General features: G+C 72.7%; 51 protein-coding genes, 1 pseudogene and 1 riboswitch (2 of these 53 cut by a window edge). Of the genes and pseudogenes, 31 read left to right on the forward strand and 21 right to left on the reverse strand.

Annotated features, from left to right (window positions below; translation table 11 throughout):
* From ACGFI8_RS36865 to ddaH, 5 genes are all read left to right on the forward strand, one after another.
* Positions 1-62 carry the 3' end of an NB-ARC domain-containing protein gene (locus tag ACGFI8_RS36865; RefSeq protein ID WP_392811740.1) on the forward strand. 1,222 nt of this gene lie to the left of the window's left edge, so the window shows 62 of its 1,284 coding nt (coding positions 1,223-1,284); its start codon lies off the left edge, out of view; the stop codon is at positions 60-62.
* Between the two features lie 68 nt (positions 63-130).
* Positions 131-1,699, forward strand: coding sequence for a carbamoyltransferase C-terminal domain-containing protein (locus ACGFI8_RS36870; protein ID WP_392811742.1), 1,569 nt, complete (start codon positions 131-133; stop codon positions 1,697-1,699).
* 37 nt (positions 1,700-1,736) lie between these two features.
* A complete protein-coding gene (locus ACGFI8_RS36875) occupies positions 1,737-2,891 on the forward strand; it encodes an FAD-dependent oxidoreductase (protein WP_392811743.1) in 1,155 nt (384 codons plus the stop codon).
* Positions 2,888-4,132, forward strand: coding sequence for an ATP-grasp domain-containing protein (locus tag ACGFI8_RS36880; protein ID WP_392811745.1), 1,245 nt, complete (start codon positions 2,888-2,890; stop codon positions 4,130-4,132). The genes ACGFI8_RS36875 and ACGFI8_RS36880 overlap by 4 nt, the downstream gene beginning before the upstream one ends.
* Positions 4,133-4,198: 66 nt before the next feature.
* Positions 4,199-5,080: a dimethylargininase gene (gene ddaH, locus ACGFI8_RS36885; RefSeq protein WP_392811838.1), complete on the forward strand. Its 882-nt coding sequence runs from the start codon at positions 4,199-4,201 to the stop codon at positions 5,078-5,080.
* A gap of 70 nt (positions 5,081-5,150) precedes the next feature.
* Here ddaH and ACGFI8_RS36890 read toward each other — a convergent pair whose 3' ends face one another.
* Complete coding sequence (locus tag ACGFI8_RS36890) at positions 5,151-6,911, reverse strand: glycosyl hydrolase family 18 protein (protein WP_392811839.1); 1,761 nt, start codon at positions 6,909-6,911, stop codon at positions 5,151-5,153.
* Positions 6,909-7,436 (reverse strand): annotated as a pseudogene (locus tag ACGFI8_RS36895) (malectin domain-containing carbohydrate-binding protein); the annotation flags it as partial. The gene ACGFI8_RS36890 and the pseudogene ACGFI8_RS36895, both read right to left, overlap by 3 nt.
* Positions 7,437-7,638: 202 nt before the next feature.
* On the opposite strand from ACGFI8_RS36895, the gene ACGFI8_RS36900 reads away from it, so the two are divergent.
* A complete protein-coding gene (locus tag ACGFI8_RS36900; RefSeq protein ID WP_392811746.1) occupies positions 7,639-8,730 on the forward strand; it encodes a sulfite oxidase in 1,092 nt (363 codons plus the stop codon).
* Between the two features lie 3 nt (positions 8,731-8,733).
* Positions 8,734-9,834, forward strand: coding sequence for a calcium:proton antiporter (locus tag ACGFI8_RS36905; protein ID WP_392811747.1), 1,101 nt, complete (start codon positions 8,734-8,736; stop codon positions 9,832-9,834).
* Positions 9,835-9,871: 37 nt separating this feature from the next.
* Here the strand turns inward: ACGFI8_RS36905 and icmF are convergent, their stop codons facing one another.
* Entirely contained in the window at positions 9,872-13,084 is a 3,213-nt protein-coding gene (gene icmF, locus ACGFI8_RS36910) for a fused isobutyryl-CoA mutase/GTPase IcmF (protein ID WP_392811749.1), read from the reverse strand.
* 59 nt (positions 13,085-13,143) lie between these two features.
* On the opposite strand from icmF, the gene ACGFI8_RS36915 reads away from it, so the two are divergent.
* A complete protein-coding gene (locus ACGFI8_RS36915; RefSeq protein WP_392811750.1) occupies positions 13,144-13,659 on the forward strand; it encodes a MarR family winged helix-turn-helix transcriptional regulator in 516 nt (171 codons plus the stop codon).
* 313 nt (positions 13,660-13,972) lie between these two features.
* A riboswitch (cyclic di-AMP (ydaO/yuaA leader) is annotated at positions 13,973-14,114 on the forward strand.
* 359 nt (positions 14,115-14,473) lie between these two features.
* Here the strand turns inward: ACGFI8_RS36915 and ACGFI8_RS36920 are convergent.
* On the reverse strand, positions 14,474-14,887 hold the full coding sequence (locus ACGFI8_RS36920) for a hypothetical protein (RefSeq protein WP_392811751.1): 414 nt from the start codon (positions 14,885-14,887) through the stop codon (positions 14,474-14,476).
* On the opposite strand from ACGFI8_RS36920, the gene ACGFI8_RS36925 reads away from it, so the two are divergent.
* The 3 genes from ACGFI8_RS36925 to gap all read left to right on the forward strand — a co-directional run bounded on the left by ACGFI8_RS36925 (position 14,871) and on the right by gap (position 17,543).
* A complete protein-coding gene (locus ACGFI8_RS36925) occupies positions 14,871-15,266 on the forward strand; it encodes a hypothetical protein (protein ID WP_392811752.1) in 396 nt (131 codons plus the stop codon). The two genes, ACGFI8_RS36920 and ACGFI8_RS36925, sit on opposite strands and share 17 nt — an antisense overlap.
* 182 nt (positions 15,267-15,448) lie before the next feature.
* Positions 15,449-16,414, forward strand: coding sequence for a GlxA family transcriptional regulator (locus ACGFI8_RS36930; RefSeq protein WP_392811753.1), 966 nt, complete (start codon positions 15,449-15,451; stop codon positions 16,412-16,414).
* 127 nt (positions 16,415-16,541) lie between these two features.
* Positions 16,542-17,543, forward strand: coding sequence for a type I glyceraldehyde-3-phosphate dehydrogenase (gap, locus tag ACGFI8_RS36935; protein WP_392811755.1), 1,002 nt, complete (start codon positions 16,542-16,544; stop codon positions 17,541-17,543).
* A gap of 36 nt (positions 17,544-17,579) precedes the next feature.
* Here the strand turns inward: gap and ACGFI8_RS36940 are convergent, their stop codons facing one another.
* Both ACGFI8_RS36940 and ACGFI8_RS36945 read right to left on the reverse strand, forming a co-directional pair.
* Positions 17,580-18,461, reverse strand: a complete 882-nt coding sequence (locus ACGFI8_RS36940; protein ID WP_392811757.1) for an enoyl-CoA hydratase-related protein — start codon at positions 18,459-18,461, stop codon at positions 17,580-17,582.
* Positions 18,462-18,494: 33 nt separating this feature from the next.
* A complete protein-coding gene (locus ACGFI8_RS36945; protein ID WP_392811759.1) occupies positions 18,495-20,348 on the reverse strand; it encodes a GAF domain-containing protein in 1,854 nt (617 codons plus the stop codon).
* 348 nt (positions 20,349-20,696) lie between these two features.
* Between ACGFI8_RS36945 and ACGFI8_RS36950 the strand changes: the two genes are divergently transcribed.
* Entirely contained in the window at positions 20,697-21,683 is a 987-nt protein-coding gene (locus ACGFI8_RS36950) for an MBL fold metallo-hydrolase (RefSeq protein WP_392811761.1), read from the forward strand.
* Positions 21,684-21,689: 6 nt separating this feature from the next.
* On the opposite strand, the gene ACGFI8_RS36955 is transcribed toward ACGFI8_RS36950, so the two are convergent.
* Both ACGFI8_RS36955 and ACGFI8_RS36960 read right to left on the reverse strand, forming a co-directional pair.
* Positions 21,690-22,727, reverse strand: a complete 1,038-nt coding sequence (locus ACGFI8_RS36955; RefSeq protein ID WP_392811764.1) for a phosphotransferase family protein — start codon at positions 22,725-22,727, stop codon at positions 21,690-21,692.
* 4 nt (positions 22,728-22,731) lie between these two features.
* Positions 22,732-23,946, reverse strand: coding sequence for an acyl-CoA dehydrogenase family protein (locus tag ACGFI8_RS36960; RefSeq protein WP_392811766.1), 1,215 nt, complete (start codon positions 23,944-23,946; stop codon positions 22,732-22,734).
* Positions 23,947-24,106: 160 nt separating this feature from the next.
* Here ACGFI8_RS36960 and ACGFI8_RS36965 point away from each other — a divergent pair, with 160 nt between their 5' ends.
* The 3 genes from ACGFI8_RS36965 (at position 24,107) to ACGFI8_RS36975 (ending at position 27,443) form a co-directional block, all read left to right on the forward strand.
* Entirely contained in the window at positions 24,107-24,916 is an 810-nt protein-coding gene (locus ACGFI8_RS36965; protein ID WP_392811767.1) for an enoyl-CoA hydratase/isomerase family protein, read from the forward strand.
* A gap of 85 nt (positions 24,917-25,001) precedes the next feature.
* Positions 25,002-25,775, forward strand: coding sequence for an SDR family NAD(P)-dependent oxidoreductase (locus ACGFI8_RS36970; protein ID WP_392811769.1), 774 nt, complete (start codon positions 25,002-25,004; stop codon positions 25,773-25,775).
* A 303-nt stretch (positions 25,776-26,078) separates the two neighbouring features.
* Positions 26,079-27,443 (forward strand): condensation domain-containing protein, encoded by a 1,365-nt coding sequence (locus tag ACGFI8_RS36975; RefSeq protein WP_392811771.1) that lies wholly within the window; start codon positions 26,079-26,081, stop codon positions 27,441-27,443.
* Positions 27,444-27,495: 52 nt separating this feature from the next.
* Here the strand turns inward: ACGFI8_RS36975 and ACGFI8_RS36980 are convergent, their stop codons facing one another.
* The 4 genes from ACGFI8_RS36980 to ACGFI8_RS36995 are packed head-to-tail and all read right to left on the reverse strand — an operon-like array spanning position 27,496 to position 32,689.
* Entirely contained in the window at positions 27,496-28,275 is a 780-nt protein-coding gene (locus ACGFI8_RS36980; protein ID WP_392811773.1) for a crotonase/enoyl-CoA hydratase family protein, read from the reverse strand.
* Entirely contained in the window at positions 28,272-30,263 is a 1,992-nt protein-coding gene (locus ACGFI8_RS36985; protein ID WP_392811775.1) for a GAF domain-containing protein, read from the reverse strand. The genes ACGFI8_RS36980 and ACGFI8_RS36985 overlap by 4 nt, the downstream gene beginning before the upstream one ends.
* Before the next feature lie 49 nt (positions 30,264-30,312).
* Entirely contained in the window at positions 30,313-31,467 is a 1,155-nt protein-coding gene (locus ACGFI8_RS36990) for an acyl-CoA dehydrogenase family protein (RefSeq protein ID WP_392811777.1), read from the reverse strand.
* Between the two features lie 43 nt (positions 31,468-31,510).
* On the reverse strand, positions 31,511-32,689 hold the full coding sequence (locus ACGFI8_RS36995) for a thiolase family protein (RefSeq protein ID WP_392811779.1): 1,179 nt from the start codon (positions 32,687-32,689) through the stop codon (positions 31,511-31,513).
* 131 nt (positions 32,690-32,820) lie between these two features.
* Here ACGFI8_RS36995 and ACGFI8_RS37000 point away from each other — a divergent pair, with 131 nt between their 5' ends.
* Positions 32,821-33,483: a TetR/AcrR family transcriptional regulator gene (locus tag ACGFI8_RS37000; protein WP_392811780.1), complete on the forward strand. Its 663-nt coding sequence runs from the start codon at positions 32,821-32,823 to the stop codon at positions 33,481-33,483.
* 7 nt (positions 33,484-33,490) lie between these two features.
* On the opposite strand, the gene ACGFI8_RS37005 is transcribed toward ACGFI8_RS37000, so the two are convergent.
* The 8 genes from ACGFI8_RS37005 to ACGFI8_RS37040 all read right to left on the reverse strand — a co-directional run bounded on the left by ACGFI8_RS37005 (position 33,491) and on the right by ACGFI8_RS37040 (position 40,519).
* Positions 33,491-34,291, reverse strand: coding sequence for an enoyl-CoA hydratase/isomerase family protein (locus tag ACGFI8_RS37005; RefSeq protein ID WP_392811782.1), 801 nt, complete (start codon positions 34,289-34,291; stop codon positions 33,491-33,493).
* Positions 34,292-34,379: 88 nt separating this feature from the next.
* On the reverse strand, positions 34,380-35,138 hold the full coding sequence (locus ACGFI8_RS37010) for an SDR family NAD(P)-dependent oxidoreductase (RefSeq protein ID WP_392811784.1): 759 nt from the start codon (positions 35,136-35,138) through the stop codon (positions 34,380-34,382).
* A gap of 108 nt (positions 35,139-35,246) precedes the next feature.
* Positions 35,247-37,217, reverse strand: coding sequence for a DUF4118 domain-containing protein (locus tag ACGFI8_RS37015; RefSeq protein WP_392811785.1), 1,971 nt, complete (start codon positions 37,215-37,217; stop codon positions 35,247-35,249).
* 198 nt (positions 37,218-37,415) lie between these two features.
* The gene (locus tag ACGFI8_RS37020; RefSeq protein WP_392811787.1) at positions 37,416-37,739 is read right to left on the reverse strand and encodes an STAS domain-containing protein; all 324 of its coding nucleotides are present in this window, start codon (positions 37,737-37,739) and stop codon (positions 37,416-37,418) included.
* Between the two features lie 101 nt (positions 37,740-37,840).
* Positions 37,841-38,638, reverse strand: a complete 798-nt coding sequence (locus ACGFI8_RS37025; RefSeq protein ID WP_392811789.1) for an ABC transporter permease — start codon at positions 38,636-38,638, stop codon at positions 37,841-37,843.
* Positions 38,635-39,576, reverse strand: a complete 942-nt coding sequence (locus ACGFI8_RS37030; protein ID WP_392811790.1) for an ABC transporter ATP-binding protein — start codon at positions 39,574-39,576, stop codon at positions 38,635-38,637. Before ACGFI8_RS37030 ends, ACGFI8_RS37025 begins: the two co-directional genes overlap by 4 nt.
* The gene (locus tag ACGFI8_RS37035) at positions 39,573-39,944 is read right to left on the reverse strand and encodes a hypothetical protein (protein WP_392811792.1); all 372 of its coding nucleotides are present in this window, start codon (positions 39,942-39,944) and stop codon (positions 39,573-39,575) included. Before ACGFI8_RS37035 ends, ACGFI8_RS37030 begins: the two co-directional genes overlap by 4 nt.
* Positions 39,944-40,519 carry a helix-turn-helix domain-containing protein gene (locus ACGFI8_RS37040; RefSeq protein ID WP_392811794.1) on the reverse strand — a complete coding sequence of 192 codons (576 nt, stop codon included), beginning with the start codon at positions 40,517-40,519 and terminating at the stop codon, positions 39,944-39,946. The genes ACGFI8_RS37035 and ACGFI8_RS37040 overlap by 1 nt, the downstream gene beginning before the upstream one ends.
* A gap of 299 nt (positions 40,520-40,818) precedes the next feature.
* Between ACGFI8_RS37040 and ACGFI8_RS37045 the strand changes: the two genes are divergently transcribed.
* The 5 genes from ACGFI8_RS37045 to ACGFI8_RS37065 all read left to right on the forward strand — a co-directional run bounded on the left by ACGFI8_RS37045 (position 40,819) and on the right by ACGFI8_RS37065 (position 45,522).
* On the forward strand, positions 40,819-41,358 hold the full coding sequence (locus tag ACGFI8_RS37045) for a DUF3887 domain-containing protein (RefSeq protein WP_392811795.1): 540 nt from the start codon (positions 40,819-40,821) through the stop codon (positions 41,356-41,358).
* A gap of 2 nt (positions 41,359-41,360) precedes the next feature.
* Positions 41,361-42,494: an ATP-binding cassette domain-containing protein gene (locus ACGFI8_RS37050; protein WP_392811797.1), complete on the forward strand. Its 1,134-nt coding sequence runs from the start codon at positions 41,361-41,363 to the stop codon at positions 42,492-42,494.
* Entirely contained in the window at positions 42,491-43,246 is a 756-nt protein-coding gene (locus ACGFI8_RS37055; protein ID WP_392811799.1) for a hypothetical protein, read from the forward strand. Before ACGFI8_RS37050 ends, ACGFI8_RS37055 begins: the two co-directional genes overlap by 4 nt.
* Before the next feature lie 149 nt (positions 43,247-43,395).
* Positions 43,396-43,845, forward strand: coding sequence for a hypothetical protein (locus ACGFI8_RS37060; protein WP_392811801.1), 450 nt, complete (start codon positions 43,396-43,398; stop codon positions 43,843-43,845).
* Positions 43,846-44,052: 207 nt separating this feature from the next.
* On the forward strand, positions 44,053-45,522 hold the full coding sequence (locus ACGFI8_RS37065) for a wax ester/triacylglycerol synthase family O-acyltransferase (RefSeq protein ID WP_392811804.1): 1,470 nt from the start codon (positions 44,053-44,055) through the stop codon (positions 45,520-45,522).
* Positions 45,523-45,600: 78 nt separating this feature from the next.
* Here ACGFI8_RS37065 and ACGFI8_RS37070 read toward each other — a convergent pair whose 3' ends face one another.
* A complete protein-coding gene (locus ACGFI8_RS37070) occupies positions 45,601-46,281 on the reverse strand; it encodes a hypothetical protein (RefSeq protein ID WP_392811805.1) in 681 nt (226 codons plus the stop codon).
* 217 nt (positions 46,282-46,498) lie between these two features.
* Between ACGFI8_RS37070 and ACGFI8_RS37075 the strand changes: the two genes are divergently transcribed.
* The 10 genes from ACGFI8_RS37075 to ACGFI8_RS37120 form a co-directional block, all read left to right on the forward strand.
* Positions 46,499-47,464 carry an ATP-binding protein gene (locus ACGFI8_RS37075; RefSeq protein ID WP_392811806.1) on the forward strand — a complete coding sequence of 322 codons (966 nt, stop codon included), beginning with the start codon at positions 46,499-46,501 and terminating at the stop codon, positions 47,462-47,464.
* 23 nt (positions 47,465-47,487) lie between these two features.
* Complete coding sequence (locus ACGFI8_RS37080) at positions 47,488-47,880, forward strand: SCO5389 family protein (RefSeq protein WP_392811807.1); 393 nt, start codon at positions 47,488-47,490, stop codon at positions 47,878-47,880.
* Positions 47,870-48,919: an LLM class flavin-dependent oxidoreductase gene (locus ACGFI8_RS37085; RefSeq protein WP_392811809.1), complete on the forward strand. Its 1,050-nt coding sequence runs from the start codon at positions 47,870-47,872 to the stop codon at positions 48,917-48,919. The genes ACGFI8_RS37080 and ACGFI8_RS37085 overlap by 11 nt, the downstream gene beginning before the upstream one ends.
* 34 nt (positions 48,920-48,953) lie before the next feature.
* Positions 48,954-49,355: a Fur family transcriptional regulator gene (locus tag ACGFI8_RS37090; RefSeq protein ID WP_392811810.1), complete on the forward strand. Its 402-nt coding sequence runs from the start codon at positions 48,954-48,956 to the stop codon at positions 49,353-49,355.
* Between the two features lie 124 nt (positions 49,356-49,479).
* Entirely contained in the window at positions 49,480-50,424 is a 945-nt protein-coding gene (locus tag ACGFI8_RS37095) for a metal ABC transporter substrate-binding protein (protein ID WP_392811811.1), read from the forward strand.
* Complete coding sequence (locus ACGFI8_RS37100) at positions 50,417-51,196, forward strand: metal ABC transporter ATP-binding protein (protein ID WP_392811814.1); 780 nt, start codon at positions 50,417-50,419, stop codon at positions 51,194-51,196. Before ACGFI8_RS37095 ends, ACGFI8_RS37100 begins: the two co-directional genes overlap by 8 nt.
* Before the next feature lie 12 nt (positions 51,197-51,208).
* Complete coding sequence (locus ACGFI8_RS37105; protein ID WP_392811816.1) at positions 51,209-52,084, forward strand: metal ABC transporter permease; 876 nt, start codon at positions 51,209-51,211, stop codon at positions 52,082-52,084.
* On the forward strand, positions 52,071-52,970 hold the full coding sequence (locus ACGFI8_RS37110; protein WP_392811817.1) for a metal ABC transporter permease: 900 nt from the start codon (positions 52,071-52,073) through the stop codon (positions 52,968-52,970). The genes ACGFI8_RS37105 and ACGFI8_RS37110 overlap by 14 nt, the downstream gene beginning before the upstream one ends.
* Positions 52,971-53,076: 106 nt before the next feature.
* On the forward strand, positions 53,077-53,376 hold the full coding sequence (locus ACGFI8_RS37115) for an ArsR/SmtB family transcription factor (protein ID WP_392811818.1): 300 nt from the start codon (positions 53,077-53,079) through the stop codon (positions 53,374-53,376).
* Positions 53,373-56,519, forward strand: the 5' portion of a protein-coding gene (locus ACGFI8_RS37120) for a hypothetical protein (protein WP_392811819.1). It continues 174 nt past the right edge of the window; only the first 3,147 of its 3,321 coding nucleotides appear in the window; the start codon lies at positions 53,373-53,375; its stop codon lies off the right edge, out of view. Before ACGFI8_RS37115 ends, ACGFI8_RS37120 begins: the two co-directional genes overlap by 4 nt.

Genomic DNA, 56,519 nt, shown 5'->3' on the forward strand with positions numbered 1-56,519 from the left:
GCATCTTCGCCGCGGCCGTGCACTGGCAGACCGCGCAGGTCGACCTGCCGCGCGCCTCATAGGCCGGGATTGATTGTTTGGCCGGGCCGAGGGTTCCGGTCAATCTGCGGAGCGGATTGAATCCACGCTCATGCTGATCCTGTCCATGAAAGAGGGCCACGACGGCGGCATCGTCGCCATCGAAGACGGCAAATTACTGTTTGCGTTGGAGGCGGAGAAGGACAACTGGCCGCGGTACGACCGGATCACCGGGGAGCTCATGGTCCGCGCGGCGGGCCTGCTCGACCGGCAGCCCGACGTCGTGGCACTCGGCGGATGGATCAAGGGCGAGCACGCCGTGGAGCCGCCGTCGCGGACCGGCTACTACGGCGTGGGCCCCGGCTCGGTCTCCGACGAGGAGGGCCGGTTCTTCGGCAAGCCGGTGCGGTACTTCTCCTCCACCCACGAGCGCTCGCACATCTACACCTCGCTCGGCATGGCGCCCGCCACCACCGGCCAGGCGCACTACGCGCTGGTGTGGGAGGGCACGATCGGGGACTTCTACCGCGTCGACGAGCGGGGCCGGGTCACCCACCTCAAGCACGTGCTGGCCGACCCCGGCGCCAAGTACGCCTACCTGTTCGCCCTCGCCGACCCGAAGTTCCCGCTGGGCAAGGGGCACTTCCGGTTCAACGACGCCGGCAAGCAGATGGCGTTGACCGCGTTCGCCGAGGACGGCCCGGTCACCGACGCCGAGCGCGAGACGATCCGCTTCATCCTCGAGCACGACAGCATCATCATGGGCCTGTCCAAGGAGGAACTGGCCTGGTCGCACCTGTACAACGCGGGGGTGGAGTCGCAGGCATACCGCGACGCGGCGCTCAAGCACTCCAACGCGATCTACGACATGTTCTACGCGTACGCCGAGCAGCACATGACCGAAGGGCTGCCGCTGCAGATCTCCGGCGGGTGCGGGCTCAACTGCGACTGGAACCGCCGGTGGCGCGAGAGCGGGCTGTTCGCCTCGGTGTTCGTCCCGCCGTGCCCCAACGACAGCGGCTCGGCGCTCGGCACCGCCATCGACGCGCAGTGGCACTACACCGGCCAGGCGACCATCGAGTGGGACGTCTACGCCGGCGAGACGTTCGTCGAGGACATCGAGCCGGACCCGGCCAGGTACCTGGTGCGCCCGCTCGCCGTCGAAGAGGTGGCCCGGTACATCGAGCGCGGCAACATCATCGGCTGGGCGCGCGGCAGGTACGAGATGGGTCCCCGCGCGCTGGGCAACCGCTCGATCCTCGCCGCGCCCTTCACCGCGGACACCACCGCCCGGCTCAACAAGATCAAGCGCCGGGAGGGGTACCGCCCGATCGCCCCGATCGCGCTGGAGTCCGACGCGCACCGCTGGTTCACCGGCTCGGTGCAGGACCCGTACATGCTGTACTTCAACCAGGTCACGACCGAGGAGCTCAAGGCGGTCACGCACGTCGACGGGAGCGCGCGGACCCAGACCGTCACGCACGAGCGCAACCCCCGCATCGCCGAGCTGCTCGTCGCCTTCCGGGACATCACCGGGTTCAGCGTGCTGTGCAACACCTCGCTGAACAACAACGGCCGCGGCTTCATCAACCGCACCAGCGACCTGCTCGCCTACGGGGAGCAGCACGGCCTGGACGGTTACGTCATCAACGACACGTTCGTGACGCCCCGCAGCGTCTGAGCGTATCTCTACACGCCTGGACCAGGAGGTCGGTGCCGTGCGCATCCTCGTCGTCGGCGGCGGCGTCATCGGGCTGCTCACCGCGGTCGAGGCGGTCGCCGCCGGGCACCGCGTGGTGGTCTGCGATCAGGGGACCATCCCCAACCCGCGGGCCACCTCGCACGACCGGCACCGGGTGCTGCGCGCGCTGCACCCCGGCGACGCCGCCGCGACCGCGGCCGCGGCACGGGCGCACCACGCCTGGACCGCCCTGGCCGACCGGCTCGCCGCCGGGTGCTACCGCCGCGTCGGGGCGGTGTCGGTGCTACCCCGCCACGCGGTGCCGGCCGCCCTGGCAGACCTGGCCGAAATAGCCGACATAGCGGAGATAGCCAACATTGCCGACTCGGCCGACTCGGCCGGTCGGCCGGTGGCGTGGGTCGAGCCGGTGCCGCACGTCGTGCTGCCGCCGGGCACCGCCGGCGTGTTCGAGGCCGACGCGGGGGTGCTGCTCGCCGACCGGGTCCTCGCGGCCGCCGCCGCGTGGCTCGCCGGGCACCCCCAGGCCGAGCTGCGTGAGCACCACCGCGCGGTCGCCGTCGACGCCGACCGGGCCACGGTCCGCTTCGCCGGCGGGGACGTGCTCGGCGCCGACGCGGTGCTGCTGGCGCCGGGGCCGTGGGCGCGCGAACTGGTGCCCGAGTCGCTGCGGCCCTCGCTCACGCTGTTCCGGCAGAGCCTGCTCTACTGCGACGCGCCGGGTCCGGTCTGGCGGCACATGCCGTCGGTGCGCGGCCTCGGCGACGACGGCGCGGCCTGGCTCGTCCCCCCGGTCGCGGACACCCCGCTCAAGCTGAGCGCGGCCACCGCCTGCCGGGAGGTCGCCGAGGTCACCGACCACGCCACCCCGCCGCGGTGGCGCGACCACCTCGTGGGCGTGTGGTCGCGGATCATCCCCGGATTCCACGCCGGCCTGGTGACCGCCGCCAGCGACTGCTACTACCTGGCGCCGGCCGCCGCCGGCGGCAGCGCCGCGCTCGCCCGGCTCGGCCCGTCGGTGCTGTCGTTCGCCGCGTGCGGCGGCGGGGCGTTCAAGTTCGCCCCGCTCGTGGCCCGCGCGCTCGTCGCCGACCTGACCGGCGCCCGACCGCTCGAACCCGACGTTTTTCCCCACCTTCTACTGCCCCACTCCACCCTGCGAGGTGCGTCGTGAAACTGCTCGCGCTCGAAGCCCGGCAGAACTCGTTCTACTACAAGTCCCGGTACCAGCAGCTCGTCGACTTCGGCGCCGAACTGTTCGTGCTCAACGGCATCGGCACCGACGACCTGTGGCCGGCCGACCGCTACCGCATCGCGGGCAGCCGGCACGTCGACGACCTGATCCGCCACGCCGCCGCATGGCACGCCGAGGAGCGCTTCGACGGCATCCTGACGTTCTCCGAGTCGGCGGTCATCGCGACCGCCGCCGTCGCCGAGGCGCTGGGCCTGCCGGGCATCGGCGTGGAGGCGGCCCGGACCAGCCGCAACAAGCTCGACATGCGGCAGGCCCACGAGCGCGGCGCGGTCGCGATCCCGTCGTTCCGGCTCGTGAACAGCGAGGACGAGGCCCTCGCGGCCGCCGAGGAGTTCGGCTATCCGGTCATCCTCAAGCCCACCCTGGGCGCCGCCAGCAACTTCGTCTTCCGCATCGACGACGCCGGCCAGCTGCGCGAACGCTACGGCCAGGCGCGGGCCGGCATCGACGAGATGTCCTGGTTCACCATGGAGGCCGACGGCGTCGACCTCGGCCCGCACGGCCTGCTCGTCGAGTCGTTCCTCGACGGCCACGAGCACCTCATCGAGGCGCTGGTCTGGGACGACGAGGTGTACCTCGGCTCGATCGTCGACCGGGTCACGGTCGAGGGCGACACGTTCGACGACGACGTCCACCACGCGCCGACCGCGTTGAGCCCGCAGCAGGTCGCCGACGTCCACGCGGTGGTCGCGGCGGGGGTGCGCGCCCAGGGGCTGACCCGCAGCACGCTGCACGCCGAGGTGCGCTTCCACCAGGGCCGGCCGCACCTGCTGGAGATCGCGGTGCGCCCCGGTGGCGGCGGTCTGGACCACATGGCCCGCCGCTCCGCCGGCTACGACCCGATCCGCGCCGTCATGGACGTGGCCCGTGGCGTCAAGCCGCAGGTCCGGCACTTCACCCCGACGGACGTGCACACCGCGGCGATGGTCCTGGTGTGCCCGGGCGGCACGATCGAGTCGATCGACGTGCCGCCGGAGGTGGCGGAGTCCGAGGGCCTGCTCCACATCAAGATCATGGCGCAGCCGGGCGACGTCATCCGGCGCCCGCCGTTCGGCAACGACATCCTCGGCGGCCTGGGCGCGATCGGCACGTCGTTCGACGACGCGATGCGCGTCGCGACCGACCTGGCCGGCAAGATCGAGATCAGACTCGCGCCCTGACCCTCTCGTCGTCGCACCGCCGCCGCTCCGCCCGCACGCCCGGGGCGGCGCGGCGGCGGTGCCCCAATACCGTGGCGGCCCCGCACCGCGCCGGCCAGTTTCGGCGCTTCGCGCGAGCCCGCCAGCGCCCCGGAGGACAGTGTGCGACGCAAGCCCACCCGGCGACGCTACGTCATGGTCCGGCCGACGTACTTCGACGTCGACCAGTCGACCAACCCGCTCACCGACACCCGCGACGAGACCTGCCGCGCGCGGGTCATCGACCAGTGGGAGCGGCTGCGTGAGCTGCACCTGGGCCTCGGCCACCAGGTGGCCGAGATCGAGCCCCAACCCGGCCTGCCGGACATGGTGTTCGTCACCAGCGCGGCCACCGTGTGGGGCGGCAAGGTGCTGGTGGCGCGCTTCCGTCACCGCCAGCGCGCCGCGGAGTCGTCGATCTACCTCGACTGGTTCCAGTCCGGCGCCTACCAGGAGATCCGGCAGGCGGTGTGGATCAACGAGGGCGAGCGCGACCACCAGTTCGCCGGCCCGCGCCTGCTCGCCGCGTCGAGCCAGTGGGCCGGCGGGCGGCCGCACGCGGAGATGCGCGAGTTCTTCGGCGTGCCCGTGGTCGAGCTGACCCTGGTCGACCCGCGCTTCCACCGCCTCGAGAACGCCCTCGCCGTCCTCGACCAGGACATGATCATGTACTACCCGGCGGCGTTCTCCCCGCCGAGCCAGGAGATGCTGGGCAAGCTCTTCCCGGGCGCGATCGTCGCCTCGGAGGCCGACGCGACGGCCTTCGGGCTGTGCGCCGTGTCCGACGGCCGGCACGTCGTGCTGCCCGAGGCCGCCCACGGCCTGTTCGCCGAGCTGATGGCGCGCGGTTTCGAGCCGATCGGCGCCGACGTGTCCGAGCTCGTCCGCTCCGGCGGCGGCATCCGCTCCTGCACCCTGGAGCTGCACTGAGCGCAGCGGCCGAAATGGATCGGGGTACCCAGCCGCGGCTGGGTACCCCGATCTGTCGAGGGGCTGGAGTTTATCCGAGCCCGCTGCGCATCGCGGTGATCAGCTCACCGCCGGTCGTGTCGCCGGACATCTCCCAGAAGAAGGCGCCGGCCAGACCCTGCTGCTTGGCGTAGCTCATCTTGCCGCCGATGGTGCTCGGCGTGTCGTAGCTCCACCAGTTGTTGCCGCAGTACGCGTACGCGGTCCCGGCCACGGTGCCGTTCGACGGGCAGCTGTTCTTGAGGACCTTGTAGTCCTCGATGCCCTGCTCGTAGGTGCCCGGCGCGGGGCCGGTCGCGCTGCCGCCCGGGGCGCTCTGCGTGACGCCCGTCCAGCCGCGGCCGTAGAAGCCGATGCCGAGCAGCAGCTTGCTTCCCGGGATCCCCTTGCTCTTGAGCTTCTGGATCGCCGCGTCCGAGTAGAACCCGGGCGTCGGGATCCCCGTGTAGGAGGTCAGCGGCGAGTGCGGCGCCGTCGGGCCCTGCGCCGCGAAGGCGCCGAAGTAGTCGTACGTCATGACGTTGTACCAGTCGACGTACTGCGCCGCGCCGCCGTAGTCGGCCGCGTCGATCTTGCCGCCGTTGGTGCCGTCCGCGGTGATCGCGGCGGTGACCAGGCTGCCGGAGCCGAAGCGGGAGCGCACCGCCGACATCAGGTTCCGGAAGCTGGCCGACCCGCTGGCGTCACAGCTGAGCCCGCAGGCGTTCGGGTACTCCCAGTCGATGTCGATGCCGTCGAACACGTCGGCCCACCGCGAGTCCTTGACGAGGCTGTAGCAGGAGTTGGCGAACGCGGTCGGGTTCGCCGCCGCCTGGCCGAAGCCGCCGGACCAGGACCAGCCGCCGAACGACCAGACCACCTTGAGGTTGGGGTACTTCTTCTTGAGCTTGCGCAGCTGGTTGAAGCTACCGCGCAGCGCGCCGGCGTCCCACGTGTCCGCCACACCGTCCACACTGGACGCCGCGTCGTAGAACCGGTCGTAGTCGGCGTAGCTGTCGCCGATCGCGCACTGACCGTTGGTGACGTTGCCGAAGGCGAAGTTGATGACGTTCAGCTTCGCGGCGGTGCCGCTGGTGTCGATGTTCTTGACGTGGTAGTTGCGGGCGTAGACGCCCCAGTCGACGAAGTAGCCGACCACCCGGTTGCCGCCGCCACCGCCGCCGCCGGACTGCGTGGTGGCCGAGACCTGGTTGCTGGCCCCCGAGACGTTCCCGGCCGCGTCACGCGCCTTCACCGTGTACGTGTACGTCGTGCTCGCCGCCAGCCCGGTGTCGGTGTACGACGTGCCGCTCACCGTCGTGATCGTCGTGCCGCCGCGCAGCACGTCGTAGCCGGTGACGCCGACGTTGTCGGTCGAGGCGCCCCACGACAGCGACACGCTCGACGACGTGGTACCGGTGACCGTCAGGTTGCTCGGCACGGTCGGCGGCGTCGTGTCACCGCCGCCGCTGGACTGCGTGGTCGCCGACACCTGGTTGCTGGCCCCCGAGACGTTCCCGGCCGCGTCACGCGCCTTCACCGTGTACGTGTACGTCGTGCTCGCCGCCAGCCCGGTGTTGGTGTACGACGTGCCCGTCACTGTCGTCACCAGCGTGGAACCCCGGTAGACGTCGTAGCCGGTGACGCCGACGTTGTCGGTCGAGGCGCCCCACGACAGCGACACGCTCGACGACGTGGTACCGGTGACCGTCAGGTTGCTCGGCACGCTCGGCGGCGTCGTGTCACCGCCGCCGCCACTACCGCCGGTCACCGCGATGGCGGAGACCGTCGCGTAGTTGGCGCCGCCGTTCATGTTGAACTGCACGTTGAGCTGACCGTCGGAGACGGTCGTGCTGAACGTCCGGTCGCAGGCCTTGAACGCGCCGCAGGACGCGTAGATGTCGAACGCGGTCAGCACCGTCACGCCCTCGATGCGCACGTCGAACTTGCGCTGGCCCGCCGCGTTGGCCCAGTCCTCCATCATCTTCAACGTGACCTGGTAGGTCCCGTTGGCGACGTCGAACTTGTAGCCGGTCCAGTTGTTGAAGAGGTTGTACGACTGATACAAGGTGCCGTCGGAAGTGCCGGTGATCGGTGTGGACGTCGACGAGCCGCCGTAGAGCGTGTCGTAGCCCCAGTTGCCGGCGCTGTACGCCTGGTCGGCGGACCATGCCGCCCCGGTGCTGTCCGTGTACGCAGCTCCGTGGGCATTGACGCGAATGGGCGCGGTCGCCGCCGCGGCCGCGTTGGGTAGGGCCACCAGGCCGGCGGCGACCGGCAGCAGCAGCGCGGCGGCCACGGCCGCGCGCCTGAACCTGAACGGGATTCGGTACCTCATGCCGCGCTCCGAGGGTGAGGATTCGGGGGTGTCGGGGGTGAGAGCGAGGACTACTCTTAACAAAGTTACTTAATTGCAGAACGGTACTCAGGCACACAGGCACTCGTCAATACACCCCGCGCGCGGGGCGGCGCAGGCATGAACGGCAGCGGCCCGGGTAGGCCCGTGCCGGGACACCCGAGCAACGGGACGAGGTGCCGCCATGGGCGCTTGGAACAAACGCGACGACATGCTCATCCACACGGCAGAACCGTTCAACGCCGAACCGCCGCCGGCCGCGCTCGCCGGACACCCGATCACCCCGACCGACACCTTCTACAGCCGCAACCACGGGAACATCCCCCGGATCGACCCCGCCACCTGGCGGCTGAGCGTCGACGGGCTCGTCGAGCGTCCGCTCGAGCTGTCACTCGCCGACCTGCAGAGCCGCTTCGAGCACCACACCGTGGTCGCGACCCTGGTCTGCGCCGGCAACCGCCGCGGCGAGCTCATGGCCGTCCGGGACATCCCCGGGCAGACACCCTGGCGCTCGGCGGCCATCTCCACGGCCCGCTGGACCGGCGTACGGCTACGGGACGTCCTGACGGCCGCCGGCCTGCGCGGCGAGGCGCACCACATCGCCTTCACCGCCGCCGACCGCGCCACCGGCATCGACCCTCCCCAGACATTCGGCGGCTCCATCCCCGCGGACAAGGCAACCGCCGGCGAGGTCCTGCTCGCCTGGCGGATGAACGACGAACCACTGCCCGTCGCGCACGGCGCCCCGGTCCGGGTGGTCGTGCCCGGCTACGTCGGCGCCCGCAGCGTCAAGTGGGTCGAGCGCATCACCGCCCAGCCGCACCCGTCCTCCAGCTACTTCCAGGCGCTGGACTACCGGATCCTGACCGCCGAGACCGACCCCGACCGGGCACCGGCCGGCAGCGGCCTGTCCCTCGGGGTCGCGGCGCTCAACTCCGCCATCCTCACCCCGTCCGAGGGTTCCCACGTCCTCGCCGGCCCGAACGTCGTCACCGGCTACGCGACCGCCGGGGAGCACCGCGCCGTCGCCCGCGTCGACGTCTCCGCCGACGGGGGCAAGACCTGGCGGGTGGCCGACATAGAGCCCTCGCCGGGCCCGTGGGCGTGGGCGTTGTGGCACGCCACCGTCAACCTGCCACCCGGCCGTGTCGAGATCACCGCACGCGCCTGGGACACCAGCGCCGCCACCCAGCCCGAACACCCCGAACCACTGTGGAACCCGCTGGGTTACCTCAACACGTCATGGAGCAACGTCCGCCTGATCGCCGCCCTGTAGCCCGTGAGCGCCTTCGTTCGGGAGCAGTTGCTCCGCTGGGCCGCCGCTGTTCCCGTGCTCGCCATCGTGGTGCTGGTGTTCACCTGGGGTCGCAGTCTGCCCGGATTCGTCATCGCGGTGGTCGTCGTGCTCCTGGCCGGCGCGGTCCTGGCGGCCGTTCACCACGCGGAGGTGGTGGCGCACCGGGTCGGCGAGCTGTTCGGCTCGCTGATCCTCGCGGTCGCGGTCACGATCATCGAGGTCGGGATGATCATCGCGCTCACGATCGGCGGCGGGGCGAAGACGCAGACCCTGGCCCGTGACACCGTCTTCGCGGCCGTCATGGTGACCTGCAACGGGATCGTCGGCCTCGCGTTGCTCATCGGCGCCCTGCGCCGGCACGTGACGGCGTTCAACGCGGAAGGCGCCGGCGCCGCCCTCGCCACGGTGGTCACGCTGGCAACGCTGAGCCTGGTCGTCCCCACCTTCACCACGACCCATCCGGGGCCGCAGTTCACCCCGGCGCAGCTGGCGTTCGCCTCCGTCGTCTCGCTCGCCATGTACGGGCTGTTCGTCCTGGTGCAGACCAGGCGGCACCGCGACTACTTCCTGCCGGTCGCGACCGAGGACGACATCGTCAACGTCGACGAGGAGAGCGAACCGCCGCCGATCGGCGCGGCCCTGGTCAGCCTGGTGCTGCTCGTCGTGGCGCTGATCGCCGTCGTCGGCGATGCCAAGATCGTGTCTCCGGCCATCGAGGCCGGTGTGGAGGCTGCGGAACTGCCGCAGTCGGTGGTCGGCGTCGTCATCGCCCTGCTGGTCCTGCTGCCCGAGACGCTTGCCGCCGCGCGCGCCGCGCAGCGCGACCGGGTGCAGATCAGCCTGAATCTCGCCCTCGGCTCGGCGATGGCGAGCATCGGGCTCACCATCCCGGCGATCTCCGTCGCCTCGATCTGGATCCACCAGCCGCTGGTGCTGGGCCTGGGCGGCACGCAGATGGTGCTCCTCGCGCTCACCGGCATCGTCGGCGTGCTCACGGTGCTCCCCGGACGCGCCACACTCATGCAGGCGGGCATTCACCTGCTGGTGTTCGCCGCATACCTCTTCCTCGCCGCCAGCCCGTGAACCGTGCCCACACGGGCCGGCGGCGATCGGACGGCGGTCAGACGTTGCGGCGGTACTGCCCGCCCACCTCGAAGAACGCGTCACTGATCTGGCCGAGGGTGCAGTACCGCACGGCGTCCATCAGCGCCTCGAAGACGTTGCCGTCGTGACCGGCCGCGGTCTTCAGGCGTTCCAGCGCCGCCGGGGCCTCGGCCGCGTGCCGGGTCTTGAAGTCGGCGAGGCGGTGGACCTGCGAGTGCTTCTCGTCCTCGGTGGCGCGGGCGAGTTCCAGACCGGTCGCCGCCTTGTCGTCGCCCGGCGCGCCGAGGAAGGTGTTGACCCCGATGATGGGCAGCGACCCGTCGTGCTTGCGCTGCTCGTACAGCATCGACTCGTCCTGGATGCGGCCGCGCTGGTAGCCGGTCTCCATGGCGCCGAGCACGCCGCCGCGTTCGGAGATGCGGTCGAACTCGACCAGGACCGCCTCCTCGACGAGATCGGTGAGCAGGTCCACGATGTACGAACCCTGCAGGGCGTTCTCCGTCACGGCCAGGCCCCACTCCGCGTCGATGATCATCTGAATGGCCAGCGCCCGGCGTACCGACTGGGCGGTGGGGGTGGTCACCGCCTCGTCGTAGGCGTTGGTGTGCAGGCTGTTGGCGTTGTCGTAGATGGCGCACAGCGCCTGCAGCGTGGTGCGGATGTCGTTGAAGTCCATCTCCTGGGCGTGCAGCGAGCGGCCCGAGGTCTGGATGTGGTACTTCAGCTTCTGCGAGCGCTCGTCGGCGCCGTAGCGCTCGCGCATGGCGATGGCCCAGATCCGGCGGGCGACCCGGCCGATGACGGTGTACTCGGCGTCCATGCCGTTGGAGAAGAAGAACGACAGGTTGGGCGCGAAGTCGTTCACGTCCATCCCTCGGGCGCGGTACGCCTCGACGTAGGTGAAGCCGTTGGCGAGGGTGAACGCGAGCTGGCTGATCGGGTTGGCACCGGCCTCGGCGATGTGGTAGCCGCTGATGCTGACCGAATAGAAGTTGCGCACCTGGTTGGCGATGAACCACTGCTGGATGTCGGCCATGCAGCGCAGCGCGAACTCGGTGGAGAAGATGCAGGTGTTCTGGCCCTGGTCCTCCTTGAGGATGTCGGCCTGGACGGTGCCGCGGACGGTGGACAGGGTCCGCGCCCGGATCGCCGCCGACTCGTCCGGGTCCGGGTCCCGCCCGTGCACGGCCACGAACGCCGCGGTCTGCTGGTCGATCGCGGCGTTGAGGAACATCGCCAGGATCGTCGGCGCCGGCCCGTTGATCGTCATCGAGACCGACGTCTTCGGGTCGCAGAGGTCGAAGCCGGCGTACAGCTCGCGCATGTCGTCGAGGGTGGCGATCGACACGCCCGAGGTGCCGACCTTGCCGTAGATGTCGGGGCGCCGGTCGGGGTCGCGGCCGTACAGGGTCACCGAGTCGAACGCCGTCGACAGCCGCGTCGCCGGCTGGCCGGCGCTGAGCAGGTGGAACCGCCGGTTGGTGCGGAAGGCGTCGCCCTCACCGGCGAACATGCGGGCCGGCGCCTCGCCGGTGCGCTTGAGCGGGAAGACCCCGGCGGTGAACGGGAACGCGCCGGGCAGGTTCTCCTCCCGCAGGAACCGGACCAGCTCGCCGTCGTCGCCGTCGCGGGGCAGCGCGACGCGCGGGATGCGGCTGCCGGAGAGGGTCCGGCGGGTCAGCGGGCTGCGGATCTCCGTGTCCCGCACCCGGTAGACGAACTCGTCGCCGCGGTACGCCTCGCGGGTCGCCGGCCACGCGTCGAGCAGTTCGCGGACGTCGCCGGACAGCTCCCGCTCGGTCGCCTCCAGCAGCCGGGCGACGGCCTCCTCGCCGGGCAGCAGGTCGCGGGTGGTGGCGAGGTGCTGGCGGCGCCGGGCGACGGCGGCCTGCGCCGTGGTGGTCGCGTGGTAGCCGCGTACGGCGTCAGCGACCTCGGACAGGTACCGCTCCCGGCCCTTGGGCAGCGCCGACGTCAGCCCGGTCGACACCCGCCCGGCGACCGTGGCCAGCACGCCCGGGAAACGGGGGAACCCGTGCCCGGACAGCAGCTCCTTGAGGTGGTGGTACAGCGCGGTCACCCCGTCGTCGCCGAAGCGGGCGGCGCTCGTGCCGAAGACCGGCATGTCCTCCCACGGCGTGCCGAACTGCTCGCGGTTGCGCACCAGTTGCCGGGCGACATCGCGCCGCGCGTCCTCACCGCCGCGGCGCTCGAACTTGTTGATCGCCACGACGTCGGCCAGGTCGAGCATGTCGATCTTCTCGAGCTGGCTGGCGGCGCCGAAGTCGGGCGTCATGACGTACAGCGAGACGCCCGAGTAGGCGGTGATGGCCGCGTCGCCCTGGCCGATGCCGGGCGTCTCGACGATGACGAGGTCGTTGCCGGCGGCCTGGCACGCGGCGATGACGTCGGCGAGGTGCGCCGGGACGGTGCCGTCCTGCCGGCGGGTCGCGAGGGACCGGAAGTAGACCACCCCGGGCGCGATGCTGTTCATCCGGATGCGGTCGCCGAGCAGCGCCCCGCCGCCGCGCCGCCGGGTCGGGTCGATGGCGATCACGGCGACCCGCAGCTTGTCCTCGCAGTCGCGGCGCAGGCGCCGGACCAGCTCGTCGGTCAGCGACGACTTGCCGGAGCCGCCCGTGCCGGTGATGCCAAGGACCGGCACGGTACGCCGGCGGGCCGCCTCCCCCACCGCGGCGGCCAGGTCCGGGTCGGCGCCCGCCTGCAGCACGGTGATGGCCCGGGCCAGGGCCGTCTCGTCGCCGGACAGCAGCGCCGCCACGTCGACCGGGTGGCTTACCGGGTCGGTGTCGCACTCGCGGATCAGCACGTTGATCATGCCGGGCAGGCCCATCCGCTGGCCTTCCTGCGGGCTGAAGATGCGCACGCCGCGCTCGCCCAGGGCGGCGATCTCCTCCGGCACGATCACGCCGCCGCCACCGCCGTAGACCCGCACGTGTGCGGCGCCGCGCTCGGCGAGCCGGTCGACGAGGTACCCGAAGTACTCGACGTGGCCGCCCTGGTACGACGACACCGCCACGCCCTGCACGTCCTCCTGGACGGCCGCGGTGACGACCTCCTCGACGCTGCGGTCGTGCCCGAGATGGATCACCTCGGCGCCCTGGGCCTGCAGCAGCCGCCGCATGACGTTGATGGCCGCGTCATGGCCGTCGAAAAGGCTCGCCGCGGTGACGAAGCGGACGGGGTTGACCGGCACGTGGAGGCTCATGTGCTAGATAGTAGGGTGTCCAACTATCTGACGTCCATTCACCGATCGTGACCGCTATCATGACCTTCGTGTCGACCAACAGCGGCCTTCCCGTCGATCCGATCGCCGAGGCGCGCCGGCTGTGGGCCGAGCACGGCTGGGCACACGCCGCCGACGGCATGGCCGCGGTCACGTCCCTCATGCGCGCCCACCAGATCGCGCTGGCCCGCGTCGAGGCGGTGCTCAAGCCCTACGGCGTGACCTTCGCCCGCTACGAGGTGCTGATGCTGCTGCACTTCAGCCGCAAGTCCTCGCTGCCCATGACCCTCATCGGCGAGCGGCTCCAGGTCCACCCCACCAGCGTCACCAACGCCGTCGACCGCCTCGAGGCCGCCGGGCTCGTGCGGCGCACACCGCACCCGGACGACCGCCGCTCGACCATCGTCGAGCTGCTCGACGCGGGGCGCGAGCTCGCCGAGGCCGCGACGGCCGACCTCAACGCCGAGGTCTTCGCCGCGCCGTGGATGTCACCGGCGACGGTCGGCTCCCTCATCGACGTGATCACGGAGCTGCGCCACAACGCCGGCGACTTCTGAGGCAATCACACCGGTTTCGGGCATTTGACCCTCCACAACGACCGGGCCCGCGAACACGTGGTTGTCGCTGCCGAGAAGAACGTTATGCGGATCGTCAATATCCCGAATCCCCGAAACGTGCTGTCACGGTCGGGTCCATACGTCGCCCAGCCGGAACGGCACCCGCCACCAGGCAAGACCCTCGCGGCCAGGGGCAGAACGCCGTGCCGCCGCGCGCACCTTGTCAATTCCGATCAGGGGGTTCACCTGCGTTTACTCAGCCGTTATGGTCATGAGGTTCGCTGCGTCGGCCGTCACTGTTCGGGGTGACACCGCGGCGGACCCGCTGAGTCGCGCTTGCGCGAACCGGGGAACCAAGCAACTGGGGTGAATCCGAGCGGCCACGCGCCGTGAGGTAGGGCGATCCTCCCGCCCGAATCCGTCAGCTAACCCGGTAGGCGGTATCGGAAGGAGCATCGCGTGGACCACCTCGCATGGCGTCACACCTCGACCCGCGGCCCCGGCGGCCGGCCGGCACAGCAAGGACATCGTCCGGTCCGGTAACCGTTCCGGCGCGCGCACCGGCCGCACCGGCACACCAGGCACCCTCCACCACGACCGTCCCCTGTGGACAGTCGATGGGCCGTGCCCTCGTTCCGTGCCGGTCCGGACCCGACAGCGCCGCCGTATGCCGTCCAGCAACAGCCGCGTTCCAGCACATCTGTCGAGGTTTTCCGTGAACTACAGCTACCAACACTGTCCACCGGTCGTGAGGTCGCCCCATGGCGCCCGATGAGACCGAGCCGCGTCGGCGCGGCCCCCGTCACCTGCAACGTTACCGCCGCGGCCGCCACTCGGTCGCCCGCCCGAGGGTCAGGTTGTACTCGGCCGCGACCGTCATCGCGTTCTCGGCGATCGGTTCGCTGTTCGTATCCGCATCGCCGGGCAGCAGGCCGGACAACGCCGTGGCGCAAGCCGAAACCGTGTACCAGAGCGACACCGAGCGGGCGGCGGACGACGAGAACCGCGCGTCCCGTCGCGACGCGCGCAGGGGCGACGAGCCCGGCCGGCACCCGGCGCCTTCGGCCAGCGCGCAACCGAAGCAGTCACCGGCGCAGAGCCCTCCGTCACCGACGAAGAGCACAGCCACGACAACGGCCACGACCGCGCCGACGCCGGCTTCGCCGTCGTCGACCGTCCACGCCCCCGTCGGCGGGCTGACCCAGGCCGAGATGAACAACGCCGTCACGATCATCCAGGCCGGGCAGCAGCTGAACCTTCCGCAGCGCGGATTCGTGGTGGCGATCGCCACCGCGTTGCAGGAGAGCCATCTGCACAACCTGGCGAACCCCAACGTTCCGGCGTCGCTCAACCTGCCCAACGAGGGCGTCGGGAACGACCACGACTCGGTCGGCCTGTTCCAGCAGCGGCCGAACTGGGGTACCGTCGCCCAGCTGATGGACCCGGCCGAGGCCGCACGCCGCTTCTACGCGGCGCTGATGCAGGTCTCCGGCTGGCAGCAGATGTCGGTCACCGTGGCGGCACAGACGGTGCAGGTGTCGGCGTTCCCCGACGCCTATGCCAAGTGGCAGACCCTCGCCGAGCAGGTCGTGGGCGCCGTCGCGTAGTGCGTGCCGACCGCTGTGGCGCCCCACCGGGTGTCGCAGCGGTCGGCATCATGTCCTGACCTTCCTCCCGGCCGCACGAAGGGTTCCCGCTGGATGGCGGGAAACTTGCGGCACGTGGCAATCTCGCCACTGTCGGCCCGGACCCGGCGGTGCGAGGCTGCACGGCGACGGGAAGGGGCGGGATGGGCGAGGAAAACCACCGCGTGGTCGTGCTCGTGCTCGACGGGGCGAAGCCGCTCGACGTGGGCATCCCGGCCCAGGTGTTCACCAACCGCCCGAGCATGCCCTACGAGGTGCACGTGTGCGGCGCCGCCCCGGGCCTCGTCGCCGGCGGCGACGGCCTCGCCTACCACGTGGCCGAGGGGCTCGACGCCTTCGCCGACGCCGACACGATCTTCATCCCCGGCTACCGGCACCCCGACCGGGAGCACCCGCCCGCCGAGGTCGTCGCGGCCCTGCGCGCCGCCCACGGCCGCGGGGTGCGACTCGCGGCGATCTCCACCGGCGCCTTCGCGCTCGCCGCGACCGGACTGCTCGACGGCAAGCGCGCGACGACGCACTGGCACTACACGCACGAGCTCGCCCGCCGGCACCCCGAGATCCGGGTCGACGAGGACGTGCTCTTCGTCGACGAGGGCGAGGTGCTCACGTCGGCCGGCGCCGCCAGCGGCATCGACCTCTGCCTGCACCTCGTGCGCCGCGACCACGGCGTCGCCCTCGCCAACCGCGTCGCCCGCCGCCTCGTCGCCGCACCGTACCGCAGCGGCGGCCAGGTGCAGTACATCCCGCACAGCGTGCCGGAGGCCGCCGGCGAGCACTTCGCGACCACCCGGCAGTGGGCCCTCGAACGGCTCGGCGAGCCCCTCGCGCTTGGCGACCTCGCCCGCAACGCAACCGTCTCGGCGCGCACGTTCTCGCGCCGCTTCGTCGAGGAGACCGGCTACACGCCCACCCAGTGGATCCTCCGCGCCCGCGTCGACCGGGCCCGCGAGCTGCTCGAGCGCAGCGACCTCGGCGTCGAGCAGATCGCCGCCCAGGTCGGGCTCGGCACCGGCGCCAACCTGCGGCTGCACTTCCAGCGCATCCTCGGCACCTCACCGAGCGAGTACCGGCGCACCTTCGCCCGGCCGGTGCCGCGCGCGTCCTGACCGGCCCGGCCCGTACGCGAGCCCGGCACGAGCCTGGCGCGATCCTTGCGCGGACTGGCGCGGCACCGTCTGTCGGCGCACGCGGCCCCGGACGAGCATCGAGGGCGAGCGAAAGGAACCCACCAGGATGACCACCCGCATCGCCGTCAACGGATTCGGCCGCATCGGCCGCAGCGTGCTGCGCGCGCTCCTCGAGCGCGACAGCAAGCTCGACGTCGTCGCCGTCAACGACCTCACCGACCCCGCGACCCTCGCCCACCTGCTGCGCTACGACAGCTCCCTCGGGCGGCTCGGCCGCCCCGTCCGAGTCGACGGCGACGCGCTCGTCGTCGACGGCCGCCGCATCAGCGTGCTCGCCGAGCGCGAGCCCGCGAAGCTGCCGTGGGCCGAGCTCGGCGTCGACCTCGTCCTGGAGGCGACCGGCCGGTTCACCGCCGCCGGCGCCGCCCGCGCGCACCTGGACGCCGGCGCGAAGCGCGTGCTCGTGGGCGCCCCGTCGGCTGGCGCCGACGTCACGCTCGCCTACGGTGTCAACACCGACGCCTACGACCCGGCCGCCCACACGATCGTCTCGAACGCCTCGTGCACGACGAACGCGCTCGCGCCGCTCGCCGCGGTGCTCGACGAGCTCGCCGGCATCGAGCACGGCTTCATGACGACCGTGCACGCCTACACGCAGGAGCAGAACCTGCAGGACGGCCCGCACCGCGACCTGCGCCGCGCCCGCGCCGCCGGCGTCAACATCGTGCCCACCACGACCGGCGCCGCGAAGGCGATCGGACTGGTGCTACCGCGCCTGGACGGCAAGCTCTCCGGCGACTCCATCCGCGTGCCCGTGCCCGTCGGCTCGATCGTCGAGCTCAACGCGACCGTCGAGCGCGAGGTGACGCGCGACGAGGTGCTGGCCGCCTACCGCGCGGCGGCGGACGGCCCGCTCGCGGGCATCCTCGAGTACGCCGCCGATCCGATCGTGTCGAGCGACATCGTCGGCGACCCCGCCTCCTCGATCTTCGACGCGGCGCTCACCCGCGTCGACGGCCGGCACGTGAAGGTCGTCGCCTGGTACGACAACGAGTGGGGCTTCTCGAACCGCGTCGTCGACACCCTCGAGCTGCTCGCGACGGGCTGACGCCGAGCGCATGCCGGTGCGGACGGCCCCTGTTCCTCATCGCCGTTGCTGGAGGAACGCGGCCGCCTCGCCGGCCTGCTGCCACTGCCGCACGTACTCGGGCAGGTCGGTGGAGACCCGCATCGGGAAGGCCGCAGGGCGCTTCCCCAGGAAGGCCGCGACGCCCTCCTGGCAGTCGGCGCCGCGGCCGAGGAAGAAGATGCCGCGGGAGTCCAGCTCGTGGGCGAGTTCCGGGGTGCCGGGGCCGAGCATCTGCCACAGCATGCGGCGGGCGACGGCGGTGGCGACCGGGGAACTCGCCTCGGCGAACTCGCGGGCCAGCCGGTACGCGGCGGGCAGCAGGTCGGCGGGCTCGTGCAGGCTGCGCACCAGCCCGGCCCGCAGCGCCTCCTCGGCCCCGAAGACCCGCCCGGTGAACACCCACTCCAGGGCCTGGCTGATACCCACGATCCGGGGCAGGAACCAGCTCGACGAGGCCTCCGGCACCAGGCCGCGGCGGGTGAAGACGAACCCGAACCGCGCCTGCGTCGAGGCGATCCGCACGTCCATCGGCAGCGTCGCGGTGATCCCGACGCCGATCGCCGGGCCGTTGATGGCGGCGATGAGCGGCTTGGTGCTCGCGTAGAAGCGGCGGGCGACCACGCCGCCGTAGTCGGCGTCGCGGTCCATCCGGAACCGCCCGGACTCGTCGCCTTCGAAGATCTCAGTGCCGCCCGACAGGTCGGCGCCCGCGCAGTACGCCCGGCCCCGCCCGGTGAAGACGACGCAGCGCACGGCGTCGTCGGCGTCGACGGTGTCCATCACGGAGACGAGCTCCTCGCCCATCTCCACGGTGAACGCGTTGAGCCGGTCCGGCCGGTCGAGCGTCACGGTCGCGACGCCGTCGTCGAGCGCGTACTCGATACAGCGGTACCCCATGATCCCTCCATCGTGGAAACTCACAGTCCCGGCTCACGGGCCGGCGACCAGCAGGCGGGTTCGCAGCGCGACGGCGACGGCGACCAGCGAGTCGAGCCGCTCCGGGTCGATGGAGGACACGTCGCGGATGCGTTTGAGCCGGTACCGCACCGTGTTCTCGTGCACCGACAGCGCGACCGCGGTCTGGCGCACCTGCGCGTCGCAGCGCAGGAACGCCTCCAGGGTCGCCAGCAGCGCCCCGCCGGTCGCGGCGTCGTGCTCGGCGAGCGGGCGCAGCAGCGCGTCGGCGTAGGCGTGCGCGCCGGGCAGGCCCTCGCGGCCGGCGATGAGCCGGACGACGGCGAGATCGCCGGCGATGACGAACCGGGCGGTCGCGTCCGCCTCGTGCAGCACCCGCGCGATGTCGCGGACGGCCTCGACGTGGCCCGGCAGGTCGCGCAGGGTCCGGCACACCCCGGACAACACGGCGTAGCGGACCCCGAGGCGGGCCGACAGGTCGTCGAACGCCGCCCGCAGCGCGGCGCCCGCCGAGCCGGCCGAGCCCACCCAGGCGGCCGTCTCCCCGCCCGGCAGCTCGGCCAGGATGAGATCGGCGTCGGGCGCGGCGGCCGTGGCCACGACCGTGCCGGCGCCGGCGAGGCGCTCGGCGAGCAGGTCGCCGAGGCGTTCCCGCCGCTCGGCGCGCTGGGCCGCGCCGGTCTCGCCGCGCCAGTACCGGGCGAGGACGACGACGTGCCCGGCCGACGGGTGCAGGCCGAACCCGTCGGCCTTGCGCAGCAGCGCCTGGTGGTCGCGGCGGCCGTACAGCAGGTCGAGGACGTACTCGTCGCGCTCCTGCCGGAACAGCTCCTCGGCCCGCTGGTCGGTCACCAGCTTGACGGCCAGGGCCATCGCGGCCTGCTCGAGGGCCCTGGCGTCGGCGTCGCCGAACGGCCGGCCCACCTCGCACGCCTCGAGGTAGCCGATGACCTGCCCGTCGACCGCCATGCGCACCCACAGCCGCCGGTGCCGGGTCTCCGGGCGGGCCGGCAGCAGCGTGCTGGCCCACGCGCCGGTGAGCCGGTCGATCGCGGCGCGGGCCCACGGCTCGGCCAGTTGCGCTGGGCCGAGCGGGCCGGTGAAGGCCGGGCCGGATCCGTGTGCCGACACCGCGGCCGGCGTCGGGTCGTACAGGGTCACGGGGCGGCCGAGCGTGGCCGCTATGACGTCGAGGATGCCGGCGGCGTCGACCCCGTCGAGCACCGCCTGGGTGACCCGGGTCTGCACGAGCGTGGTCTCGTCGAGCACCCGCCGCTGGTGGTCGATCACCCGTGCCCGCTCGCGCAGCTGCTGGTACAGCCACGCCTGCTGCACGGCGAGGGCACTCAGCCCGGCGAACGCCCGGGCCAGGCTGATGTCCTGGGCGGTGTACTCGCGGGGGCTGCTCTGGTTGTCGGCGTAGATGATGCCGATGACGTCGCCGTCGACGACGAGCGGCACGCCGAGCATGTCCACGACGCCCCACTCCCGCATGGTGCGCTGGATGGTGCGCGGGTCGTGGCTGGCGTCGTGCACGACCACCGGCGCGGCGCCGGCCACGATCTCGGCGGTGAACCGGTCGCCGTCGCCGCCCGAGACGAGGCGGCGCACCCCGGCGTCGATACTGCGCCCGGCGCAGTGCCCGACCTGGCCCTGGAACCGGCCGTCGGCGCGGCGCAGGTACACCGAGCAGCGGCTCACCCCGAGCAGGTCGCACAGCCGCCGGCCGACCAGCCGCAGGATGTCGGGCAGCGGCACGGTGCCCGTCGTCGTCATCACGGCGACCTCGGAGAACGCCGCGACGACCCGGGCGTCGTCGCCTTGGGCCCGATCGGTCCGGACCCGCTGGCGGCGTGTGCCGACGGTCATGGGCTGCACCTCCCGCTGCCGCACCCGGCAGGCTACTTAGCGAGCGCTAACACAGTGCCAATATGCCGGACACCCGCCCGAAACGCCAGACCCGGTCGCGACCGGCGTCCTGTCCGGGCCCACCAAGGGCAGGATCCGGTGCGGATTGACACCGCGGAGCAATGGTGGTCGTGTAGCCGTACGAGCCGGGGACGGGCCAGTCGACGAGGAGCGCGCGACGATGACGTGGGACTTCAGCACCGAACCGGAATACGGCGGCGCCCAGGCTCGCTACGCGGCCGAGACCGGCACGGTGACGTCCTGAGTACCGCCTGGACCGAGCCCGGGGCCTTCGAGGAGGCGCCCGGCGTGCACCGCATCCCGCTGCCGCTGCCGCAGGACGGGCTGCGGGCGGTCAACGTGTACGCGCTCGCCGCCGCCGACGACCTCGTCCTCATCGACGCCGGCTGGGCCATCCCCGAGTCGCGGGCCCGGCTGGTCGACGCCCTCGACGGGCTCGGCCACGCACCTGCGGACATCCGCCGGTTCCTCGTCACCCACGTGCACCGCGACCACTACACACAGGCGGTCGCCCTGCGCCGCGAGTTCGGCACCCGGATCACCCTCGGCGCCGGCGAGCGCGCGTCGATCGAGCACGCGCACGACGCCGGCCGGCCGCCGCTGGAGGGGCAGCTGCGCACCCTCGCCGAGATGGGCGCGCACGACCTCGTGCGGGAGATGGCCGCCGACGCGCCGGCCGAGGCGCCGATCGGCCAGCGGCAGATCTGGGAGGACCCAGACGACTGGTTCGACGGCCAGGAGACGCTCCGGGTCGCCGGTCGGGCCCTCACGGTGCTGCCGACGCCCGGCCACACCAACGGCCACGTGGTGTTCCACGACGAGGCCGCGGGCGTGCTGTTCGCCGGCGACCACGTGCTGCCCGAGATCACCCCGTCGATCGGCTTCGACGTCGCCCTCGCGCCCAACCCGCTGGGCGACTACCTGGGGTCGCTGGCGTTGGTCCGCGCCCGGCCCGACGCACTGCTGCTGCCCGCGCACGGCCCGGCGGCCCCGAGCGTGCACCGCCGCGTCGACGAGCTGGTCGACCACCACGGCGCCCGCCTGGAGCAGACCGAGAAGGCGGTCGCCCGGGGCGCGGAGACCGGGCTGGAGGTCGCGGCGCGGCTGCCGTGGACCCGCCGCGAGCGCCGCTTCGACGACCTCGACCTCTACAACCGGATGCTTGCCGTCTGCGAGACCGCCGCCCACCTCGAGCTCCTGGTCTCGCAGGGCCGCCTGCACGCCGAGCGCGACCCGTCCCCGCACGGCCCGGTCCGGCGGTTCCGCACCGCCTGACCGTGCTCACAGCCGGGCGAAGGCGTCCCGGGCGGCCTCGGCGAGCTGGATCACATGCCGGCCCTCGGCCTGCGCGTCGAAGCCGTCGTCGCCCATGACGCCGCCGCTGTACCGCGCGTAGATGCCCTCCGAGATGCAGGCCAGCCGCCACAGCGCGAACGCCTGGTACCACGGGATGTCCGACACGTCGCGACCGGTCCGCGCGGCGTACATCACCAGCAGCTCGCCCCGGTCGGCGAAGCCGGGTTGGGCGGCCGGCGACTCGAGCAGCTCCACCTCGCCGGGCTCGCGCCAGGTGGCCACCAGCCAGCCGACGTCGGCGAGGGTGTCGCCGAGCGTGGCCAGCTCCCAGTCCAGGACCGCGTTGATCCGGCCCTGGGGGCTCAGCAGCAGGTTGCCGGGCCGGAAGTCGCCGTGCACCAGGCCGGTGTGCCGCTGCGGGGGAACGCACGCCGCCAGCCGGTCGTGCAGCTCCTCGATGAGCGGCACGCTGCGGGTGGTGCTGGCCGTGCTGACCCGGAACTGCCGCAGCCACCGGCGCAGCTGCCGCTCGCAGTAGCTCTCCCGCCTGCTCAGCTCGCCCAGGCCGACCTCGTCGACGTCGACGAGGTGGATTTCGGCGAGGACGTCGATGAGGTCCCGCGACGCGCGGCCCCGGGCCTCGACCGGGTACCGCGCGCCGTCCTCGTCGCCGGCCACCACGGCGCCGGGCACGAGGTTCATGACGTAGAAGGGCGCGCCGATCACCGCGTCGTCGGTGCACAGGCCCAGCGCGCGGGGCACCGGCACGCGAGTGCCGGCCAGGGCGCTGATGATGCGGAACTCCCGGCCGACGTCGTGCGCGCTGGGTAGCACGCCGCCGGTGGGCGGCCGGCGCAGCACGTACTCGTGGCCGGCGTCGTCGGTCATCCGGTACGTGAGGTTGGACCGGCCGCCGGCGATCAGCGTCAGCCGGGGCCGGCCGGCCAGCGGGATGCCGGCGCCGGTGAGCCAGGCGCCGAGCGCGCCGTCCGCGAGGAGCTCGGTGGCGCGGGTACGCGGCATCGGCTCAGCCCTCCGGCGCGTACTTGCGAAGCTCGAGCCGGGCCACGGCGCGGCGGTGCACCTCGTCGGGGCCGTCGGCGAGGCGCAGCATCCGCTGGTGGGCGTACGCCTGGGCGAGCGGGAAGTCCTGCGAGAGCCCGGCGCCGCCGTGCACCTGGATCGCGCGGTCGATGACCCGGCTCGCCATCAGCGGCACGGCGACCTTGATGGCCGAGATCGCCCCGCGGGCCGCCTTGTTGCCGGCGGTGTCCATCAGCCAGGCGGCGTGCAGGGTGAGCAGCCGTGCCTGGTCGATCTCGATGCGGCTGTCGGCGATGGCCGCCTGCACCACGCCCCGGTCGGCGAGCGGGCCGCCGAAGGCGACCCGCGACCGGGCGCGCCGGCACATCAGCTCCAGCGCGCGCTCGGCCGCCCCGATGGAGCGCATGCAGTGGTGGATCCGCCCGGGACCGAGCCGCGCCTGCGACATCGCGAACCCGGCGCCGACCTCGCCGAGGAGGTTTTCGGCGGGCACGCGCACGTCGTCGAGCACGACCTCGCAGTGGCCCTCCCGGTCGTTGTAGCCGAACACCAGCAGATCCCGCACGATCCGCACGCCGGGCGTGTCCATCGGTACCAGCACCATGCTCTGCTGCCGGTGCGCCGGGCCGTCGGGGTCGGTCTTGCCCATGACGATGCCGATCCGGCACCGGGCGTCACCGGCGCCGGAGATCCACCACTTGTGGCCGTTGATGACGAAGTCGTCGCCGTCGCGCTCGATGCGGCACTGCACGTTGGTCGCGTCGGAGCTTGCCACGGCCGGCTCGGTCATCAGGAACGCGGAGCGGATCTCGCCCTCCAGCAGCGGCTTGAGCCACCGGGTGCGCTGTGCCTCGGTGCCGAACAGCGTCAGCAGCTCCATGTTGCCGGTGTCGGGCGCGGAGCAGTTGAGCGCCTCCGGTGCGATCACGCTGCGGCCGGTGAGCTCGGCCAGCGGGGCGTAGTCGATGTTGCTCAGCCCCTCGGTCCACTCGGTGGCGTGCGGCAGGAACAGGTTCCACAGCCCGAGCGCGCGGGCCTCCCGCTGCAGCTCCCCCATGACGGCGGGCTGAGCGTGCGGGTCGCCGGCGTCGCGCAGCTGCTGCTCGTACACCGCCTCGGCCGGATAGACCCGCTCCCGCATGAAGGTCTCCAGCGTGCCGGCGAGGGCGCGCGCCTTCGCGCTCATCTCAAAGTCCATGCGTCCACTCCTCTAGGCTTGGATGTCGAGCACGCTTGCGACCGATTAGAGCAGCCGCGCCGCGCGCCGACCGCGCCGTCGCCGGGCGGGGTTGGAACTATCTCCAGCGCCCCCGCGCGAGCGGCTTTCGCGGACCCGAACGGGCGCTAAGGTTCCGGACATGACGGTCTGGATCGAGGAAGACGGCCTGCCGGGGCTCGGCGTCGCCCGCTCGGGCGGTGCGGTGCGCATCGAGTTTCGCCGGCCCGAGTCGCTCAACGCCTTCGACACCGCGACCGCGAAGGCGTTCCTCGCGCTGCTGCAGCGACTCGGCGACGACGACACGGCACGCAGCGTGCTCATCACCGGCGCCGGCCGCGCGTTCAGCGCGGGCGCCGACATCAAGACGCAGTTCGCCGACGCGTCGGCCCGCGCCGTCATCGAGGACGAGCTGCGGGAGATCACCACGCCGACCATCCTGGCCCTGCGCAGCATGCGCAAGCCGGTGATCGCCGCGGTCAACGGCGCCGCCGCGGGACTGGGCTGCTCGATCGCCCTCGCGGCCGACCTGGTGCTGGCGGGCGAGTCGGCGTTCTTCCTGCTGGCCTTCGCCAACATCGGGCTGACCCCGGACGGCGGCGCGAGCCTGCTCGTGCCGGCCCGCGTGGGCCTGGGCCGCGCATTCGTGCTGGCGCTGCTGGCCGAGCGGCTGCCCGCCCGGGAGGCGGTCGGCTGGGGCCTGGCCGACCGGGTGGTGCCCGACGCCGAGCTGCGCGGCACCGCCGAGGAGCTCGCGCTGCGCCTGGCGGCCGGCCCGACGCTCGCCTACGCCGCCACCAAGGAGGCCATCAACCGCAGCACCCTCGGCGGGCTGGCCGGCGCGCTGGACACCGAGGCGCGACTGCAGGGCGCGCTCGCTACGAGCGAGGACTTCCTGGAGGGCCAGGCCGCGTTCGGCGAGAAGCGCCCGCCGAGGTTCACGGGCCGATGAGCGGTCCGGAGCGGAGCGTAGGGGCCGCTCATCAGAGGCGCAGGTTCAGCTCGTGCCGCTGCCGGAGCGAAGCGGAGGTTACGGCATGAGCGGTCCGGAGCGTCCGCGGCGGGCCCTGGTCACCGGGGCCAGCCGGGGCATCGGGCAGGCCATCGCCCACGCCCTCAGCGCGTCGGGGCACGCCGTCGCCGGCGCGGCCCGTACCGTTGCCGACGCCCGCACCGCCACGGACCCTCGGAACGGCATCGTCGCCCTGCCCTGCGACATGGCCGACCTGGCGGCCGTCGCGGCCCTGCCCGGTCGCGCCGCCGAGGCGCTGGGCGGCCCGGTCGACGTGCTCGTGCACGCCGCCGGGATCGCCCGCGCCGCCCGGGTCACCGACATCGCCCTCGCCGACTGGGACGAAGTGTTCCGGGTCAACGTCACCTCGATGCTGGTGCTGGCCCAGGGCTGCGCACCGGCGATGGTGGCGCGGGGCTGGGGCCGCATCGTGACGGTCGGCTCGCTGTACTCGCGGATGGGCGCCCCCTTCTCCGGGTCGTACACGGCGAGCAAGCATGCCCTGCTGGGCCTGACCCGGGTGCTGGCGATGGAGCTGGCCACAAAGGGCGTGACGGCCAACGTCGTCGTGCCCGGCTGGACCGACACCGAGATGGTCCGCGCCGAGGCCCGCAACGTCTCGCGGGCCAACGGCTACGGCGAGGACGAGGCGGTGCGCCGGTTCCTGCGCGGGCAGCCGATCGGGCGCATGGTCGAGCCGGCCGAGGTCGCCGCCCTGGTCGCGTTCCTGTGCGGGGACGCCGCCGCGGCGATCACCGGGCAGGCCCTCAACATCGACGGCGGAAGCCTGCAGTCCTGAACGGCGAACATTTCAATATCGAAGTCCCCTCGTCCGGACCCTCGCCGCACCCTCGAATTCGCGTAGATCACAATGAATACTTTGGACATTGGGTCTAATTGACGTCTTTCGAATAAATGAATTCTTCCCCCGGGACCTGACCGACGCTATTGTTCGGGCCATCGACCGACACTGCCCGGAAGGAGGCATCCCATGAAGGCCGTGCGCACGCTCTAAGGAGCCAGGATCACCTCGACGCTGCGCCGGCACCTGCGGAAACGCGGCCGGCGCAGGCTCCTTCCCCCACGGCGACAAGGACCGGGAATGCACGCGACACATCGCATCACTGTGCCGTTCGAAGGCGAAGGCGAAGGCGACGGCGTCGAGGACCTGACCTGGGGACAGTTCGCCGCCTGGCGATCAATGCAGGTCGTCGAGCGAACCGAGTGGACCGGTGGCGCGATGCCGCTCGATGCCGGCACCACCGTGCAGGACATCGCGACCCTGCTGGGATTCATCATGAGCCGCCACCAGTCGTTACGCACCCGGCTGCTGATCGACGGTGACGGTCCCCCGAAGCAGCGGCTCGCCCCCGCCGGCGAGATCACGCTCGAGGTGTACCGCGACGACGGTGACCCCGAACGGCTGGCGGCCGCCGTCCGCGCGCGGTACGAGGCCGCCCACTGGGACCCGGCCACCGACTGGCCGGTGCGGATGGCGGTGATCGCCGACGGCGACCGCGCCGTCCACCTCGTCGCCCTGTACTGCCACATGGTCATCGACGGATACGGCTTCGAGGCGCTGGTCGCCGACCTCGCCAACCTCGACCCGGTCACCGGCCGGCAGCTCGCCCCGGTGGACGGCATCCAGCCGCTCGAGCTCGCCCGGGCGCAGCGCGGCCCGTCCGCGCGGCGGCAGCACGATGCCTCGCTGCGGTACTGGGAGCGTCACCTGCGCACCATCGAGCCGCGGCGCTTCGCCGAAGCGCTGGTCCCGGCGGACGAACGATGGTGGGAGGCCACCCTCACGACGCCCGCGCTCGGCCTCGCCCTCGCCGCGGTGGCCGACCGCACGAAGGTGCACACCGGCACCGTCCTGCTCGCCGCATACGCGGTCATGCTCGGGCGCCTCTCCGGACAGCCGGTCGGGGCGTTCCGCATCGTCGTGAGCAACCGCTTCCGGCCCGGGTTCGCCGCATCCGTGAGCAACCTGGCGCTGGCCGGCCTCGCCGTCATCGACACCGCCGCCGACACGTTCGACGAGGTCGTCGCCCGAGCCTGGAGCAGTCAGCTCGCGGCGGGGATGCACGCCTACTACCACCCGCGCGACCTCTGGGCGCTCGTGGACCGGGTCGGCGCCGAGCGCGCCACCGGCCTCGACACCCTGTGCTACTTCAACGACCGCCGCCGCTCGGCCGCGCAGACGCCCGCCGGCGAGCTCCCCACGCCGGGGCAGATCGGCGACGCGCTGCCCTGCAGCAGCCTGCGCTGGGGTCCCCGCTCCAACGAGTTCGACGCCACCTGTTACCTGCACGTCGACGCCGCCGCGGACGGCATCGAGCTCACCTGGCGGGTCGACACCGCGTCCGTCTCGCCCGCGATGCTGGAGACCTGCCTGCGCGGCATCGAGTCGCTCGTCGTGACGGCCGCGCTCGACCAGGCCACCGCGGTCGGAGGCCGGACCGGGTAGCCGGACGCCGCCGGCCGGGCGCGGGCGGGTTGATCATCCCGGGATACGGTGGCTATCGGCCCGCCCAGACGGGGGCCCGCTTCTCCGCGAACGCCGTGGCGCCCTCGCGGCCGTCGTCAGAGTCTAGGACCCGGCGCAGGTGCGGCGCCTGGTAGGCGAAGAACTCCGCCTCGGTGCGGCCCTGCATCTGGCGCACCATGTCCTTCGACCAGCGCACGCCGAGCGGCGAGTCGGCGGCGATCCGCTCGGCGAGCGCGGTGGCCTCCCGCAGCGCCTCGCCGGGCTCGGTGAGCCGGGCGAGCATGCCGTACTCGTGGGCCCGCTCGGCGGGGATCAGGTCACCGGTGAGCGCCAGCTCCATCGCCAGCGCGTAGGGCAGCCGGCGCGGCAGGCGCAGCAGGCCCCCGCCGCCGGCGAACAGCCCGACCTTCACCTCCGGGATGCCGAGCTTCGCGCCCCGGGCGGCGACGAGCAGGTCGCAGGTGAGCGCGATCTCCAGGCCGCCGGCGACCGCGAACCCCTCGATCGCGGCGATGAGCGGCTTCGCCGTGCCGTGCTGGACGAACTCCTCGAGCCCGCGCGGGTCGCCCTCCTTGGTGAACGCCTTGAGGTCCATGCCGGCGCAGAACCCGCGGCCTGCGCCGGTGAGCACGCCGACGGTCAGGTCGTCGCGCTCGTCGAGCATCCGCCCGGCGGCGAGCAGGCCCTCGCCGAGCGCGGAGTTGACGGAGTTCGCCGCCTCCGGCCGGTTCAGCGTGATGAACAGGATCCGGTCGCGGGCCTCCGTGAGCACCGCCGGGTGCTCGCCGCCGGTTTCAGTGGTACCGCTCATGCCGCCGCTCCCGTGTCGTGCGCGCCCTGATGACGACCCTCATCTTGCGGCGGCCGGCCCCGCGACGACACCGGCTCTTCCCCGCCCGTTGGAGAACTCGACAGGCCCGCCTCGCCCGTGAACAGCCCGAGCACCTGGAAGGCCAGGCACACCCGCAACAGGTCCTCCAGGCGCTCCGGATCGATCCCGGACAGCTCGCGGATGCGGTTGAGCCGGTACCGCACGGTGTTCTCGTGCACCTCCAGCAGTGCCGCGGCCGGGCGGATGTGCGCCTGGCAGGCCACGAACGCGCGCAGCGTCTCCACCAGGCAGCCGCCCGACGCGACGTCGTGCTCGACGAGCGGGGCGAGCAACTCCTCGGCGTAGCCCCGGGCACCGCCCAGCCCGTCGCGCCGGCTGACGACCCGCACCAGCTCGAAGTCGCCGGCGAAGACCAGCCGGCCGTCCCCGCCCCCCGCGGCCGAGGCGGCCAGCGCGGCGACCTCGCGGATCCGCTCGGCGGCCACCGGCAGGTCGCTCAGCGTCCGGCACGGCTCGGAGGCGACCGCGTGCCGCACGCCGTACCGGCCGTTCAGGTCGGGCAGCGCCGCGTCGAGGCTGTCCCGCCAGCCGGACTCGGCGGCGGCAACCGCCTCGGTGGCCGCCATCTCGACCAGCAGCAGATCGGCGCCCGGCACGCCGGTATACGCGACGCAGCGCTGCCCGTCGCGCAGGTGCCGCCCGATCAGCTGGGCGACCTCCTCCCGTCGGCGCTTGCCGGTCACCGCGTCGCCGTGCGGCTCCTGCGCGTACTGCAGCCGCAGCAACAGGTGCCGCCCGGCGGCATCGATGCCGAAGCGCACCGCCTCGGCGGCGAGGCGGCCCGGCTCGCGCCGGCGGTAGAGCAGGTCGGCGAGGAAGTCCTCGCGCTCGTGGCGCAGCGCGTCGGCGGTGCGGGCCTGCGTCACGAGCTTGAGCGCGACGGCCATCGCGGCCTGCTCGAGCGCCTTCGCGTCGGTCGGGCCGAAGCCCCCGCCGAGCTCGCACAGCTCCAGATAGCCCGCGCACTTCTGGTCGACGACGATCCGCACCAGCAGGCGCCGGCAGCGCAGCTCCGGGGTGGCCCGCAGCATCGTGCTCGCAGCGCCGGCCTCCAGCCGGACCAAGGCGTCGCGGACAACGGGAAGCGCGAGCTGGGCGCGGGTGAGGCCCGGGGACTGGGCCGGCGCCAGGTTCTGCGGCGCCGCCCAGGCAGCGACGGCGAGCCGCGTGTCGTACAGCACGACCGGCTTGCCCAGCAGCTCCACGATGAGCCGCAGCAGCTCGGGGATGTCCGCGCCGTCGAGCACCGCCCGGGTGACCCGGCTGTGGATGAGCGCGGACGCGCCGAGCACGCGCCGCTGGCGGTCGGTGACCGTGGCTCGGCGGGCCAGCTGCTGGTAGAGCCACGCCTGGCGCACCGCGATAGCGGCGAGCCCGGCGAAGGTCTTGGCCAGCTCGACATCGCGGGTGGTGTAGAGGTGCTCCTCCGCCTGGTTGTCGACGTAGATGATGCCGATCGCGTCGCCGTCGACGACCAGCGGTACGCCGAGCATGTCCCGCACGCCCCAGCGGCGCATCGTACGGTGGATGGTGCGCGGGTCGGTGATCGCGCCCTGCACCAGCACCGGCGCCGCGGTGCGCACGATCTCGGCGGTGAACAGGTCGTGCTCGACGCCGGAGACGAGGCGGCTGACCCCCGCGTCGATGCTGCGCCGCCCCACGCAGTAGCCGACCTGGCCCTGAAACCGCCCGTCCTCACGGCGCAGGTACACCGAGCAGCGGCTCACCCCGAGCAGCTCGCACAGCCGGCGGCCCACCAGACGCAGCACGTCGTCGAGCGGGACGTGCTCGCTGGTGCTCAGCAGCGCGACCTCCTCGAACGCGGCGACCACCTGGGCGTAGAGGCCGGCCGGGTCCTCGCCGTCGCGGCCCGTTCCGCCGTCGGCGCGCTGCCTTGGGGCGGTCATACCGGCCCGCCGGGCGCGGCGCGCGATCCGAGCCGCGCGACGGCCTCGCTCATCGGCGCCCCACCAGGTCGCGACCGATGATGTGCTTCATGATCTCGCTGGTGCCGCCGAAGATGCGCTGGACCCGCTCGTCGCGGTAGGCCCGGGCGATGGGGTACTCGTTCATGTACCCGTATCCGCCGTACAACTGCAGCAGCCGGTCGATCACCCGGCCCTGCGTCTCGGAGGCCCACAGCTTGGCCTTCGCCGCCTCAACGGCGGTCAGGTCGCCGGTACCGACGGCCAGGACCGCCTTGTCGACGTATGCGCGGGTGACGTCGAGCTCGGTGGCGATCTCGGCCAGCACGAAGCGGGTGTTCTGGAAGTCGGCGATCGGCTGGCCGAACGCCTGGCGCTGCTGCACGTAGTCGAGCGTCCAGCCGAACGCGGCGTCGGACGCGGCGACGGCGGTGGTCGCGATCGACAGCCGCTCCATCGGCAGGTGGTGCATGAGCTGGCGCAGCGCGCCGCCCTCGGCACCGAGCAGGTGGTCGGCGGGGACCACCACGTCTTCGAAGAACAGCTCGGCGGTGTCCTGCGCGGGCAGCCCGATCTTGTCGAGCTTCCGGCCGCGGGTGAAGCCGGGCGTGCCCGTCTCGACCATGATGAGGCTGAACGCGTCGGAGCCGGTGCCGGCGCCGGTGCGGGCGACGACGATCACGAAATCGGCCTGGTACCCGGAGGTGATGAAGGTCTTGCTGCCGTTGATCCGCCAGCCGTCGCCGACGCGCTGTGCGGTGGTCCGGATGCCGCGCAGGTCACTGCCGGCGCCGGGCTCGGTCATCGCGATCGCGCCGATCAGCTCGCCCTTGCACATGCCGGTCAGCCAGCGCTTGCGCTGCTCCTCGGTGGCGAGGCCGGCGACGTACGGGATGACGATGTCGTCCTGCAGGCTGAAGCTCGACGACAGCGATGCCGCGCCGACCTTCGCGAACTCCTCCTGCACGACGTTGCGGAAGCGGTAGTCGGTCAGGCCGCCGCCCCCGCAGTCCTCCGGCCCACTGAGCCCGACGATGCCCTGCCGGCCGGCGGCCCGCCACGCCTCGCGCCCGATCAGCCGGTCGGCGTCCCATTGGTCGAGGTTGGGCAGGACCTCCCGCTCGACGTACGTTCGTACCGTCTGTCGAAATGCCTCGTGCTCCTCGGTGTAGAGACCGCGTTGCATGATGTGGTACCTCCGGGTCGTTCGGCGGGTTGGGCGGGGTTGCTCAGAGACGCTCGACGATGGTGGCGTTGGCCATGCCGCCGCCCTCGCACATCGTCTGCAGGCCGTAGCGGCCCCCGGTCGCCTCGAGGTGGCCGAGCATGGTGGCCATGAGCCGCAGGCCCGACGCGCCGAGCGGGTGGCCGAGGGCGATCGCGCCGCCGCGCGGGTTGAGCCGCTCCGGGTCGGCGCCGACCTCGCGGGCCCACATCAGCGGCACGGGCGCGAACGCCTCGTTGACCTCGTAGGCGTCGATCCGCTCGATGGTGAGCCCGCCGCGCTCCAGCACCTTGCGGGTGGCCGGGACGACGCCGGTGAGCATGAGCACGGGGTCGTCACCGACGACGGCGAACGCGTGCAGGCGGGCGCGGGGCCGCAGGCCGAGGCGCTCGGCGACGTCGGCCGCCACGACGAGCGCGGCGGACGCGCCGTCGGACAGCGGCGAGGAGTTGCCGGGCGTGATCCGCCAGTCGATCTCCGGGAACCGGGCGGCGATCGCCTCGTCGGCGAATGCGGGCCTCAGCCCGGCCAGCCCCTCGACGGTCGTGGCCGGCCGGATCGTCTCGTCGGCGGCGACGCTGCCGTCGCCCACCGGGATCGTCACGATCTCGCCGGCGAACCGCCCGGCCGCGCTCGCCTCGGCGGCGAGGCGGTGCGAGCGGGCGGCGTACTCGTCGAGGGTCTCCCGATCGAGCTTCCAGCGGGCGGCGATGAGCTCGGCGGACACGCCCTGGGACACCAGGCCGTCGGGGTAGCGGCGCCCCAGCAGCCGCCCGTACGGGTCCTGCCCCTGCGTCGCGGAGAACATCGGTACCCGCGACATCGACTCGACCCCGCAGGCGATCGCGACGTCGTAGGCGCCGGCGAGCACGCCCTGGGCGGCGAAGTGCAGCGCCTGCTGGCTCGAGCCGCACTGGCGGTCGATCGTGGTCGCCGGCACGTGTTCGGGCAGCCCGGCGGCGAGCACCGCGCTGCGGGTGATGTTCATCGACTGCTGCCCGGCCTGCGACACGCAGCCGCCGATGACGTCGTCGACGAGACCGGGGTCGATGCCGGCGCGTTCCAGCAGCGCGGTCAGGGTCTGGGCCAGCAGGTCGGTGGGGTGTACCCCGGACAGCGCTCCGCCGGGCTTGCCTCGCCCGGACGGCGTTCTGACGATGTCGACCACTACGGCGTCCCGCATCGGGGAGCCTCCTCGGTACGCTCGGCGTGGCCGGAGACCTGCCCCGCACGCTTACTTATCGCTCGCTAAAATGTAGGGCGCTGCCGCAGGGCGGTCAAGGAGTGGACCATCGCCCGAGTCAAGGAGGCCGTATGCCGCCCCGCCGTTCCACCGCCACGGTCACGCCGCCGGCCCCGGCCTGGCGCCGGCCGCCCGACCTGGAGCTGACCCCGATCCTGTCCAACGCCCTCGACGCGTTCTTCGAGATGGGCTTCCACGGCACGACGGTGCGCGACATCGCCCGCCGGGTCGGCATCACCGTGCCCGCGCTGTACTACCACCACGAGAACAAGGAGGCGATCCTCGTCGCCCTGCTCGACCGGTCGATCACCCAGCTGCGGCAGCTGTGCGACGAGGCGCTGGCCGACGCCGGCGACGACCCCGTGCGCCGGTTCCTCAACCTCGTCGAGTGCCTGGTGCTCTACATGGCGCACAGCACGAAGATGGCCTACATCGACCACGAGTTCCACGTGCTGAGCCCCGAGCACCGCAAGTCCTACACCGACAAGCGCCGCGCCATCGAGCGCCTGCTGCACGACGCCATCCGGGACGGCGGCGCCGCGGGTCACTTCGACGTGTCCGCGCCCACCGAGACCGCACGGGCGCTGCTGGGCATGATCCAGGCGGTGGCGACCTGGTTCAAGCCGGGCGGCCGGCACACCGCCCGGGCCGTGGCCATGCGCTACCTCGACATCGCCGCGCACACCGTCGGCGCCACGCCCGCGGTGCTGGCCCAGGTCCGCGCCCTGGCCTGAGACGACGTCAGCGGTACCGGTACCGGGGCGCCCGCTTGCCGAGAAAGGCGGCGGCCGCCTCGGGCTGGTCCTCGGTCATGGCGGTGAGCACCTGCTGGCGGTTCTCCAGCTCGACGGCGGCCGTGAACGAGGGCGCCTCGAGCGCCAGGTGCATGCCCTGCTTGGTCAGCTCCACCGACAGCGGCGGGTTGAGCATGATCTCGGCCGCCTTGGCCAGCGCGGTGTCGAGAAGCTCCTCCGGCGCGACGACGGCGGTCACCAGGCCGATCCGCCGTGCCTCGGCCGTGTCGAAGCGCCGGCCGGTGAGCATCAGCTCATGCGCGATCCCGGCGCCGACGATGCGCGGCAGCAGCCACGACGTGCCGATGTCGCACGCGGAGTAGCCCGCCCGGATGAAGGACACGGCGAACACCGCCCCCTCGGCGGCGATGCGGATGTCGCTGGCGAGGGCGAGGGCCAGCCCGCCCCCGGCGGCCGGCCCGTTGACCGCCGCGATGACCGGCTGGCGCAGGAAGTGCAGGCGCTGGGCCAGGCCGGCGATGTCGCGCTGGCGCACCAGCGTGGCCCGCACCGTGCCGCGGCGGGCGACGTTGTCCTCGTCGCCGTAGCCGTTGAGGTCCAGGCCGGCGCAGAACGCCCGCCCCGCCCCGGTCAGCACCGCCACGCGGCACGACTCGTCGCGGTCGACCTCGTCGAGCGCGCGGTGCAGCTCGGCGACGAGGCCGGCGGTCAGCGTGTTCAGCGCGTCCGGCCGGTTCAGGACGATGACCCTGACCCCGCCGGAGCCGCTCAGCTCGACCAGGTCCATGCGCACGCTCCACTCGTGTTTACTTATCGCTCGCTAAGGCGATGTGCGCGCATGCTACCGCCGCCCGGGGCATCTGTCATCGCTCCCGTCAGCGCGGGGCCATCCGCAGCGCGCCGTCCATGCGGATCACCTCGCCGTTGAGGTAGTCGTGCTCGACGATGGCGACGGCGAGCTGCGCGAACTCGTCCGGACGGCCGAGTCGCTTCGGGAACGGCACCCCCGCGGCCAGCCCGGCCCGGAACTCCTCGGACACCGTCGCCAGCAGCGGGGTGTCGATGATGCCGGGCGCGATCGTGCAGACCCGGATGCCGTACTGCGCGAGATCGCGGGCGGCCGGCAGGGTCAGCCCGACGATGCCGCCCTTGGACGAGGCGTAGGCGACCTGCCCGATCTGCCCGTCGTAGGCGGCCACCGAGGCGGTGTTGACGATGACGCCGCGCTGGCCGTCGGCGTCGGGCTCGGTCTTGGCGATCTGCTCGGCGGCCAGGGCGAGCACCGTGAAGGTCCCAATCAGGTTGACCTGGACGACCTTGGCGTACACGGCGAGATCGTGCACGCCGTTGCGGCCCAGGATGCGGGCCGACGGGCCGATGCCGGCGCAGTTCACGACGGTCCGCAGCGGCGCGCCGGCACCGGCGGCGGTGGCGACCGCCGCCGCGACGCTCCGCGCGTCGGTCACGTCGGCGGCCAGGTAGGTCACCCCCTTGACCTCGGGGGCGTTCGCCAGCGCCGGCTCGAGGTCGAGCACGAACACCGAGGCGCCCCGCTCGGCGAGGGCGGCGGCGGTCGCCGCGCCCAGCCCCGACGCTCCTCCGGTGACCACGGCCGCGGTGTCAACGACCTGCATTGGACGACTCCCTCGCTCGACGGTGCGACGCCCTCAGGCTAATGACCTCGCGGGGCCGCACCCCGGACGCGTTTGTCGCAACCTCCAACCGCTGCCCGCACGCCGCCGTCACCGGCCGGGCTTGGTCGTGGAGACCCGTGACGGGATCGGCGCATGGGCGTGAACGACGTGCGGGTTGGGCGACGCCGCGACCGGGTCGGCGATCGGGATCTCGACGGCCAGCGTCGTTCCGCGCCCCGGCGTGCTGACGACGGTCATGTGGCCGCCGAGCGCCTCGACCCGGTCCCGCAGCCCGACAAGCCCGGTGCCGGCGCCCGGGTCGGCGCCGCCGACGCCGTCGTCCCGCACCGACAGCCGGACCGACTGCTCGTCCGCCTGCGCGGTGACGCGCACCTCCGACGCCTGGCCGTGCTTGGCGACGTTGGTCAGCGCCTCCGACACCACGTAGTACACGGCGACCTCCACCCGCTCGGGCAGACGCTGGTCGATGTTCAGGTCCAGGCCGACCGGCACGGTGCTGCGGCGGGCGAGCGTCCTGATCATCGGGGCGATGCCGCCCTGCGACAGCAGCGCCGGATGGATGCCCCGCGACAGCGTGCACAGGCCGTCGTGAATCTCCGTCAGGGTCTTCACGGTGTGGGACAGCAGCTGCTTCATCTCGGACTGGCCGTCCGGGACCAACTGTTCGGCCAGGCGCAGTTCGAGGGCGAGCGAGACGATGCGTTGCTGCGCGCCGTCGTGCAGATCGCGTTCGATGCGGCGGCGGGCGTCGTCGGCCGCGGCGACGAGGCGGACGCGGGAGGCGACGAGCTCGGCCCGGTTCTCGGCGTTGGCGATCGCGGTGGCGACCAGCTCGGTGAAGCCGCGCAGCCGCGCCTCGGCGTCGTCCGGTATCCGGGTCTGCTTGGCGGACATGACGAGGGTCACGCCCCACAGCGCGCCCTCGACCAGGATGGGCACGCCGAGACCGGAGTGGACGCCGCGCTCGCGCAGGGTCTCGGCGATCGGCCCGGTGGCGGTGTCGTAGCTGTCGATCCGGGCCGCCCGGCCGGTGCGCAGGATCGCACCGGTGACGTTCTCCCCGGAGAGCGGCACCTTCATCCCGGACGACAGGGTGCGGCCGGACTCGTCGCGTCCGGAGACGGACGTGACGGTACCGTCGGGCTCGTAGCGGATCAGGGCCGTGCTGAACCCCTCGAAGAGGTGGTGCAGCTCGGCCGTCACCGAAGCGAACACCTCGGCCGGCGCGGACCCGGCGGCGACCAGCGTCGCCACCCGGCGGAGCGCGGCCTGCTCCTCGAGCAACCCCGCCGTCTCGCGCTGGCTGACCCGCAGCGAGCCGACGATCTTCTGCCGGTCCCGGGCCGCGCGGATGATCGCCTCCAGCGACGGCACGAGGCGGTGCTCGATCCGTTCGCGCGTCGCGGCCGGCACGTCGGCCGGCACCCGGAGCCGGCCGACGCGATCCGCACCGCGGCCCAGGGGGAAGACGACGTCCCGCTCGCCGGCGCCGTCCTCGGCATCGCCCGCGGCGACGCCCTCGACCTCGATGGCCGCGCGGGACAGGCCGAACTGTCTCGCCACGAGCCGGGAAGCCAGCTCCAGCGCGGGCCGGGGGTCGTCGTGGCTGAGCGCGATCCGGGCGATATCGGCCGCGACGTCCGCCTCGACCGTCCGCTGCGACGCCTCCAGGGCCCGGGACCGAGCCAGGCTGGCCAGGCCGCTGACGAGCAGCGCCGCGATCGAGAAGACCACCGCCTGATGTACGTCGCGCTCCCAGGTGAGGTTCAGCTCGCCGAACGGCCCGACGTGGAAGTAGTTGAAGGCGATGGTGCTGGCCACGGCGCTCGCCACGCCCAGACCCGCGCCCCACACGCTGGAGACGACCAGGACGCCCAGCAGATAGATGGTCCCTCGCGGAACCTCCGGAGCGTTGCCCTTGATCAGCGCCAGTACCGCGGTCTCGGCGAGGATGAGCGCCACGGCAACGCCGATACCGACCGCGACCGGCGGTGGCTTCGCGGGCAGCAGGAACTCCGCCAACCAGCGCCGCCACGTGCGGCCCAGCTTCTGGCGCAACTGAACCGGAGACGAATCCGTCGGATCCGAATGCCGCCCATCCGGCCGGTTCCACCACATGCCTGGACCTCAACACACTGTCACTCCGGCAATTTCACTCAGCGTACCCGCACCCCCGACGGCCAAACGGCCGCCGCGTGGGCCTGCACCGTGTTCACGCCCGCAGGCCGGGCGGCGGCGTTGTCGGCGGCGGTCGTTCTAGGTTTGCTGGTCGTTGTTTCGCAGGTCGTCGGCGAGACCACGCGCTCGCAGCTGAAGGCGGACCGCGGGGCTGGCCGCGTGGATGGCGAGCCGGCAGCTGAGCTGGTCCGCCGCGCGCCGGACCGCCAGCAGCAGGCCGACCCCGCCGGCGGTGACGCCACTGACCATACTGAGGTCGAGAAGCAGTTCGGTTGGCAGCGCATTGACGGCGGTGGCGAGCGCCTGGTGCAGTGCCGCCACCGATTCCTGGTCGAGCTCACCACGCAGCAGCATGACGACCTGCCCGGCAGCCCGGCGCTGCACCTCGAATGAGAGCGCCACGATGGCAGACTGGCACGGCCGCGGCCGGAGGGGAACCGCACGAAAGCCGGGAGTTGGCTGAGAGTTTCCGCAACGCCGGGGCCCGCCGCGCCCGGAGCCGGTCAGGTGATGTCGCGGCGCATCGGGACGATGACGGCAATGGCTGCGGCGGCCAGTGCGTACGCCACAAGCAGCAGTGCGCCGGCGGCCGGTGGCAGGAGGTGGACGGGCGTGGTGGCGAGCTGTTGCGACAAGGCGTCGGCAAGGTAGGTGAAGTCGGTCAGGGATGCAGTGGCGCCGCCGGGCAGGACTGGATAGAGCTGGTTGGCCCCGGGGATCATCATGATCAGCGTCTCGCCCATGTACAGGTAGCCGACCACGACAAACAACGCCACGACCTGGTTGCGGATGAGCGCGCCCACGCCGACGCCGAGTAGCAGGTAGACCACCATCGCGACGCCAATACGGGCGAGCAGGGCCAGCACGGTGCCGGCGGCCAGACCGAGCGACACGCCTCGGGCGGCGGCCACGCCGAAGAACGCCACGGCTGCGGTTCCGGCAAGGACGATCCCGTAGGCCAGTCCGGCCACGCCGTATGTGATGAGCTTGGCGGCGAGCACCTGCCAGCGGCGTGGTGCGAACAGGAACGTGACAGCCGCGGTGTGGTGCCGATATTCGGAGGTGGCCGCGACGGTACCGATGGCAGCGGGGACGAACGCGGTGTAGCCGAGAATGCCGAGAATTGAGCGGATGCCGGCCTCGGTGTCCAGTCCGGGCATGGGCGGGTTGAAGTGTTCCGGGCCGACGAGTGTCATGGCGCCGATCAAGCCGCCGGCGAGGAGCGCGGCGGTCAGCAGGAGGCCGAACCACATCCGGGTCGCCAGCAGCCTACGGAACTCGGCCTTGATCAATTGCGTCATCGGGCACCTGCCTGCTCGGGTGCGGCCGCCTTGCCGACGGTCCAGTGGAGGAACAGTCGTTCGAGGCTGGGTTTCTCGGTGATCAGCTCGTGTATCCGCAGCCGGTGCGCCGCGGCGAGATCGGCGACGCTCGGGGCGTCCATCCCGTATATCCGCAGTCGATCAGGGCCGACGGGTTCGACGCGCGGCGGACCGGTGCCGACGGCCGGGTTCGCCGCTACGGTGGCGGAAAAGAGCTCGGCGTCGGGCGAGCTGACCAGCACCGATGGTGGGCCGGCGAGGCGTGACCACGGCCCCGCGGCCACCAGTTCGCCGCGCTGGATCACCACCACGTCGTCCACGAGCTGCTCGACCTCGCTGAGCACGTGGCTGGAGACGAGAACGGTGCGCCCCTCGTCGGCCAGCTGGCGCAGGAACCCGCGCAGCCACGACATGCCCTCCGGGTCGAGGCCGTTGCTGGGCTCGTCCAGCAGCAGGACCCGAGGATCGCCGAGCAGCGCGGTGGCGAGGTTGAGCCGCTGCCGCATGCCGGTGGAGAACCCGCGGGTACGGCGTTCGGCGGCCTCGGACAGGCCGAGCAGGTCCAGCAACTCGACGACGCGGCTGTCCGGGTAGCCGCCCATGGCGGCGTAGACGCGCAGGTGGTCGCGGGCTGTGTGGCCGGGGTGGAAGGCGTTGGCGTCGAAGACCGCCCCGACAGTGCTCGACGGCCGTTTCAACTGGCCGTACCGCCGGCCCCCGATCGTCGCGGTGCCGGAGGTAGGGGACACGAGGCCCGTCAGCATGCGCATGGTGGTCGTCTTGCCCGCACCGTTCGGACCGAGGAATCCGGTGACCACACCCGGCTCGACGGTGAAGCTCAGATCGCGTACGGCCGCGACGGCGTCGAACCGCTTCGTCAGGTGCGAGACCTCGATCGCGAGAAGGTCGCCGGTCACGAGCGTGCCGCCATCGCGCGCCCGATCGTGTCCGCAATGCCCGGGGCGGCCGCGCCGGAGAGCACGACCTCGTCGAACTCGCCGCCGGCCGCCGCACGGTCCAGGACCAGGTGCAACCCTCGCTCGCCGCGGCGGGCCGCCACGAGCTGCCGGGGACCGCCGAACACACCCCAGACGCCGATCTTGACGAAGCCGGACACCACATACCCGCTCCGGGCGCCGCGCGCCAGGCGTAGCGGATCGTCGACACAGGCAACTTGCCGTACCGCGGCGAGTGGGACGGCAAGCCGCTCTCGCCCGACCCAGAGCCGCTCCCACCGGGTGAACCGGATGTCGATCGAGTCTTCGATGAGCGTCACCGATGCCATCAGCCATTCCCTTCTGTCGTACCCGAGCCGCCTGCGGTCTCCGGCTGTTCGACCGGCATCAAGACCGTCGCCAGCAGCCGGGCCACTCGCCCGCGTCCCGGCGTGTTGTTCAGTAACGGCCCGACGATCCCGTTGAGGTCGTGGGCGAACTTCGCCAGTTCCGCGTCGGTCAGGTGCAGCACGAGCTGCTGGTATCCGACCCCGTCGGCGGCGAAGTCGATCTCCTCCCGGCTGAGGTAGCGGGAGAACTCGGAGAGCAGACTCGACACGAATGCCGTGAAGTACCGCGCGTGATCCTCGGGCGTGACCGCGGCCAGCGCCGGGGCGTCGAGCGCCGCACCGCGGCCCGGCAGCGCATACACCCGCTCGACCGCGCCGCGCACCTTACGCTCCTCGACCACATCAAGCAGACCGCTTTTGACCAGCGTCCCCAGATGCCGGTACAGCGTGGCCTGCGGCACGTCGGGCAGCAGCTCAAAGAGCTTGTTCGTGGTCAGCCGGCCACCGGCGACGGCACGCAGGATCCGAATCCGCACAGGATGCAGCGCCAGTTCGGCCCAGCGCTCCGTCGGCATCTCCATGACACGAACACTATCATTATCGATAGTGATAGCAAAATCCGGCGTGATTACGTGCGCCGTACACTCCTTTTCGTGCTACAGTCGCACGAAAAAGGCGGGTAATCATGGCCAACATCGACGAGGCGGCGGCGTGCGAGGTGTGCGGCCGACTCCTGGAATCCCAGTCCGGGCCCGGTCGCCGTCGCCGGTACTGCGGAGCCACCTGTCGCAGTGCGGCCCGGCGGCAACGGGCGAATGAGGGTGTCGTCAAGGTCTCCTTGACACGAGAACAGCGTAAAGACAAGCTTGACGACATGGATGCCAAATCGCCATTGCTGGCGCTCCGGCAAGCCCTCGACGACGTGCGCGAGGCCGAGAGCAGGCTTCGCGGCGCCGTCGATGCCACGCGCGAGGCCGGCCACAGCTGGTCGGAGATCGGCGACGTGCTCGGCACGACGCGGCAGGCCGCCTTCCAGCGCTTCGGCCGGCCGATCGACCCCCGCACCGGCACGCCGATGAACGCCGCGCTGCTGCCCGGAGCGGCCGAGGCCGCGGTCGCCCTCTTCGTCAACCTCGCCGAGGGCAACTGGGAGGAGGTACGCCGCGGCTTCGATGCCAAGGTCAGCGAGGCACTGCCCGACGCGGCCTCCGTCGCCGCGACCTGGGCCGCGCTCGCCGGCCGCTACGGGCGGTACGAGCAGCGCATGGGCGAGCCGCTCGCCCACCAGCTCGGCGACTACACCGTCGTGGACGTACCGCTGCAGTTCGAGGTGGGCGAGCAGGTGGGCCGGGTCAGCTTCAGCCCCGACGGCAAGGTCGCCGGCCTGTTCGTGCTGCCTCCGGAGGCGATCTGACCGTGCGCAACCCCGCCGTCTGGCTTCCCATCGCCGCGCTGCTGCTGGCATTCATCATGTTCTGCTACGCACAGCTGATCCGCCGCCCGGCCAGGTATCTGCCGAAGCCCGTCTGGGCGCTGATCATCCTGGCGCAAATCCCGCTCGGTGGTGTGGTGTACCTGATCATCGGGCGCGCCGAACCGACGACGACTGCCGACCCGCCGCCCACCGCTACCCCGGCCGCGGCTGCCGTGGACCGGCCGCGGCCGGTCACGACGCAACCCGCCGTGCGTACCCATGCCCTGACGAAGCTCTTTCCCGGCAATGTCGGCCTGCACGCTGTGGATCTGACCGTACCGGCCCGCGGGGTGTACGGACTCGTCGGGCCCAACGGTGCGGGCAAGACGACGCTGCTGTCCCTGCTCGCCGGGTTACGCCGCCCTGAGTCCGGCGAGGTGTCCACCACGGCCCGGGTGATGCTGTGCCCCGACACGCCGGCGTTCGAGCCGTGGCTGACGGCGGCGGAGACCGTCGAACTGTTCCGACGGCTGAGCCCGAGCAGTACGACCGGCACCGATCAGGCCCTCGCGCTCGCCGGCCTGACCGCGGCGCGCGACCGCCGGGTCGGCGGCTTCTCCCGGGGCATGGCGCAGCGGCTCGGCCTCGCCGTGGTGCTCGCCTCCGGCGCCCAGGTGCTGCTGCTGGACGAGCCGACCAGCGCCCTGGACCCGCAGGGCCGCTCCGAGGTCCTGGACCTCATCACCGGGCTCGGACGCGACCACGCGGTGGTCTTCTCCAGCCACATCCTCGCCGACGTCCAGCGTGTCGCCGACACGGTCGGCGTCCTGCGCGAGGGCCGGCTCATCTACGAGGGCCCGGTCGACGAACTCCTGGACCGGCATACCCGACCGAGCTGGCAGCTGCACCTACGCGCCGGCGCCGACCAACTGGCCGACCGCCTCGGCCGGCTCGACTGGGTGGCCGCGGTCCGGCGGCACGAGCAGGGCCTGCGCGTGGACACCACAAGCGTGCACGCCGGCGAAACCCTGCTGCCGGCCGAGATCAGTGCGAGCGGTGCGCAGCTCATCGCGTTCAATCCGGTCGGCGCGGACCTGGAGACGGTCTTTCTGAACCTGGTGGAGGTACGGTCGTGAACCTGTGGCGACTGGAGTGGCTGCGGCTGTTTCGGACCGGACGGTGGATCGCCCTGGGCGCGGTCTTCCTGCTGATCGGCTTCGGCGAGCCCCTGGCCACCCGGTACCTCGGAGAGCTGCTGAGCGGCGCCACGGGCAACGGCTACATCCACATCACGACGACCAAGCCGCAGCCGTCCGACGGGATGGGCGCCTACTTCGGCAACATCACCACGCTCGGCACACTCGTCATCGTCGTCATCGCCGGCCTCGCCTTCTCGCTGCGGGCCAACCCGCCGCTCGCCGCGCTCTACCTGACCCATGTGCCGGGTCGGACCAGACTGCTGGTCCCCCGACTGGTGACGATCCTGGCCGCGGCCGCGATAGCCAGCGCCGCCGGCGGGGCCGCGGCGGCGTACGAAACGACGCTGCTCCTCGGCGCGCCGGACACGAGCGCGACCGCCACCGGCATCCTGATCTCCAGTCTGGGCGCGGTGTTCGCCGTCGCGGTCACCTTCCTGGCCGCCATGTTTCTGCGCGGACAGGTGGCCACGATCGCGGTCGCGCTCGGCGCGACCTTCGTCGCGGTACCGTTCGCCAACCTGATCCCGGGCATCCGCGACATCGGGCCCGCAGCGTTCATCGCACTGCCCAAGCAGCTGCAGCTCACCGCGTGGAGCACCGACGACACCTGGGCGACGGTGGTGACGCTGCTGCTCGCCGCGGTGTGCGTGGCCGGTGGCCTGTGGCGAGCCACCCGCTGGGAGCTGTAGACCTTCGGCTCGAGCGCCGGCCCGGCATCGTCGACTTCGTCCTGCGAGCAGAAGCCTCCACCGACGCCGGTGCCCGGACTACTGTTGTGGTGAAGGTCCGCTTCTGCTCTGTGGCACCGGCTCCCAGGCCCGGAGAACAGGAGGCAGCGATGACGACGGGGACCGCTCATCCGATTCACGAGCAGCACGGCCACATCCACGGGCCGGGCTGCGGGCACGACGCGGTCGAGCATGCCGGCCACGTCGACTTCGTCCACGACGGGCACCAGCATCACGCCCACGACGGGCACTACGACGAGTGCGCCGCCGGGGACCACTCCCCCTCCGAACCGCACGACCACGAGCACGGCGAACACTGCGGCCACGTCGCGGTGCGCCACGGCGAGCACGTCGACTACCTCCACGACGGGCACGTTCATCGACGGCACGGGGAGCACTACGACGAGTGCGCCTCCGGGGTGCATGTGGCGGCCGAAGAGCACACCCACGTGCACGGGGACGGATGCGGCCACTCCCCCGTCCTGCACGGGGATCATCTCGACTACGTGCACGACGGGCATCGGCACGCCGCGCACGAAGGCCACTACGACGAGCACTGACCTCGGTCTTTCGCCCTCCGCTGTCACCTGGCGGGCGGCCGGCGCCCGGTGTACTTGTGATGTCACCGGCGCGCAGCCAGGCCGCGGCAGGCTTGCTGTCGTCGTGCGCCCGGGGTGATTCGAGGCCGGCCTCGGGGTGAGATTCGGGCGCGCGCGCCGGCCAGGGCACGGGAAGCTGCGACATTGGTGCGGCGTGCGTAACGCCGCATGCGGCCAACATCGCCAGGAGAGAGGCTGTCGGTGGATGACGAGCGGTTGAGCTGCCTCGACACAGCATTCCTACGCCTGGAGTCGGCGGGCGCACCGATGCATCTGGGCGCACTGGCAGTGTTCGCTCCGCGGAGACCGATAGCGGCCGCCCGGCTCGTCAAAGTGCTCACCGAACGCCTCGCGCGGATACCGTCGCTGCGCCAGCGCATCCGCACCACGTGGCTGCCGCCCGGCGGTGCGGCGTGGACCCCCGACAAGACGTTCGACCTGAACCGGCACCTGCACCTGCACAAGCTGGACCAGGACGCGGAGGCGATGACGCTGATGGCCGGCGAGCTGATGGCCGAGCCCCTCGACCTGAGCCGGCCCTTGTGGCAAGTGCACCTGCTGACCGGCCTGCCCGAGGGCAGGTTCGCCGTGTTGATCAAGCTGCACCATGCCATGGCCGACGGCCTGCGTACGGTCGAGCTCGGTCTTCGTCTCCTCGACGGGTTTGCCGACCGCCAGCCCGGCCAGCCCGACCAGGGCCTGGCGGTCCCGGCCTTCGCGGTGCCCTTCATCCCGCCGATCGCGCTGCCGGCCGCGGAGCGAGCGACCCGGACCGCACGCGCCATCACCGAGCTGGCACAGGGCGCCATGCAACTTCCTCGCGCGCTCGCACAGGCATCCAGCACCATGGGCATCGCCGCCTCCGTGCTGTCCCACGCGCGCCTCGCCGCACTGCCGTCACTGCTCACCAAGGGCAACGGCGCACACCGCGACCCCGTGGCGCCGACGGACCAACCGGCCGCGGCACGCCGGCTCGTCCTCGCCCGGCTCGACACCCATGACATCAGGCAGGTACGCAAACGGCACGGCGGCACCGAGCACGACGTCCTGCTCGCCGTCATCACCGGCGCCCTGCAACACTGGGCCCTCGCCAACGGCCGTTCGCCGCAGGCCCTGACCGTCCGGGCGTTCATTCCCGTCAGTCATCGCAGCCACCGCGCCGAGCCGCGCCGGCGCAACGTCTTGTCCGGGTACCTGTGTGACCTGCCGATCCATCACGACCGCCCGGTCAGCGTCCTGCACGACATCCGCGCGGCGATGGACCGCAACAAGGCCGCCGGATTCGCCCGCGGCCCCGGAGCGTTCCCGGTGCTGGCCGACCGGATGCCGGCCGCGGCACAGCACCTCACCATCCCGCTGCTGCGCCGCGCCGGCCCGTTGCTGTTCGACACGACGATCACCAGCGTCCCGATCCCCTCGCGACCGATGACGTTCGCCGGGGGCCAGCTCCAGCACGTGTACCCCATCGCGCCGCTGGCCCACGGACAGGAACTCGCCATAGCGGTGTCGACGTACCGCGACTCCGTCCACATAGGACTGCATGCCGACCATCACGCCGTGCCGGACCTCGAGCGGGTCGCCGATGCCATCCCGGCCGCGCTGGCCACGCTGAACGACTCGACCGCACCGGCGCGCTGAGATGCTCAACGTAGCGTCAACGTCGCTCCACGTCGACCCCCATCACGCAAAGGCTGTACGCGCGCCGTACAAGGTCCGTCACTTGCCCTCCTGCTCGCCGTCCGCGGTCATCGCGCCCTGGCCCGGCGCGTTGGGCAGGAACACGTGCTGGTGGCCGTGACCGGTGTCGATGTTGAGCTGGTCGAGCTCGGTCGCGCCGATCGACCAGCTCGCGACGGCGCTGTCGCGCTGGCGTGAGGCGACGGCCAGCAGCGCCGGACGCAGGTCGTCGCCGGCCTTCAGCGCCGCGGCGTAGGTGTCGACGGCAAGGTCGAGCTGGCGAGCCCCGGCGGCGAGCCCGGCCCGGGCGATGTTGACGGCGGTCCCGGCCGACGGTGGATTCGCGAACTCGGTGGCGGCCTGGCGGGTGGCCGCTTTCCAGCCCTCGGCCTGGGCAGCCGTGGCCAGCGGCCCCGGGGCGGCGCCGGGCGGCAGGGCCGTGTACAGGCCGTCGAGCGCCGAGCCGAGCAGGTCGCGCACGCGGCGGGCCTGATCGGTGAGCGCGACCACCTGGTCGGCGTCACGCTGGACGTCGGCGGCCTGCATCGCGTCGATGCGCTTCTGGTAGTCCGTGCGCGTGTCGGCCGTGACGGCACCGATCAGGGCACCGACGGCGAGGGCGACGGCAAGGGCCGGATAGATCCAGCGGGGCGGCGACGATCGGCCGCCGGTGCGGACCGCACCGCGAGCACCCGGGCGGGTTCGGATGCGATTGGTCATGCCGCACGCGGCTTCGGCGAGACAGGACGCACGGGTCCTCCAGAAAACGGCCCGGGGCTCGCCGAAGACCTCCGGGCGGACGTCGGTAGGCCGCTGAGTCTAGCGCTCCCCGCGGTGCCGTGAACAATGCACCGTTGCGAATACATGCAGCCCACGGAAGGGTTGCCGTTCGGCGGTTCGGCTTGACTATGGAAATGGAAACCGATACCAACAAGGTGTGAAAGCTGCCTTCGTCGGCAAGGGTGGCAGCGGGAAAACCACCCTGGCCGCATTGTTCTGCCGGTTCCTCGCGGTCCAGAACGGTCCGCGTGTCCTCACCTTCGACGCCGACATCAACCAGCATCTGGCCGTGGCGCTGGGTGCCGATCCCGAAGAGGCGGCGCTGCTGCCCGCGCTCGGGGATCACCTGGACGCGATCAAGGAATACCTGCGGGGTGACAACCCGCGGATCGCGTCGGCGGCGGCGATGCTCAAGACCACGCCGCCCGGCCCCGGGTCGCGGCTGGTGCAGGTCGACGAGCCGAACCCGCTGTACGAGCGGCTCGTGCGCACCGTCGGCGGGGTGCGGGTGGCGGTGACCGGCCCGTTCGCCGCCGACGACCTCGGCGTGGCCTGCTACCACTCGAAGGTCGGCGCGGTGGAGCTGCTGCTCAACCACATGGTGGACGGGCCTGGCGAGTATGCGGTGGTGGACATGACCGCCGGCGCGGACTCGTTCGCGTCGGGGCTGTTCACCCGGTTCGACCTCACCTTCCTGGTGTGCGAGCCGACGGTGCGCAGCGTCGGGGTGTACCGCCAGTACGTCGGCTACGCCCGCGACCACGGCGTGCGCATCGCGGTCGTCGGCAACAAGGTCGACGACGCCGACGACGTGGCGTTCCTGCGGGCCGAGGTCGGCGACGACCTGCTGTGCTGGGTCGGCCGCTCGCCGTTCGTCAAGGCCGGTGAGCGCGGCCGTTTCCTGCCGATCGACGAGCTTGAACCGCACAACGCGCACGCCCTGGCCACGATGCGCGTGGCCCTGGACGGGTGCGAGAAGGACTGGGCGCGATACGCGGCACTGGCGGCCGAGTTCCACGTCCGTAACGCGCTCGCCTGGGGCAACACCCGCGCCGGCGCCGACCTCACCGACCAGATCGAACCTGGCTTCACCCTGGCGCCGGCGACCGCCGCCGCGCGCTGAACACCGCACCCGAGGAGGAGCGAATGTCCCTGACCGTACCGACCGCCCTGCTGGAACGCGCCGAGGCCGGCCCGGTCGACGACGCCGAGTTCGTCGCCTGCGTGCGGGATTCCCTGCCGTACGCCTGGGAAATCATCAGCGGCGTGGTCGCCGACCTGCGGGCCGAGGGCGGCGACTTCGCCGACCACAGCGTTCCTCCGCCGAGCGAGGCCGAGCGCGGGCAGCTGCTGCGCGCCCTGGCCAGCGACGCGATCCGCGGCGGTCTCGAGCGGCACTTCGGCGTGACCCTGGCGTTCCAGAACTGCCACCGGGTCGCGGCCTTCACCCCCGCGGCCGTAGGCGGCGAGCGCTACCGGGCGTTCGTCTCGCCGCGCGGGCAGCTGCTCAACCAGTCGCCGGAACTGCGTGACTGCTGAGTCGCACCGCGGTGCCGGGCCAGCGATCGCCGGCCCGGCACCGCAGGTGGATCTGTTCCTGCTCGCCGGCTCGTTCCCGGGCCTGACCCATACCGAGGCCCTGCGCGCCGCCGTCGACTACGCCGCGGCCGCCGAGCGGGCCGGGTTCGACGGGGTCTGGCTGGCCGAGCACCACTTCAGCGGATACGGGACCTGCCCGTCGGCGGTGGCCATGGCCGCGCACCTGCTGGGCCGCAGCCGCCGGCTGCGGGTGGGCACCGCCGCGGCGATCCTGCCCAACCGGCACCCGGTCGCCCTCGCCGAGGAGGCCGCCCTGCTGGACGCGGTCTCCAGCGGCCGGTTCGACCTGGGCGTCGCCCGCGGCGGACCGTGGGTCGATCTCGAGGTCTTCGGCACGGGCCTGGAGCGCTACGGCCACGACGGGTTCACCGCCGCCCTCGACCTGCTCCTCGCGGGGCTGTCCGGCGCCGGCACCGTCTCCGGCGACGGCAAGCGGTTCCCGTTCCGCGATGTCGCGATGGTGCCGAGGCCGCGACACCGGTTGCCGGTATGGGTCGCCGCCACCGCGCCGCCGACCGTCGAGCTGGCCGCCGCGCGCGGGCTGCCGCTGCTGCTGGGGATGCACGACGACGACGCCGCGAAGGCCGCGATGCTGCGCCACCACGCGGCGGCCGGCGGCGGCGCCACGGCCGGACACGCCTCGGCGCACCTGGCCTTCGTCGCGGACACCGCCGAGGAGGCCGAGTCCGTACTACGCCGGACGATGCCCGGCTGGCTGGCCGCCGCCGGCGCGTCGGTGCGCATCGACGGCTCCGAGCCGCCGCGCCGGGACCTCGGCGCCTACCTCGAGCAGCTCCTCGCCATGCACCCGGTCGGACCCGCGGACCGGTGCGTGCGGCGGCTGCGCGCGACGCTCGCCGTCACCGGTGTGCGGCGGCTGCTGCTCATGGTCGAGGGCGGCGGCGACCCGCGACGCACCCTCGACAACATCGAGCGCCTCGGCCGAGACGTCCTGCCCGGGCTGCGCTGCCTACACTGAGCTTTCATTTTCCGGTGTACCGCGGGAGTCAGCCATGAACGACATGATCAGCGGTGCGACCCGCAACACCCGTCAGCGGCACGAGGTGCTCGCGCTGCTGGACGAGATCGCGGACTTCCGCACGCCGCAGCAGCTGCACGCGCTGCTGCGCGAGCGCGGGGCGCAGGTCGGGCTCACCACGGTCTACCGCACGCTGCAGCTGCTGCAGGAGGCCGGCGAGGTCGACGTGACCCGGCTGCCCGGCGGCGAGCAGCTGTTCCGCCGGTGCGGCGCCACGCACCACCATCACCTCGTCTGCCGGTCCTGCAACGCGACCGTGGAGGTCAGCGGCCCGGCGGTGGAGCGGTGGACCGAGCGTATCGCCGCCGAGCACGGCTTCACCGACGTGGGCCACACGCTGGAGATCTTCGGCACCTGCTCGCGCTGCAGCCGCTGACCTCGGGCCCGGGGTGGGCCTATGCGTACATCGCGATGCGACGTCTCGTTATCGGTAATGAAAACGAGTACCGTCTGGCGCGTTCGTACAGCTGAGCCTCATCCCTTGCCCGAGGAGCACAACCATGCGCCCTTCCCGGCGTCCCATCGCGGCCTTCGCGCTCGCCGCCACCCTGGCGGCAGCACTCGCCGCGTGCGGCGACGACGTCACCCCGAAGCCCGCCGCGGCCGGCGGCGACAAGCTCGCGGTGGTGGCCACGACGACCCAGGTCGCCGACTTCGCCCGCAACATCGGCGGCGACAAGGTGACCGTCACGCAGGTGCTGAAGCCCAACGCCGACCCGCACGACTACGAGCCGACCCCCGCCGACATCACCGCCATCGGCGCCGCCAGGGTCGTCGTGAAGAACGGCCTCGGCCTGGAGAAATGGCTCGACGAGACGATCTCCTCCGCCGGGTTCAAGGGCACCACCGTCGATGCCAGCACCGGCGTGAAGATCCGCGAGGGCAAGGGCGACGAGGAGAAGGACGGGGACCCGCACATCTGGCACGACCCTCGCAACGCCAAAATCATGGCCCAGAACATCGAGAAGGCCTTCGCCGCCGCCGACCCCGCCGATGCGGCGGTCTACGAGAAGAACCTGGCCGACTACTCGGCGAAGCTCGACAAGCTCGACGCCGACATCCAGGCGAAGATCGACAAGCTGCCGCCCGACGGCCGCAAGCTGGTCACCAACCACGACGCGTTCGGCTACTACATCGACCGGTACAAGCTGGAGTTCGTCGGCTCGATCATCCCGAGCTTCGACACCTCCGCCGAGTTGTCCGCGAAGGACGTCGACGACATCGTCGCCAAGATCAAGCAGACCGGCACCAAGGCGGTCTTCTCCGAGAGCTCGCTGCCGCCGAAGACCGCCGAGGCGATCGGCAGGCAGGCCGGCGTGAAGGTCGTCGCCGGCGAGGACGCGCTCTACGGCGACACGCTCGGCCCGCAGGGCTCGGCCGGCGACACCTACCTCAAGATGGAAGAGCACAACACCGACGTCATCGTGCAGGCCCTCAGTGGCTGACCCGACGGCGACTCCCCCGGCGGTGGCCGCGCTGCACATCGACCACGCGACGATCGCCTACGACGCCGAGCCGGTGCTCACCGGGGTCACCGGCCGCGTCGACGCCGGCGAGGTGGTGGCGCTCATCGGCCCGAACGGGGCCGGGAAGTCCACGCTGATCAAGGCGGTCCTGGGCCTCGTCCCGGTCGTCGGCGGCACCGTCGCCGTGTTCGGCCGGGCACCGGCGGCGGCCCGCCGCGACGTCGCGTACGTGCCGCAGGCCGACAGCCTCGACCCCCAGTTCCCGGTCTCGGTCGCCCAGGTCGTGCTGATGGGCCGCTACCGGCAGGTCGGCTGGCTGCGCCGGCCCGGCCGCGACGACCGGCGCATCGCCGCCGAGGCCCTCGACCAGGTGGGGCTGGCCGACCGCGCCCAGGCGACCTTCGGCACCCTGTCGGGCGGGCAGCGCCAGCGCGTGCTGCTCGCCCGGGCGATCGCGCAGCGGCCCCGGTTGCTGCTGCTCGACGAGCCGTTCAACGGCGTGGACCTGGTCAGCCAGGACGCCCTACTGGGCGCGCTGGGCGGGCTCAAGCGGCAGGGCACCGCGGTGCTCATCTCCACCCACGACCTCGCCCTCGCCCAACACGTCAGCGACCACGCCTGCCTGCTCAACCGGCGCATGTTCGGCTTCGGCCCAACCGGCACCACCCTCACCCCGGACCTGCTGCGCGCCACGTACGGCAACCAGGCCCTCGAACTGCACGGCGACCAGATCGTCGTCGCACACCACTGAGGCGACACCCGCATGCACGCCACCCTGGTCCAGCCCTTCTCCGTCCCGTTCATGGCCCGCGCCCTGACCGAGCTGTTGCTGCTCGCCGTCCTGGCCGGCGTCGTCAGCACCCACGTGCTCACCCGGCGCCTCGGCTTCGTCGCCGACGCCATGACCCACACCGTGTTCCCCGGCGTCGTGCTCGGCTTCCTCACCGCGGGCGTCGACGGCGTCTTTCCCGGCGCCCTCGCCGCCGCCGCGGTCACCGCCATCCTGCTCACGCTGCTCACCCGGTCCCGCCGGGTCACCGACGACACCGCCCTCGCCGTGCTGCTCGCCGCGATGTTCGCCGTCGGCGTCGTGCTCGTCTCCCGCCGCGCCTCCTACACCGCCGACCTCACGTCATTCCTGTTCGGCCGGCTGCTCACCGTCACCACCGGCCAGATCACCCAGACCGCCGTCGTCGCCGGGCTCGTCCTGACCACGCTCGCCCTGCTGCACAAGGAGCTGCTGCTGCGCGCGTTCGACCCGCAGGGCGCCGCCGCCATGGGCTACCCGATCTGGCTGCTCGACCTCGTGCTCAACCTCGCCGTCGCGCTCGTCGTCGTGGCCGCCGCCCAGTCGGTCGGCACCATTCTCGTCATCGCCCTGCTCGTCGTCCCCGCCGCCACCGGGCGGCTCGTCTCGGACCGCCTCCCGGCGATCACCGCCGTCGGCGTGGCCGTCGCCGCCCTGTCCGGCTACCTCGGCCTCGCCATCAGCTACCGCGCCTCGATCACCTACGGCCTGCGCCTGGCCGGCGGCGCCACCGTCGTGCTCACCCTGGTCGGCGTCTACCTGCTCACCCTGCTCGCCGGCGTGCTCGCGCGGGCACTGCGGACCCGGAGGACGGCCGATGCGGTGGCTTGACGTCGCGTTCAACCGCGCCCTGCTGGAAGCGCTCCTCGTCGGTACCGTGTGCGGGCTCATCGGCGTGCAGGTCGTCCTGCGCCGCCAGGCGTTCTTCACCATGGCCATGACGCACGCCACCTTCCCCGGCGTCGTCGTCGCCGCCGTCATCGGCGTCAACCTGTATCTCGGCGGCGCCGTCGCGGGCGTGCTGGCCGCGCTCGCCGTCACCGTGCTGTCCCGCCGTCGCGGCCACGACGCGAGCACCGCCACCGCGGTGGCACTGGCCGCCGGGTTCTCCCTCGGCGTCGCCCTGCTGTCCGCCCAGAACGGATTCACCAAGGACCTCACGGCCTACCTCACCGGCTCCATCCTCACCGTCGGCGAGCAGGACCTGGTCGTGGCGGCCGCCGTCACCGCCGCCGTCGTCCTCGCGCTCACCGCGGTCCACAAGGAGCTGCTCTTCACCGCCTTCGACCCGGCCGGGGCCCGGGCGGCCGGCTACCGCGCCGGCGCCATGGACCTGCTCGTCCTGGTACTCATCGAGGCCGTGGTCGCGACGTCGGTGCCGGCCGTCGGGACGATCCTCACCCTGGCCCTCGTCGTCGCCCCGGCCGGCGCCGCCCGGCTGTGGACCGACCGCATCGCCAGCATGACCGCCTTCGCCGTCGCGGTCGCCGTGTGCAGCGCGGTCGGCGGCCTGTACCTGTCCCGCGCGTTCGACGTCGCCGCCGGCGGTGCGATCAGCCTCCTGGCCGCCGCCTGCTTCGTGCTGTCGACGATCGTCGCACCGCGGCAGGGCATGATCGCCCGCGCCGCTCATCGCCGCCGGAGCCGCAGGACCCCACCGGCGGCCGCGGCCGACCGGGCGGCGAGCAGCGAACCGATGCCCGCGACCGGGTCGTGACGGGCAGGCGGCGCCCCGGCATGCGTACATCGCAATGCGACATCTCGTTGTCCGAAATGAAAACGAGTATCGTCTGCGCATCCGTCGAGCCAGTCGAGGAGCGCCGATGCCGTCGCCGAACGCCCTGAGCCACGAGCGGGTCAGTGAGCTGTTCCGGGCGCTGGCCGCGCCGTTGCGGCTCGCCATCGTCAGGCTGCTCGTGACCCACCACCAGCTGCACGTGCACGAGATCATCGAGGCGATCGGCGCACCGCAGACGCTCACGTCCCAGCACCTGCGGGTGCTGCGTGACGCCCGGGTCGTGGAACGGGCCCAGGACGGCCGGCACGTCGTGTACCGTCTGCGCGACCCGGAGGTCGGCTCGGTCATCGCCGCCGCCCTGCGGTGCTGCGGCGACCGGGTATGACCCTGCCCGCGATCGCAGCGGTCCGGGAATTCAAGGACCTGCTGCAGGGGCTGTACGTCGAGGCCGGACGGCCCGCGTTCGCCGCCGTCGCGGAACACGCCCGCAGCGTCGCCGCCCGGTTCGGCGCCGAGCGCGGCCCGACCCGCGCCGCCGTCGGGGCCATGCTCCGCGCGGACTCCGGGCTGCCGAGCGAGGACTACGCCGTCCTCGTCGGCGCGGCCCTGGCCCGTGCCGCCGGGCGCGACCCGGCCGCGGTCGGTGAGCAGGTCCGGGCCGCGTGGCGCACCGCGCACATCGCCTCCCGGACCCTGCGCGGCCGGCGGCCCGGTGTGCCGGTCGGCGATGCCGATCCGTTCGCCTTCGGTATCCACCGGGTCGAGGGATGGCAGGCTCTCCCGGCGTACGTGCGCCGCCCCCACGACGACGCGGTGGCCCGTGTCGTCGACGCGGCCCGGGCCGGCGCCAGCCGGGTGATGGCGCTCGTCGGCACGCCGTGCTCGGGCCGGTCCAGGACGGCCTGGGAGGCCGTGCGGACCTTGCCCAGCCTCTGGCGGATCTGGCGCCCGGACGAATCGACGCCCGGCGGCGATGTGGTCACCGGTCTGGTCGCCGCCGGGCCGTACACGGTTGTGTGGCTCACCGACGCCGCGCCGCTGCTCGATGCGGAGGCCGGGCCGTCCGGGCCGCCGCTGGTGGCCGCCGTCCGGGCGCTGATCGAGGATCCGGGCCGCGCCCCGGTCCTGGTGATGCTCGCGCTGTGGCCGCAGCACTGGACCCGGCTCACCGCGCCGCCGTTGCCCGGCGACCCCGACCGGCACGCCGCGACGCGCTCGCTGCTGCGCGAGCTCGGCATCGTGGTGCCCGACACGTTCACCGCCGCGCAGGCGGCGGCGGTGAACGCCGGCGCGGACCCGGTCCTGCACCGGGCCGCCGCCGAGGCAGGCGACGGCCGGATCACGCAGGCCCTCGCCGGCGTCCCCGGCATGCTGCACCGCTACGAGCGTGCGCCGGCCGCCGCCCGAGCCGTGCTCGACGCGGCCGTCGACGCCCGACGGTTCGGCTTCCCGCCGTGGCTCCGGGCGGCGTTCCTGCTGGCGGCCGCCGCGGACGAGCCGGCCGCGGCGCTGGACTACGCGACCGCCGCGGCGGGCGGGGCGGCCCTGCTCGTCGTGGATGAGCCCGCCGGACCGCCGGCCGGGCGGCGCTACCGCCTCGCCGAGGCCGTGTACCACGCGGCAGCGGCGCAGCGCGCCGCCGTGTTCCCGCCGGCGCGGTTCTGGAACGCGCTCGCCGCCGTCACCGACCCCGGCACGCTGCTCGCGGCCGGTGCGCATGCCGAACGGCGCGGCCGGCTCGCCCGCGCCGTCGAGGCGTACCGGCTCGCGGCCGAGCACGGCCACGCCGACGCGATGGTGCGGCTGGCGATGCTGCGCGAGCGGGCCGGCGACCACCGCGGCGCTGGCCGGCTCGCGATCCGCGCGGCCGGGCTCGGCGCCGGCAGTGCCCTGGAACTGCTGGCCGTGCGCGCCGACGAGAGCGGCGGCACCGGCCGGGCCGAGGCCCTCGCCCGCGCCGCGGCCGCCGCCGGCGACCCTGCCCTGCTGTTCACGCTCGCACGGCGACACCCCGGGACGCCGCGCGCGGAGGCCCTGTACCGCGCCGCCGCCGAACACGCGCACGCACCCGCCGCGGCCGAGCTCGCCGTCATCGCCCACGGGCGCGGTGACGTCACCGGGGCCGAGCGGTACGCCCGGCAGGCCGCGGCCGGAGGGGACACGACCGCCCTGCGGCGCCTCGCCGAGCTGTACCGGTTCGCGGGGCCACCGGACCGCGCCGAGCGCTTCGCCGTCGCCGCGGCGTCCTACGGTCACGCCATCGAGCACCGCGCGTTGCGCGAGGAGCAGCGCCGGCTGGGCAAGCCGGGCGCCGTGGCCTCCTTCCGGCGCCGGGCGGCGGACGACGTCGACGAGGGTGAGCTGCGCCGGCTCGACGCGTGTCTGGCGCTCCGCGTCACGCGGGCCCTCGCGATGGCGGCCCGGCTGGCCTGCCGGCGGCACACCGGCCCGCTGCGGGCCCTGGCCGTCGACCGGTACCGGCGCGGTGAGGCGGCGGGCGCGCTGCGGCTGGCGGTGATCGCCGGGCGTTGCGGAGACCCGTCGGTGCTGGCCGAGATCGCCGTGCTGACCGCCGGGTCCGGAGACGAGCAGGCCGCGGTGCGGCTGGCCGAGCGGGCCGCGCTGCTCGGCGACAGTTCCGCGCTGCGCCGGCTGGCCCGCAACCACCGCCGCGGCGGCGACGCCGACCAGGCCGTACTCCTGCTGGAACGGGCCGCGGCCGGCGGTGACCCGGACGCGCTGTTCGACCTGGCCCGGACGCGGCACCGCGCGGGCGACGTCGATGACGCCGAAACGCTCTACCGCAACGCCGCGCGCGGTGGGGTGGCCGACGCCGCCGACGCCCTCGCCCGGCTGCTGCAGGACACCGACCCGCCCGCCGCCGCCGCGTTCGCGCGGCGAGCCGTCGAGCTCGGCCACCCCACCGCCCTGCGCGACCTGGGGCGGGCCCGCGAGCACGCCGGCGACCTCCCGGCCGCCATCGCGCTCTACCGCCAGGCCGGCGACCGCGGCGACGACACCTCGGCGCGCCTGCTGGCGCGGCTGTGGGACCGCCACCGGCACGCCGACGCCGCCCGGCTGGCCACCGAGGCCGCCGAACACGGCAACCCCGCCGTGCTGCGGCACCTGGCCGACCTGCGGGACGGCGCCGGCCGGCACGACGAGGCCGCCGTCCTGTACTGGTCGGCGTACGCCCAGGGGGACCCCGAGGTCCTCATGCGCCTGCCGCACATGCGCGCCGAGGACGACGGTGACCAGGCCCGCGCGGAGCGCCTCGCCCTGCAGGCGGCCGCGAAGGGCCATCACCGTGCCGTCGCCGACCTCGGCGCGGTCCGCGCCCTGACCGGTGACCTCGCCGGCGCCGAACGGCTCCACCTGCGCGCCGTGGCCGCCGGCCTGCCCGTCGACCTCCGCCAGGTCATCCGGCTGCGCCTGGCCGCGGACGTGCCGGCACCGGACACCGTCGCGGCGTTGTACCGGCACGCGGGCGCCCACCTCGTCCTCGCCCGCCTGCACCTGGCCATGGGC

The organism is Dactylosporangium sp. NPDC048998 (assembly GCF_043197855.1).
Classification (GTDB): Bacteria; Actinomycetota; Actinomycetes; order Mycobacteriales; family Micromonosporaceae; genus Dactylosporangium.

What these genes read in the sequence shown, in the direction of transcription:
- ACGFI8_RS36975 (WP_392811771.1), top strand. Translation starts at nt 26,079, where the DNA reads ATGCACGCGACACATCGCATCACTGTGCCGTTCGAAGGCGAAGGCGAA.
- gap (WP_392811755.1), top strand. Translation starts at nt 16,542, where the DNA reads ATGACCACCCGCATCGCCGTCAACGGATTCGGCCGCATCGGCCGCAGC.
- ACGFI8_RS36960 (WP_392811766.1), bottom strand. Translation starts at nt 23,946, where the DNA reads ATGGACTTTGAGATGAGCGCGAAGGCGCGCGCCCTCGCCGGCACGCTG.
- ACGFI8_RS37025 (WP_392811789.1), bottom strand. Translation starts at nt 38,638, where the DNA reads ATGACGCAATTGATCAAGGCCGAGTTCCGTAGGCTGCTGGCGACCCGG.
- ACGFI8_RS36930 (WP_392811753.1), top strand. Translation starts at nt 15,449, where the DNA reads ATGGGCGAGGAAAACCACCGCGTGGTCGTGCTCGTGCTCGACGGGGCG.
- ACGFI8_RS37000 (WP_392811780.1), top strand. Translation starts at nt 32,821, where the DNA reads ATGCCGCCCCGCCGTTCCACCGCCACGGTCACGCCGCCGGCCCCGGCC.
- ACGFI8_RS36940 (WP_392811757.1), bottom strand. Translation starts at nt 18,461, where the DNA reads ATGGGGTACCGCTGTATCGAGTACGCGCTCGACGACGGCGTCGCGACC.
- ACGFI8_RS36870 (WP_392811742.1), top strand. Translation starts at nt 131, where the DNA reads ATGCTGATCCTGTCCATGAAAGAGGGCCACGACGGCGGCATCGTCGCC.
- ACGFI8_RS36985 (WP_392811775.1), bottom strand. Translation starts at nt 30,263, where the DNA reads ATGACCGCCCCAAGGCAGCGCGCCGACGGCGGAACGGGCCGCGACGGC.
- ACGFI8_RS36990 (WP_392811777.1), bottom strand. Translation starts at nt 31,467, where the DNA reads ATGCAACGCGGTCTCTACACCGAGGAGCACGAGGCATTTCGACAGACG.
- ACGFI8_RS37115 (WP_392811818.1), top strand. Translation starts at nt 53,077, where the DNA reads ATGCCGTCGCCGAACGCCCTGAGCCACGAGCGGGTCAGTGAGCTGTTC.
- ACGFI8_RS37035 (WP_392811792.1), bottom strand. Translation starts at nt 39,944, where the DNA reads ATGGCATCGGTGACGCTCATCGAAGACTCGATCGACATCCGGTTCACC.
- ACGFI8_RS37110 (WP_392811817.1), top strand. Translation starts at nt 52,071, where the DNA reads ATGCGGTGGCTTGACGTCGCGTTCAACCGCGCCCTGCTGGAAGCGCTC.
- ACGFI8_RS36980 (WP_392811773.1), bottom strand. Translation starts at nt 28,275, where the DNA reads ATGAGCGGTACCACTGAAACCGGCGGCGAGCACCCGGCGGTGCTCACG.
- ACGFI8_RS36970 (WP_392811769.1), top strand. Translation starts at nt 25,002, where the DNA reads ATGAGCGGTCCGGAGCGTCCGCGGCGGGCCCTGGTCACCGGGGCCAGC.
- ACGFI8_RS36945 (WP_392811759.1), bottom strand. Translation starts at nt 20,348, where the DNA reads ATGACCGTCGGCACACGCCGCCAGCGGGTCCGGACCGATCGGGCCCAA.
- ACGFI8_RS37105 (WP_392811816.1), top strand. Translation starts at nt 51,209, where the DNA reads ATGCACGCCACCCTGGTCCAGCCCTTCTCCGTCCCGTTCATGGCCCGC.
- ACGFI8_RS36900 (WP_392811746.1), top strand. Translation starts at nt 7,639, where the DNA reads ATGGGCGCTTGGAACAAACGCGACGACATGCTCATCCACACGGCAGAA.
- ACGFI8_RS37080 (WP_392811807.1), top strand. Translation starts at nt 47,488, where the DNA reads ATGTCCCTGACCGTACCGACCGCCCTGCTGGAACGCGCCGAGGCCGGC.
- ACGFI8_RS36955 (WP_392811764.1), bottom strand. Translation starts at nt 22,727, where the DNA reads ATGCCGCGTACCCGCGCCACCGAGCTCCTCGCGGACGGCGCGCTCGGC.
- ACGFI8_RS36890 (WP_392811839.1), bottom strand. Translation starts at nt 6,911, where the DNA reads ATGAACGGCGGCGCCAACTACGCGACGGTCTCCGCCATCGCGGTGACC.
- ACGFI8_RS37040 (WP_392811794.1), bottom strand. Translation starts at nt 40,519, where the DNA reads ATGCCGACGGAGCGCTGGGCCGAACTGGCGCTGCATCCTGTGCGGATT.
- ACGFI8_RS36995 (WP_392811779.1), bottom strand. Translation starts at nt 32,689, where the DNA reads ATGCGGGACGCCGTAGTGGTCGACATCGTCAGAACGCCGTCCGGGCGA.
- ACGFI8_RS37010 (WP_392811784.1), bottom strand. Translation starts at nt 35,138, where the DNA reads ATGCAGGTCGTTGACACCGCGGCCGTGGTCACCGGAGGAGCGTCGGGG.
- ACGFI8_RS37065 (WP_392811804.1), top strand. Translation starts at nt 44,053, where the DNA reads ATGCGGCCAACATCGCCAGGAGAGAGGCTGTCGGTGGATGACGAGCGG.
- ACGFI8_RS37005 (WP_392811782.1), bottom strand. Translation starts at nt 34,291, where the DNA reads ATGGACCTGGTCGAGCTGAGCGGCTCCGGCGGGGTCAGGGTCATCGTC.
- ACGFI8_RS37090 (WP_392811810.1), top strand. Translation starts at nt 48,954, where the DNA reads ATGAACGACATGATCAGCGGTGCGACCCGCAACACCCGTCAGCGGCAC.
- ACGFI8_RS37070 (WP_392811805.1), bottom strand. Translation starts at nt 46,281, where the DNA reads ATGACCAATCGCATCCGAACCCGCCCGGGTGCTCGCGGTGCGGTCCGC.
- icmF (WP_392811749.1), bottom strand. Translation starts at nt 13,084, where the DNA reads ATGAGCCTCCACGTGCCGGTCAACCCCGTCCGCTTCGTCACCGCGGCG.
- ACGFI8_RS36965 (WP_392811767.1), top strand. Translation starts at nt 24,107, where the DNA reads ATGACGGTCTGGATCGAGGAAGACGGCCTGCCGGGGCTCGGCGTCGCC.
- ACGFI8_RS37095 (WP_392811811.1), top strand. Translation starts at nt 49,480, where the DNA reads ATGCGCCCTTCCCGGCGTCCCATCGCGGCCTTCGCGCTCGCCGCCACC.
- ACGFI8_RS36915 (WP_392811750.1), top strand. Translation starts at nt 13,144, where the DNA reads ATGACCTTCGTGTCGACCAACAGCGGCCTTCCCGTCGATCCGATCGCC.
- ACGFI8_RS36925 (WP_392811752.1), top strand. Translation starts at nt 14,871, where the DNA reads ATGAACAACGCCGTCACGATCATCCAGGCCGGGCAGCAGCTGAACCTT.
- ACGFI8_RS37060 (WP_392811801.1), top strand. Translation starts at nt 43,396, where the DNA reads ATGACGACGGGGACCGCTCATCCGATTCACGAGCAGCACGGCCACATC.
- ACGFI8_RS37045 (WP_392811795.1), top strand. Translation starts at nt 40,819, where the DNA reads ATGGATGCCAAATCGCCATTGCTGGCGCTCCGGCAAGCCCTCGACGAC.